The sequence below is a fragment of the Rhodoferax sp. GW821-FHT07F03 genome, from assembly GCF_059418745.1.
In genome coordinates, this window is record NZ_JBWKQM010000004.1 from 285898 (window position 1) to 342979 (window position 57082).

Annotated in this window: 53 protein-coding genes and 1 other RNA gene (2 of these 54 running past the window's edge); 34 read left to right on the top strand and 20 right to left on the bottom strand. The window is 63.8% G+C overall.

What is annotated here, in order from left to right; translation table 11 throughout:
- On the top strand, positions 1-92 hold the final stretch of the coding sequence (locus AC07R0_RS07755) for a Bug family tripartite tricarboxylate transporter substrate binding protein (RefSeq protein ID WP_495104385.1). Its footprint begins 916 nt before the window's first position; only the last 92 of its 1008 coding nucleotides appear in the window; its start codon lies beyond the left edge, outside the window; its stop codon occupies positions 90-92.
- Between the two features lie 18 nt (positions 93-110).
- Here the strand turns inward: AC07R0_RS07755 and gph are convergent, their stop codons facing one another.
- From gph to cysK, 10 genes are all read right to left on the bottom strand, one after another.
- Positions 111-815 (bottom strand): phosphoglycolate phosphatase, encoded by a 705-nt coding sequence (gene gph / locus AC07R0_RS07760; protein WP_495104386.1) that lies wholly within the window; start codon positions 813-815, stop codon positions 111-113.
- A gap of 64 nt (positions 816-879) precedes the next feature.
- A complete protein-coding gene (locus tag AC07R0_RS07765; protein WP_495074107.1) occupies positions 880-1599 on the bottom strand; it encodes a FadR/GntR family transcriptional regulator in 720 nt (239 codons plus the stop codon).
- Between the two features lie 43 nt (positions 1600-1642).
- A complete protein-coding gene (gene arfA, locus AC07R0_RS07770; RefSeq protein WP_495104387.1) occupies positions 1643-3163 on the bottom strand; it encodes an arabinosylfuranosidase ArfA in 1521 nt (506 codons plus the stop codon).
- A 61-nt stretch (positions 3164-3224) separates the two neighbouring features.
- Complete coding sequence (locus AC07R0_RS07775) at positions 3225-4556, bottom strand: extracellular solute-binding protein (RefSeq protein WP_495104388.1); 1332 nt, start codon at positions 4554-4556, stop codon at positions 3225-3227.
- Positions 4557-4643: 87 nt separating this feature from the next.
- On the bottom strand, positions 4644-5480 hold the full coding sequence (locus AC07R0_RS07780; RefSeq protein WP_495074104.1) for a carbohydrate ABC transporter permease: 837 nt from the start codon (positions 5478-5480) through the stop codon (positions 4644-4646).
- A 252-nt stretch (positions 5481-5732) separates the two neighbouring features.
- On the bottom strand, positions 5733-6608 hold the full coding sequence (locus AC07R0_RS07785) for a carbohydrate ABC transporter permease (RefSeq protein ID WP_495104389.1): 876 nt from the start codon (positions 6606-6608) through the stop codon (positions 5733-5735).
- A gap of 8 nt (positions 6609-6616) precedes the next feature.
- Entirely contained in the window at positions 6617-7702 is a 1086-nt protein-coding gene (locus AC07R0_RS07790; protein WP_495104390.1) for an ABC transporter ATP-binding protein, read from the bottom strand.
- Between the two features lie 200 nt (positions 7703-7902).
- Positions 7903-8544, bottom strand: a complete 642-nt coding sequence (gene alkB / locus AC07R0_RS07795) for a DNA oxidative demethylase AlkB (protein WP_495104391.1) — start codon at positions 8542-8544, stop codon at positions 7903-7905.
- A gap of 9 nt (positions 8545-8553) precedes the next feature.
- The gene (locus AC07R0_RS07800; protein ID WP_495104445.1) at positions 8554-11523 is read right to left on the bottom strand and encodes a transglycosylase domain-containing protein; all 2970 of its coding nucleotides are present in this window, start codon (positions 11521-11523) and stop codon (positions 8554-8556) included.
- A gap of 134 nt (positions 11524-11657) precedes the next feature.
- Positions 11658-12575 carry a cysteine synthase A gene (gene cysK / locus AC07R0_RS07805; RefSeq protein ID WP_495104392.1) on the bottom strand — a complete coding sequence of 306 codons (918 nt, stop codon included), beginning with the start codon at positions 12573-12575 and terminating at the stop codon, positions 11658-11660.
- Positions 12576-12652: 77 nt separating this feature from the next.
- On the opposite strand from cysK, the gene rnpB reads away from it, so the two are divergent.
- The 28 genes from rnpB to AC07R0_RS07945 all read left to right on the top strand — a co-directional run bounded on the left by rnpB (position 12653) and on the right by AC07R0_RS07945 (position 43448).
- Positions 12653-13090, top strand: an RNA gene (rnpB, locus tag AC07R0_RS07810) — RNase P RNA component class A.
- Between the two features lie 145 nt (positions 13091-13235).
- A complete protein-coding gene (dapF, locus tag AC07R0_RS07815; RefSeq protein ID WP_495104393.1) occupies positions 13236-14105 on the top strand; it encodes a diaminopimelate epimerase in 870 nt (289 codons plus the stop codon).
- A 15-nt stretch (positions 14106-14120) separates the two neighbouring features.
- Positions 14121-14804, top strand: coding sequence for a DUF484 family protein (locus tag AC07R0_RS07820; protein WP_495074098.1), 684 nt, complete (start codon positions 14121-14123; stop codon positions 14802-14804).
- 5 nt (positions 14805-14809) lie between these two features.
- Positions 14810-15754: a tyrosine-type recombinase/integrase gene (locus tag AC07R0_RS07825; RefSeq protein ID WP_495104394.1), complete on the top strand. Its 945-nt coding sequence runs from the start codon at positions 14810-14812 to the stop codon at positions 15752-15754.
- Positions 15755-15792: 38 nt separating this feature from the next.
- The gene (locus AC07R0_RS07830) at positions 15793-16989 is read left to right on the top strand and encodes a class I SAM-dependent rRNA methyltransferase (RefSeq protein ID WP_495104395.1); all 1197 of its coding nucleotides are present in this window, start codon (positions 15793-15795) and stop codon (positions 16987-16989) included.
- A 109-nt stretch (positions 16990-17098) separates the two neighbouring features.
- Positions 17099-18157, top strand: coding sequence for a CobW family GTP-binding protein (locus AC07R0_RS07835; protein WP_495104396.1), 1059 nt, complete (start codon positions 17099-17101; stop codon positions 18155-18157).
- Between the two features lie 277 nt (positions 18158-18434).
- Positions 18435-19046 carry an RNA polymerase-binding protein DksA gene (dksA, locus tag AC07R0_RS07840; RefSeq protein WP_495074094.1) on the top strand — a complete coding sequence of 204 codons (612 nt, stop codon included), beginning with the start codon at positions 18435-18437 and terminating at the stop codon, positions 19044-19046.
- 46 nt (positions 19047-19092) lie between these two features.
- Positions 19093-20823, top strand: coding sequence for an STAS domain-containing protein (locus tag AC07R0_RS07845; RefSeq protein ID WP_495104397.1), 1731 nt, complete (start codon positions 19093-19095; stop codon positions 20821-20823).
- A gap of 63 nt (positions 20824-20886) precedes the next feature.
- Positions 20887-21432, top strand: a complete 546-nt coding sequence (gene hslV / locus AC07R0_RS07850) for an ATP-dependent protease subunit HslV (RefSeq protein ID WP_490591112.1) — start codon at positions 20887-20889, stop codon at positions 21430-21432.
- A 45-nt stretch (positions 21433-21477) separates the two neighbouring features.
- On the top strand, positions 21478-22830 hold the full coding sequence (hslU, locus tag AC07R0_RS07855) for an ATP-dependent protease ATPase subunit HslU (RefSeq protein WP_495097562.1): 1353 nt from the start codon (positions 21478-21480) through the stop codon (positions 22828-22830).
- Between the two features lie 288 nt (positions 22831-23118).
- Positions 23119-23547: a division/cell wall cluster transcriptional repressor MraZ gene (mraZ, locus tag AC07R0_RS07860; RefSeq protein ID WP_495074091.1), complete on the top strand. Its 429-nt coding sequence runs from the start codon at positions 23119-23121 to the stop codon at positions 23545-23547.
- Positions 23548-23556: 9 nt separating this feature from the next.
- Positions 23557-24510: a 16S rRNA (cytosine(1402)-N(4))-methyltransferase RsmH gene (rsmH, locus tag AC07R0_RS07865; protein WP_495104398.1), complete on the top strand. Its 954-nt coding sequence runs from the start codon at positions 23557-23559 to the stop codon at positions 24508-24510.
- Positions 24507-24800, top strand: a complete 294-nt coding sequence (gene ftsL, locus AC07R0_RS07870; protein ID WP_495074089.1) for a cell division protein FtsL — start codon at positions 24507-24509, stop codon at positions 24798-24800. Before rsmH ends, ftsL begins: the two co-directional genes overlap by 4 nt.
- Complete coding sequence (locus AC07R0_RS07875; RefSeq protein WP_495074088.1) at positions 24797-26527, top strand: peptidoglycan D,D-transpeptidase FtsI family protein; 1731 nt, start codon at positions 24797-24799, stop codon at positions 26525-26527. Before ftsL ends, AC07R0_RS07875 begins: the two co-directional genes overlap by 4 nt.
- Complete coding sequence (locus AC07R0_RS07880) at positions 26527-28014, top strand: UDP-N-acetylmuramoyl-L-alanyl-D-glutamate--2,6-diaminopimelate ligase (protein WP_495104399.1); 1488 nt, start codon at positions 26527-26529, stop codon at positions 28012-28014. The genes AC07R0_RS07875 and AC07R0_RS07880 overlap by 1 nt, the downstream gene beginning before the upstream one ends.
- 5 nt (positions 28015-28019) lie before the next feature.
- The gene (locus tag AC07R0_RS07885) at positions 28020-29420 is read left to right on the top strand and encodes a UDP-N-acetylmuramoyl-tripeptide--D-alanyl-D-alanine ligase (RefSeq protein ID WP_495104446.1); all 1401 of its coding nucleotides are present in this window, start codon (positions 28020-28022) and stop codon (positions 29418-29420) included.
- Positions 29410-30588 (top strand): phospho-N-acetylmuramoyl-pentapeptide-transferase, encoded by a 1179-nt coding sequence (gene mraY, locus AC07R0_RS07890; protein ID WP_495074086.1) that lies wholly within the window; start codon positions 29410-29412, stop codon positions 30586-30588. Before AC07R0_RS07885 ends, mraY begins: the two co-directional genes overlap by 11 nt.
- Before the next feature lie 4 nt (positions 30589-30592).
- Positions 30593-32203, top strand: a complete 1611-nt coding sequence (gene murD / locus AC07R0_RS07895; RefSeq protein ID WP_495104400.1) for a UDP-N-acetylmuramoyl-L-alanine--D-glutamate ligase — start codon at positions 30593-30595, stop codon at positions 32201-32203.
- The gene (gene ftsW, locus AC07R0_RS07900; protein ID WP_495074084.1) at positions 32200-33456 is read left to right on the top strand and encodes a putative lipid II flippase FtsW; all 1257 of its coding nucleotides are present in this window, start codon (positions 32200-32202) and stop codon (positions 33454-33456) included. Before murD ends, ftsW begins: the two co-directional genes overlap by 4 nt.
- Positions 33457-33538: 82 nt before the next feature.
- Positions 33539-34606 (top strand): undecaprenyldiphospho-muramoylpentapeptide beta-N-acetylglucosaminyltransferase, encoded by a 1068-nt coding sequence (gene murG, locus AC07R0_RS07905; protein ID WP_495104401.1) that lies wholly within the window; start codon positions 33539-33541, stop codon positions 34604-34606.
- Positions 34603-36036, top strand: a complete 1434-nt coding sequence (gene murC, locus AC07R0_RS07910; protein ID WP_495104402.1) for a UDP-N-acetylmuramate--L-alanine ligase — start codon at positions 34603-34605, stop codon at positions 36034-36036. Before murG ends, murC begins: the two co-directional genes overlap by 4 nt.
- Positions 36033-36980, top strand: a complete 948-nt coding sequence (locus tag AC07R0_RS07915) for a D-alanine--D-alanine ligase (protein WP_495104403.1) — start codon at positions 36033-36035, stop codon at positions 36978-36980. The genes murC and AC07R0_RS07915 overlap by 4 nt, the downstream gene beginning before the upstream one ends.
- Positions 36981-37012: 32 nt before the next feature.
- Positions 37013-37792, top strand: a complete 780-nt coding sequence (locus tag AC07R0_RS07920; RefSeq protein ID WP_495104404.1) for a cell division protein FtsQ/DivIB — start codon at positions 37013-37015, stop codon at positions 37790-37792.
- A 77-nt stretch (positions 37793-37869) separates the two neighbouring features.
- On the top strand, positions 37870-39099 hold the full coding sequence (ftsA, locus tag AC07R0_RS07925) for a cell division protein FtsA (protein ID WP_490591098.1): 1230 nt from the start codon (positions 37870-37872) through the stop codon (positions 39097-39099).
- 155 nt (positions 39100-39254) lie between these two features.
- On the top strand, positions 39255-40472 hold the full coding sequence (gene ftsZ / locus AC07R0_RS07930; protein WP_490591097.1) for a cell division protein FtsZ: 1218 nt from the start codon (positions 39255-39257) through the stop codon (positions 40470-40472).
- 129 nt (positions 40473-40601) lie between these two features.
- Positions 40602-41525, top strand: coding sequence for a UDP-3-O-acyl-N-acetylglucosamine deacetylase (lpxC, locus tag AC07R0_RS07935; RefSeq protein WP_495074079.1), 924 nt, complete (start codon positions 40602-40604; stop codon positions 41523-41525).
- Between the two features lie 9 nt (positions 41526-41534).
- The gene (locus AC07R0_RS07940; protein ID WP_495104405.1) at positions 41535-41711 is read left to right on the top strand and encodes a hypothetical protein; all 177 of its coding nucleotides are present in this window, start codon (positions 41535-41537) and stop codon (positions 41709-41711) included.
- Between the two features lie 150 nt (positions 41712-41861).
- Positions 41862-43448: a methyl-accepting chemotaxis protein gene (locus tag AC07R0_RS07945; RefSeq protein ID WP_495104447.1), complete on the top strand. Its 1587-nt coding sequence runs from the start codon at positions 41862-41864 to the stop codon at positions 43446-43448.
- 1 nt (position 43449) lies between these two features.
- Here the strand turns inward: AC07R0_RS07945 and ruvC are convergent, their stop codons facing one another.
- The 10 genes from ruvC to AC07R0_RS07995 all read right to left on the bottom strand — a co-directional run bounded on the left by ruvC (position 43450) and on the right by AC07R0_RS07995 (position 52481).
- Complete coding sequence (ruvC, locus tag AC07R0_RS07950) at positions 43450-43998, bottom strand: crossover junction endodeoxyribonuclease RuvC (protein WP_495104406.1); 549 nt, start codon at positions 43996-43998, stop codon at positions 43450-43452.
- A 187-nt stretch (positions 43999-44185) separates the two neighbouring features.
- Entirely contained in the window at positions 44186-45610 is a 1425-nt protein-coding gene (locus tag AC07R0_RS07955; RefSeq protein ID WP_133249811.1) for an NAD(P)(+) transhydrogenase (Re/Si-specific) subunit beta, read from the bottom strand.
- Positions 45607-45933, bottom strand: a complete 327-nt coding sequence (locus AC07R0_RS07960; protein WP_495104407.1) for an NAD(P) transhydrogenase subunit alpha part 2 — start codon at positions 45931-45933, stop codon at positions 45607-45609. Before AC07R0_RS07960 ends, AC07R0_RS07955 begins: the two co-directional genes overlap by 4 nt.
- A gap of 38 nt (positions 45934-45971) precedes the next feature.
- The gene (locus tag AC07R0_RS07965) at positions 45972-47099 is read right to left on the bottom strand and encodes a Re/Si-specific NAD(P)(+) transhydrogenase subunit alpha (protein WP_495104408.1); all 1128 of its coding nucleotides are present in this window, start codon (positions 47097-47099) and stop codon (positions 45972-45974) included.
- 52 nt (positions 47100-47151) lie between these two features.
- Complete coding sequence (locus tag AC07R0_RS07970; protein WP_495104409.1) at positions 47152-48186, bottom strand: L-idonate 5-dehydrogenase; 1035 nt, start codon at positions 48184-48186, stop codon at positions 47152-47154.
- Positions 48187-48197: 11 nt separating this feature from the next.
- Complete coding sequence (locus AC07R0_RS07975) at positions 48198-48971, bottom strand: glucose 1-dehydrogenase (RefSeq protein WP_116608811.1); 774 nt, start codon at positions 48969-48971, stop codon at positions 48198-48200.
- The gene (locus tag AC07R0_RS07980; protein WP_495098968.1) at positions 48968-49537 is read right to left on the bottom strand and encodes a gluconokinase; all 570 of its coding nucleotides are present in this window, start codon (positions 49535-49537) and stop codon (positions 48968-48970) included. Before AC07R0_RS07980 ends, AC07R0_RS07975 begins: the two co-directional genes overlap by 4 nt.
- A 1-nt stretch (position 49538) precedes the next feature.
- Complete coding sequence (locus tag AC07R0_RS07985; RefSeq protein WP_495104410.1) at positions 49539-50540, bottom strand: 2-hydroxyacid dehydrogenase; 1002 nt, start codon at positions 50538-50540, stop codon at positions 49539-49541.
- A gap of 12 nt (positions 50541-50552) precedes the next feature.
- A complete protein-coding gene (locus tag AC07R0_RS07990) occupies positions 50553-51224 on the bottom strand; it encodes an RraA family protein (protein WP_495104411.1) in 672 nt (223 codons plus the stop codon).
- A 36-nt stretch (positions 51225-51260) separates the two neighbouring features.
- Positions 51261-52481 (bottom strand): aspartate transaminase, encoded by a 1221-nt coding sequence (locus AC07R0_RS07995; RefSeq protein ID WP_495104412.1) that lies wholly within the window; start codon positions 52479-52481, stop codon positions 51261-51263.
- Positions 52482-52712: 231 nt separating this feature from the next.
- Between AC07R0_RS07995 and nac the strand changes: the two genes are divergently transcribed.
- The 5 genes from nac to AC07R0_RS08020 all read left to right on the top strand — a co-directional run.
- Entirely contained in the window at positions 52713-53663 is a 951-nt protein-coding gene (gene nac / locus AC07R0_RS08000; protein ID WP_495104413.1) for a nitrogen assimilation transcriptional regulator NAC, read from the top strand.
- A 156-nt stretch (positions 53664-53819) separates the two neighbouring features.
- Positions 53820-54287 carry an acetyl-CoA carboxylase biotin carboxyl carrier protein gene (gene accB / locus AC07R0_RS08005; RefSeq protein ID WP_495104414.1) on the top strand — a complete coding sequence of 156 codons (468 nt, stop codon included), beginning with the start codon at positions 53820-53822 and terminating at the stop codon, positions 54285-54287.
- Positions 54288-54289: 2 nt separating this feature from the next.
- Positions 54290-55666, top strand: a complete 1377-nt coding sequence (accC, locus tag AC07R0_RS08010) for an acetyl-CoA carboxylase biotin carboxylase subunit (RefSeq protein ID WP_495104415.1) — start codon at positions 54290-54292, stop codon at positions 55664-55666.
- On the top strand, positions 55663-56352 hold the full coding sequence (pxpB, locus tag AC07R0_RS08015) for a 5-oxoprolinase subunit PxpB (protein WP_495104416.1): 690 nt from the start codon (positions 55663-55665) through the stop codon (positions 56350-56352). The genes accC and pxpB overlap by 4 nt, the downstream gene beginning before the upstream one ends.
- A 256-nt stretch (positions 56353-56608) precedes the next feature.
- Positions 56609-57082: the 5' portion of a 5-oxoprolinase subunit C family protein gene (locus AC07R0_RS08020; protein ID WP_495104417.1), read on the top strand. 507 nt of this gene lie beyond the right edge of the window; only the first 474 of its 981 coding nucleotides appear in the window; its start codon is at positions 56609-56611; its stop codon lies off the right edge, out of view.

Consider the following 57082-nt stretch of genomic DNA (forward strand, 5'->3'; position numbering starts at 1 on the left):
GCTGGCTGGATGGCGCCGATCTGCGCAGCTTCATAGAGATCGACCAGACTACCGCCTCGGCCATCATCTACATGCTGAAGCTCAAAGCCTGAGCATGGCGGGCGCTGACGCTACAGCGTGAGCTCGGCGAGCGAGTCCAGCAGGCCGTCACAGTCCACTGCCTCTACCGGCTCGCCGTGGTTGTAGCCGTAGCGCACCAGCAGCACCGGGCAGCCGGCGGCGCGCGCGGCCTGCGCATCGTTTTGCGAGTCACCCAGTATCAGCGTGTGCTGGGGCAGCGTGCCCAGGGCTTCGCAGGTTTTTTGCAGGGGCAGCGGGTCGGGCTTTTTGCGCTCAAACGCATCGCCGCCAAATACGTGGCTGAAGAAGCCGTCCAGGCCCTTGGCCTGCAGCAGGGGCAGGGCGAAAGCGGTGGGCTTGTTGGTCAGGCAGGCCAGCTTCCAGCCCCTGCCTTGCAGGGCCCGTAAGCCCTCCAGCACACCGGGGTAAACCTGCGAAAACTGCCCGTTGATGGCCAGGTAGTGGTGTTGGTAACGTGTCCAGGCCAGCGCGTAGAGTGCTTCTATATTGATAGCTTCGGGTGCAGGTGGTGTCTGCGCTAGAGCATGATTGAGTACGGAGTGCAACAGATGTTCCGTACCCTTGCCTACCATGGTTTCTATGGTCTGCGGCGTGATGGCGGGCAGGTCCAGATCGGCCAGCATGCCGTTCAGGGCCGCAGCGAAGTCAGCCAGGGTGTCCACCATGGTGCCGTCCAGGTCCACGATGGCTGCCTGTATCAAAGTTTGCTTTGACTGGATGGTGTTTAGAAGCATGTCATGGGGTCCGAAAAATACAGCGATTTTCGACCATTCAACGCCTCAAAGTTCCGCCTGCCGGCTAGGGCTGGACGGTATACGGCAGCAGCCGGGCCTGTGATGCCGACAGCAGCGCCGTCATGGCGGCGGCTGCGGCGTCTGGTTCGTGGGCCAGGATGTGGCGATGTACGTCGGCGTGCAGTGCCAGGTCTTCGCTGGGACGGGTGGCATGGCGCAGCAGCATTTCGGACGACACCCTTAGCGCGGTTTTAATGCCGTTGCCTATGGTGATGAACATGCCGTTGCGCGACACCTCGATGATGGTCATGTGGAAGGCCAGGTCGGCCTCGGCGGCGGCGCGCACCTCGTTGCTGGTGTAGGCCTCGGCCAACTCGCGGTAGCGGCGGTCCAGCAGTTGCATGTCGGCGGCATTGCCTGCGCGGGCGGCGAGAAAGCAGGCGCGCGGCTCAAAGCACAGCCGCATCTCGTAGATGTCTTCGATGATCTTGCTGTCGAACTGCGCGTGCAGGCGCCAGGCCAGCACGTCGCGGTCCAGCAGGTTCCAGTCGGCAAAGGGCAGCACGCGGGTGCCGATCTTGGGCGACACGTCGATCAGCCGCTTGCTGGACAGCTGCTTGATGGCTTCGCGCACGGTGGTGCGGCTGACGCCGTAGGCACTGCACAGCTCGCTTTCCACCGGCAGTGCGTCGCCCGGTAAGAACTCTCCGCCGACGACGCGCATGCCAATGATTTTTGCGACCTGTGCGGTCATCGTGCCCACCAGTGGTTCACGTTCGAACATGCGTTTTCCTTGTGCGGCAAGGGGCACGGGGGCCCCTGCCTCTTTAAATACGACCGATGGCGGTGGTGACGATCACGTTCCACGAGCCGGGTTGCAGCTCCGCCAGAATGGTTTCACCGTCTACCTGTACGTTCGGATTATTCTCCGGCACCACGGTGTTGGGGGCATCCTTGGTGTTGGTGGCCTTCATATTGCTGTGGTGCAGGGCCAGCGCATGGTCCAGCGTGCGCGACGTGCCCAGGCCGCGCAGCTCGACGCGCAGCTGCATGGTTTCGGTCAGATGGCGGTTCAGCGCGAACACGGTGGTGGTGCCGGTGCTTTCGTCGTCCACCACGCAGGCGCAGAGGTAGGGGATTTCCGGGTGGCTCTTGGCTTCGTAGCTGGGCGACTCGATCACCGGGCGCAGCACCTTGCCGTGGGCAAAGCGGGTGGCCTGGGCGAAGGGGTAGAAGATGGTTTGGCGCCAGGCCGGGCCACCGGGCTCGGTCATGATGGGGCCGATCACGTTCACTAGCTGCGCCAGGCAGGCGGCCTTGACTCGGTCGGCGTTGTTCATCATCACGATGAGCGCGCCGCCGACCACCAGGGCGTCTTCGGTGTTGTAGATTTCTTCCAGCAGGCGTGGGGCTTGCGGCCAGCCGGGCTTGCGCAGGTCGTTGATCGAGCGGGCCTTGTACCAGACGTTCCATTCGTCGAAGGACAGCATGATGCGCTTGGTTGAATGCTTGCGCGCGGCCACGCCATCGGCCACGGCGACGATCTCCTTGATAGATACATCCATCTGCTCGATGCAGCCAAAGAACTCGGGCGTGGAGTCGCCGCGGTTTTCGAAATAGGTGTGCAGCGAGATGAAGTCCACGTCGTCAAAGCAGTGCTCCAGCACCGTGTCTTCCCACTTGCCGTAGGTCGGCATATTGTGTTGCGACGAGCCGCAGGCGGCGAGTTGGATGGTCGGGTCGACCAGGCGCATTAGCTTGGCGGTTTCATGGGCGATGCGGCCATATTCGTCGGCGGTTTTGGAGCAGATCTGCCAGGGGCCATCCATCTCGTTGCCCAGGCACCAGAACTTGATGTCGTGCGGGGCCTCTACGCCGTGCGACTTGCGCAGGTCCGACAAGGCCGTGCCACCGGGGTGGTTGCAGTATTCGAGGAATTCGCGGGCTTCGTCCGGGCCGCGCGTGCCCAGGTTGACGGCCCACATCGGTTCGATGTCGGTGGCCTTGCACCACTCCATGAATTCATTGGTGCCGAACTGGTTGGTCTCGGTGGAAGCCCAGGCCAGGTCCAGGCGCACCGGGCGGTCGGCGGCGGGGCCTACGCCGTCTTCCCAGTTGTAGCCCGAGACAAAGTTGCCGCCGGGGTAGCGCACGATGGTGGGGCCGAGTTCGCGGGTCAGCTCCATCACGTCGCCGCGGAAGCCGCGTTCGTCGGCCGTGGGGTGGCCGGGTTCGTAAATGCCGGTGTAGACCGCGCGGCCGAGGTGTTCGACGAAGGAGCCGAAGATGCGTCGGTCGAGATCGGAGACGACGAAGTCGCGGTCTACGACCAGGCGGGTGGAGATCATGGTGTGCTTCCTGTAAAAAGTGGGTGGGCTGGGGCGGGAGGCCCCAGCAAAAAGGGGTGAACTAGCGAACGCCTGCCAGCAGCTTGTTGACGCGTTCTTCGGCCGACTTCTGCACCGCATCGATCGGCTTTTTGGCGACCATCATGTTGACCATCTCTTCACCAACGATGGACTCGATCGCGCGCTGGCGCGGCACGCTGTTAGGCAGCGATACGCCGATGGAGCTGATTTCCAGGATGTTGTTGCGGAACGGCAGCTTCTTAAAGTCATCGCGCTCGGCAGCGGTTTTGTTGGCTGGCAAGTGGCCAGTGCGGGCCCACTCGTAGTCGCGGTCCCACAGGAACTTCATGAAGGTCAGCGCGGCCTTGCGGGTCTTGTCGTCCTTGGCGCCGCCTTTGAGCATCACCCAGCTATGGCCATCGGCAAATGCGGCCTTCTTGGCGTAGAGCTTGGCGAATGGCACGACCGAGTAGCCGCCTTTCAGGGGCGAATCGGCTTTTTCTGCGGCAGCGACAAAGTCGCCAATCGTCCAGGTGCCCACAATGTGCACACCCACGTCGCCGTTCACAAAGGCTTGGTTGCCCGCGCTGTAGTCCAGATTCGGTTTGATCAGGCCTTCGCTGTACAGCGTATTGGCCAGTTCCAGTGCGTTACGCACGGCTTTGGAATGCATGTCGATCTGCTTGCCGCTGGTCGGGAACAGGCTGGCGTTCTGCTGGGCCACCAGGGTGACCAGGCTGCGGAAGTTGCCGGCCACGTCGGCGGCGGGCCAGCTCAGATAGGGCTTGCCGGTGGCTTCCTTGAACTTGCGCGCCTGGGTCAGCAGCTCTTCGGGGCTTTGCGGCAGGATCACCGTGCCGTCGGCCTTGGTCAAGCCGGCCTTCTTCATCAGATTGCCGTTGATGTGCCACAGCCAGGACCAGGTGTCGAAGGGCAGGGCGTAGGCTTTGCCGCCGATGATGGTGCCGGTCTTGGCCTGCTCGCTGAACTGGTCGGTGCTGATGCCGACCGACTTGAAGCCATCGTCCAGCGGCTCCACCAGTTTGCGCGCTACGTAGTCGCCCAGCACCGACTCGTGCATCACGCTGATGGTCGGCACGTCTTTGGAGACGATGCGCGCGCTCAGCTGGTCGTAGAACGGCTGCCATTCGGCGATCTGCGGCTTGACCACAATGCCCTGCTTGTTGGTGGCGTTGAATTCATTCACCAGCGTGGTGATGATGCCGCACTCGCCCTGGGCCTTGCTGGCATCCGTCGCCTTGCCGTAGTCGGCTTCGCAGGCGCCGAAGAAGCGGGCCAGGGTGATTTCCGTTTTCTCCTGGGCGGCACACAGCGCGGCACTGCTGGCCAGAGTGACCGCTAGCAGGCGGATGGTGAGCTTTCTGAAATGCATGCTTGTCTCCTTTTTTATCCAGGCCCCACCGCAGCGGATGGCCGTTTTCCATGTGCAGCGGATCGGCGCTGCCCCGTTTGGGGTGTGTCAGCGCACGGCGGTGCCGGCGACTGCGGTGACGATGTATTTCTGGAAGAACAGGTACAGGATGAACAGTGGCAGCCCGGCAAACACCGCCTGCGACATCAGGTAGCCAATGCCTTCGCTTTGGGCAAAGTTCGATTGCGTCGAGGCCAGGCCCAGGGTGATGGTGTACATCTCGGACTTGGATGCCGACACCAGCGGCCACAGGTAGTCGTTCCACGAATTCAGGAAGGTGAAGATGCCCAGCGTGGCCTGCGCCGGTACCGATAGCGGCAGGATGATGCGCCAGAAGATCTTCAGCCTCGATGCGTTGTCCAGCAGCGCCGCCTCTTCCAGCTCCATCGGTATGCCCTTGAAATACTGGGCCATCAGGTACACCCCGAACGGTGCTGCCAGCCGCGGCAAAATCAGCGCGCTATAGGTGTTGTGCAGCTCCAGGTCGGCAAACATGCGGTGCAGCGGCACGATGATGGCCTGCTCGGGCACGGCCAGCCCGGCCAGCACGAAGGCAAACAAGATGCGCCTGCCCGGAAACGTGGTGCGGGCAAAGCCATAGCCGGCCAGCGAGGCGATCACCAGTGTCAGGAAGGTTTGGCCCAGCGACACGATGGCGCTGTTCATCAGCCAGCGGAATACCGACGAGGTGCCCAAAATATCGCTGTAGTTCTTCAAGGTGAATGGCGGTGCAAACAGCACATCGGTGCGAGCCGCCAGCACGTCATTGGGTTTGAACGACAGCATCAGAACCCACAGCAAGGGTGCAACCCACAAGCAGGCCAGCGCAATCGCAGCACCCAGCACCAGGCGGTCGCCCCAGCCTTTTCCAACCATATTTGACATTGCGGAGATCCTTTAACCTAGATGCCGTGGTTGGACACGTCCGAGTGTGCCGCTGGGGACGTGGCTGGATAGGCGCGACAACGCAGCGGGCTCATGCCCGCTAGGCGGAGCAACGAAGCCAGACGCGGCGCCAGTGGTGCAATCGGATGTGTAGCGTGGTCCACCCAAGAGGTGCACAACTAGAGAGTCACAAAATTCAATAGCCATAGGGTGTTCCATGTGATAACAAGCGGTCAACTGCGGCATCTAGGTTTAAGCGTTGCGGCGGTTCAGCCAGGCTTGCAGGCTGACGCCGAGCAGCATGAGTACGAACAGCACCTGGGCGGCGGCGGCCGAGTAGCCCAGCGCCCACTGCCGGAAGCCGGTCTCATAAATGAACTGGACGATGGGGCGCGAGGTGTTGTTCGGCCCGCCGGCCGTCATCAGATAGGACTGGCCGAACAGCTGGAATTGCTGGATGACTTCGATCACCGCCACCAGCGCCACCGTGCGCTTGATCGACGGCAGGGTGATGGACACAAAGGTGCGCCAGCGGCCGGCGTTGTCCAGCGCCGCGGCTTCGTACATCTCTTGCGGGATCTGCTGCAGCGCGGCCAGGAAGAGCATCATGGGCAGGCCAATAATCCACCACACGGTGACCAGTGCCACCGACGGCAGGGCCAGGGTCTCGCTGACCAAGGGGGCAATCGGTGCCAGGCCCATGCCCTGCATCAGGTTCGACAGCAACCCCCGGTCGGGCATCAATACCAGGCGCCACACCAGGGTGACGATGGTGACCGACAGCACCGATGACCCAAAAAAGATAGCGCGTAGCGCAGCACCGGTGCGCCCAGGACGGTTTAAAGCCAAGGCAAGCGCCAAGCCTAGTGCGACGAACACTGGCGTCGTCATGCCCACAAAGTAAAAGGTATTGCGCACCGCGCCCATGAAGATGTCGTCGTGCAGCAGGTCGGCGTAGTTCTTCAGGCCGATGAAGTCGCTGGTGTCGGCCAGCATGTCCACATCGCGCAGGCTTAGCCACCAGCCGGTGGCCAGCGGCAGTACCAGCAGCAAAACGTAGACCACCAGAAAGGGCAGCACGAACAAGGCGTTGCCCCAGTGCTTAGGCTGTTTGCGGGGTTTTTGCATGGCAGGCCTTACAGCGGCGCGTGGTGGGCCAGGCCCGCTGCGTCGAACACATGCAGGCGCGCGCTATCGATGCGCAGCGCCACGGCTTCGCCGGGAGCGGCCGCACTGTCGCGGTGGGCCTCGGCCACCACGCTGCTGCCATCGGCCAGGCCTACGTGCACCAGCGTGCGGTCGCCCAGGCGCTCCACGATGTCGATGCGGCCGGGCAGCTCGCCTTGCGGGTCTACGGTGATGGATTCGGCGCGGATGCCCAGGGTCAGCGGACCGGTCTGCGGCACGTCGGCGTCCATCAGCGTGGTGCGCAGCACACTGCCGTGGGCCAGTTGCAGGCACAGCCGGCCGTCTTGCGGGGCCATGCGCTCGGTGTCTAAGAAGTTCATCGCCGGCTGGCCAATGAAGCCCGCCACAAAGCGCGTGGCTGGGCGGCGGTAGATGTCCATGGGCGCGCCGATCTGTTCGATCTGGCCTTTGTTCATCACCACGATGCGGGTCGCCAGCGTCATCGCCTCGACCTGGTCGTGGGTGACGAACACCATGGTCGATTGCAGCCGTTGATGCAGCCGTGCCAGCTCGACCCGGGTGCGGGTGCGCAGGGCGGCGTCCAGATTCGACAGCGGTTCGTCAAACAAAAACGCGCTGGGGTTCTTGACGATGGAGCGGCCGATCGCCACCCGCTGGCGCTGCCCGCCCGACAACTGACCGGGCTTGCGTTGCAGCAGCGGCTCCAGTTCCAGCATGCGGGCGGCGTCGGTGATGCGGGTGCCGATCTCGGCTTCGGCCAGGCCGATGTTGCGCATGCCGAAGGCCATGTTGTCGTACACGCTCATGTGCGGGTACAGCGCGTAGTGCTGGAACACCATGGCCACGCCGCGCTGGCCGGGCGGCAGGTCGGTTACGTCCTTGCCCGCAATGGTGATGCTGCCGCTGGTGACAGGCTCCAGGCCGGCCATCATGCGCAGCAGGGTCGATTTGCCGCAGCCCGAGGGGCCGAGGAAGACCAGGAACTCGCCTTGCGCGATGTCCAGGCTCAGATCGTTCATCACCGCCACGTTGCCGTAGTGCTTGCTGACCCGGTTCAGTTGAATGCCTGCCACGTCTTGCCTCCAATATGTCTTTGGTATTATGAAAGACAATCATAGAGGCGGCAAAGTTGGGCTGTCAACCGCATTCGATGTTGCATCGCAGCATGGCTGCCGGCTTCGTGTGATTTGGTTTGCTATAAATTAAATAGCTTCTTCCGCAGGTGCTGCCTGCGCTGTAGCCGTATTTCGTCTATGCCGCCAGTGGCGGTGGGTCAGCCCGCTTTGCGCAGGGTCAGGTTGATGCGCTGCGCGCCCAGCAGCGGGTGTTCTGCTTGCGCCACGCGCAGCACGCCGTGGTAGCGCAGGCGGTCGGCGCCGCCCCAGACCACCACGTCGCCGTGCACCAGCGGTACGCGCAGGGTCTTGCCGACGCGGTCAAAGCCGCCCAGCAGAAAGGTGGCCGGTATACCCAGCGACACCGAGACGATGGGCGCGCTGTAGTCGCGCTCGTCCTTGTCCTGGTGCAGCGACAGGCGGGCGCCCGGCAGGTAGCGGTTGACTAGGCAGGCGTCCGGTACAAAGCCGGCGAAGCCCGCGCGCGCCGCGGCTTCTAGTGCCAGTTGCAGCAGCACCTCGGGCAGGGGCGGCCAGGGTTGGCCGGTATCGGGATCGAGCGGGCTGTAGCGGTAGCCGTGGCGGTCGTTGGTCCAGCCCAGCGCACCGCAGTTGGTCAGCGCAACCGACATGGGCTGGCCGCCCGGCGTGACCATGTGGCGGAAGGGTGCGGTGTGCTGGATCTGCTCCAGCGCAGCCAGCAGGCGGGGCACATAGGGCAGGGCCAGCCCTTGCAGCAGCTTGGCCTGCGGGGCCAGCACCAGCTCGGCTGGCGTGCCGCCAAAAAGATCGGCTTGCATGGGGAGGGCTTAGTTGCGACAGGCCAGCGCGCTGGCTGCGGGGCTGTCACCCATGCTGGACAGCAAGGTGGGCGCCAGCGACTTCAGTAGCTGGGCCGAGAGTGCGCTGGTGAAGCGGTAGTTGGCCGCATAGGGCTCGTGCACATAGGCCGTCATGGTGCCAAAGAAGCGGTCACCCAGCAGAAACACAAAAGTGGCCGAGCGGTTCACCGCGCGCGAGGACACCAGCCGCCCGCCGGGCCCATAGGTTTCAAAGCGGTGGTCGCCGGTGCCGGTTTTGCCACCGATGTCGATGCTGCTGCCATTGGCCAGCTTGAAGCCGTCGCGCAGCCGGCTGGCGGTGCCGCCGTTCACCACGTCCAGCAGCGAGCGGCGCACCACCTCGGTCAGCTCCTCGGGCAGCAGCCGCTCGGCGACGGGCGGGGCGCTTTCAAAGCGGGTGGCATAGGGTGTGCCGCTGGCGAAATCCAGGCTGTGCAGCTTGCGCAACGGCAGGCGCATGCCCTTGTTGACGATGATGCCCATCAGTTCGGCCAGGGCTGCCGGGCGGTCGCCCGAAGCGCCCAGGGCGGTGGCCAGCGACGGGGTCAGCGACTCAAAGGGGTAGCCCAACCGGCGCCAGTCCTGGGCAATTTCCTGAAAGGCCTCCAGCTCCAGCATCTGGCGTATGCGCTTATCCTGCGCCACCTTGCGGTTGCTTTTGAACAGCCAGCTGTAGACATCCTGGCGCACGCTGCTACTGGCCTGCAGGGTCTGCGCCAGCGTGGCGCCCGGCTGCTGGTGCATATAGCTGACCACCCACAGCTCCAGCGGGTGGATGCCGGCGATGTAGCCCCGGTCGGCCAGCGAAAATTTGTCCACCGCGTACTTGGCGTACAGCTCCTGCAGCTGGGCATCGGACAAGGCCATGCCGGGCAGGCGTTGGCGCATGAAGGCGGAGAACTGCGCCAGATCCGCATCGGGCTGCAGGCTGCGGAACACCGTGGCCAGCCGTGCCGGCACCGGGCGCATGGTTTGCAGCAGCAGGTCCTGGGCGGCGTCGGGCGCCAGCCCCTGGTATTTGCGGTAGAAGCGGGCCATGAACTGGCGGCCCTCCTTGTCGGCAAAGCGGGCCAGAATTTCCTGCCGTGCGGGCGAGTCTACGGCTGGCAGCGCGGCGCTGCTGGCACCCGAGCGCTGGAACTGGTAGTACTGCACCACGTCACGCATCAACCGTACAAACACCAGGTTCACCGAGTGCTGGAAGCTCTCGCGCACCGTCATCACCTTGTAGTTTTCTTCGGGTTCGAAGTTCTCAAAGCTTTGCACGCCGCCGCCGGTGACGAAGCTCTCGCCCGGGTTGCCGGAGTAGCTGCGCTCCATGGCGGCCTCCAGCATGGGGCGCAGGCTTTTGTCCTGCGCCTGGACGATGTAGGCGCGGGCCCAGCGGCTCAGAGTGTCGGTGTCGTCGCCCTTGGCGGCGGCCAGCTCCTGTGGGCCCATATCTGCATAGCGCTGGTGCAGCTCGGTGATGATTTCCAGGTAGGTGATCAGCGTGCGCAGTTTGGCGGTGGAGCCCAGGTTGAGCCGTGCGCCTTCGTTGATGTCGAAGGGCTGGTCGAAGTTGTCGGTCTGCACGCGCAGCAGGTTGGCGCCGTCGCGCTGCTCAAACAGCGTGAAGCTGAACACCAGCTTGCTCGGGTCGTCGCCGGGGCTGAGCATATTGTGGCCATACAGGCCGGCAGCCTTGGCGCTGGCGGGCTCGCTCAACTGGCGCAGCACAGTGCTGACCTCGCGCTGCACCTCGCCGTTCAAGGTGGCGCTGGCCGCCATATCAAAGCGGTCCAGGTCGTACAGGTGTTTCACCTGCAACAGGCTGGACAGGTGGCTGCGCAATGCGGTCACCGCCTTGCGTGAGACAAAGGACACCGGTGGTTCAGCGCCAGTGTCTTGCTGCAGCTTGAGCTGGATGGGCAAGGCCGCGTCCCGCAGCGCGGGCGAGATGATGCCTGCGCTGGCCAGCACGCGCAAATGGCTATCGGCCAGCTGCTGCAGCGCGGCCCGGCCCTCGCGCAGATAGTAGGAGGGCCGGCGCTGCGCAATCATCAGCGACATTGCCTGTTTGAAGGCCTCGGCCCGGCTTTGCAGCGCGGGGCCGGTTTCAGTTGCGTTGTCTTGCAGCAGCTGGTTGACCTCATTGAAATCGCGCCCGTACCAGGCCCACAGGCCGTCGCCCATGCCGTTGACTTCGCCGTAGCCGGGCTTGGCGGCCAGCGGCACGGTGTTCAGGTAGTCCACCACGGTTTGCTGGCGGAAGGCCAGGGTGTTTTCGCCGTCCAGATAGGTCTTTATGGAGGCGCTGGCCATTTGCCGCAGCTTCTCGCGTGGCGAGGCGGTGCGGCCCTCGGGCGAGTGGCGGTATTTGTCGATCTGCGTGACCAGCGTGCTGGCGCCGGGGGCTTCGTGCGACTTGTCCACTGCGTGCACGACCTGGTCGGTCAGGGCCTTGCTGAAGCGCCCCCAGTTGATGGCGGGGTTGTGTTTGGGCTGGCTGTCGTCCAGCAGGTCGCGGTCTTCGATGAACAGCAAGGTGTTCACCAGCAGCGAGGGCACGGAGCGGAAGTCCGCATAGCCGCGCTCAGGGAAGCGTTCGGCATACAGCGTTTGGGCATTGCAGTCGCGCAGGTTCAGCCCGGCCTGGTTCTTTTCTGCGTAGGGCAGCGGAAGCCCGTTGTCGGCCAGTTCGGCCATGCGTGGCGAGATACGCGCCTGCTGGGTGACGGTATAGCCGTGTGCGGTCAGGGACTGGGTGAAGGACGGAATCTGGCTATAGCCCAGGCGTTCGTCGTAGGGCCCGCTGTGTGGAAAGCGGATGGCGTCTTCGGGGCTGGGCCCCGGTTCCGGCGCAAAGCGCAGCTCTTGCCCCAACCGTGACAGATAGCGCGCCTGCAGCCGGGAGGTGTTCAGCTCATCCGCGACCAGCCAGGCCAATAGCGCCATCAATCCCAGCAGGATGGCCAGTAAGAGCAGTTTCCACCATGAACGGAGCAACAATTTTTAGACGTGGGAAATGCAACTTGGAAGCCCTATGGTAGAGGCAAATTCGGCCGCATTCCGCGTCTTTTTCATGCTGTTTATGCAGGTAGAAACCCGTCTACCGACAGGTAGCGTTCACCGGTGTCGTAATTGAAGCCCAGCACGCGTGCGCCTGCGCCCAGCTCGGGCAGCTTTTGCGCGATCGCCGCCAGCGTGGCTCCGCTGGAAATGCCCACCAGCATGCCTTCTTCGCGCGCGCTACGGCGGGCCATTTCGCGGGCTGGCTCGGCGTCTACCTGGATGGTGCCGTCCAGCAGGGACACGTCCAGGTTCTTTGGGATGAAGCCCGCGCCTATGCCCTGGATCGGGTGCGGCGAGGGCGCGCCGCCGGAGATCACCGGCGAGGCCGTGGGCTCGACCGCAAACACCTGCAGCTTGGGCCAGGCGGCCTTGAGTACGCGGGCGCAGCCGCTGATGTGGCCGCCGGTTCCGACGCCGGTGATCAGCGCGTCCAGCCCGTCGGGGAAGTCGGCCAGGATCTCCTGCGCCGTAGTGCGCACATGCACGTCGATGTTGGCGGGGTTTTCAAACTGCTGCGGCATCCAGCTGCCGGGGGTGGCGGCGACCAGCTCCTGGGCGCGGGCAATCGCGCCCTTCATGCCTTTTTCGCGCGGGGTCAGGTCGAAGCTGGCGCCGTAGGCCAGCATCAGGCGGCGCCGCTCGACGGACATGCTGTCGGGCATCACCAGCACCAGCTTGTAGCCCTTGACCGCAGCCACCATGGCCAGACCCACGCCGGTATTGCCCGAGGTGGGTTCGATGATGGTGCCGCCGGGCTGCAGCGCGCCGGATTTCTCGGCGTCTTCGACCATGCTCAGCGCGATGCGGTCCTTGATCGATCCGCCGGGGTTGCTGCGCTCGGACTTGATCCACACATTGGCACCCGGGCCAAACAGGCGCTGGATGCGTACGTGCGGGGTGTTGCCAATGGTGTGCAGGATGGTGTCGGCGCGCATGGAATGTCTTTCGATAACGTGAAAGTTGAAGCTGCAGAAAAAGAAATGCATTGTGGCACTGCGATAATGCACCCCGTGAAGCCCGCCAGACCGCCGCTGGTGCAATCTGGGAAACCAGGCACTGGAGGAACGTCCGGACTGCATAGGGCAGCGTAGCAGCTAACGGCTGTCCACCGTGAGGTGAGGATTAGAGCAACAGAGACGAGTTCGGTCAGGTCAGCCCAGCAAGGGTGGTCTGTGCGGTACCTGCGCAAGCGGGTACGCGGATGGCGCAAGCCAGACGCTCCCGGCGCAAGCCGGGAATAGCACAGCACCTCGGTCGGGCAAAGCCCGACCGAGGTGAAACGGGCAATCTCTACGCGCAGCAATACCAAGTAGGCCAACGTTGACGGGGCCCCCGGAGTTGGCGGGTAGGTAGCATTGAGCCGGCGGGGCGACCCCCGGCCCAGATTAATGGCGGTCACACGGGGGGCAACTCTCGCGCACAGAATCCGGCTTATCGGTGGGCTTCACACTTTTATAGAAGAAATAGGCCGTTGGCGCTTATTTCATAAGCGTAAATAGCTATGGATTCAATAGCATTTGCGCGCAAGCACGGTACGCAGGGCTTGAATCGCCCTGTCGCTTAAAAATCCGTGCGTCAGAGCGGATAATTCCCCCATGCACATCCCATTCACCAAAATGCAGGGCGCGGGCAACGACTTTGTGGTGCTCGATGAAACCCAGGGCCGCCTGGGGCTGAGCGCCGCCCAGTACCGCTTCCTGGCCGACCGCCACTTTGGCGTCGGCGCCGACCAAATTCTGTCCGTACGCCGTGCCAGCACACCGGGCATCGATTTCGAATACGCCATCCACAATGCAGACGGCGGCGAGGTGGAGCACTGCGGCAATGGCGCGCGCTGCTTTATGCGCTTCGTCCACAGCCGCGGACTCACCACGCAAAGCAGCGTGCGCGTGCAAACCATGGAGCGCGTGCTGCAACTGAACATGCAGGATGACGGCCGCGTCACCGTGGACATGGGCCTGCCGGTGTTCGATCTGCCGCAGATTCCGTTCGACCCGCAAGGCCTGCAGCCCGTGGCCGTGAATGATTGGCAAATATGGCCGTTGGCGCAGGTGGAATCTACGCAGGGCGCTACATTTAGCGTAGCGGTGGTGTCCATGGGCAACCCGCATGCCGTGCACCTGGTGGACGACGCCGAGGCCACGCCGGTCGCCAGTCTGGGCCCGCTGGTGCAGGCCCAGTCCTGCTTCCCGAATGGCGTGAACGTCGGCTTCCTGCAGGTGGTCAGTCGCAGCCAGGTGCGTCTGCGTGTCTATGAGCGCGGCGCCGGCGAAACCCTGGCCTGCGGCACCGGCGCCTGCGCGGCGGTGGTAGCGGGCATACGCCTGGGCTTGCTGGACGCGCGGGTGGACGTGGACACCCATGGCGGCCGCCTGACCATCGAATGGGCCGGCATGGGCCAGCCAGTGCGGATGACTGGCCCGGCCACTACGGTTTTTGACGGCTCGATCACGATTCCAGACTAATTGATTGCACCCCCTATGAACACCACCAATCCGATCACCGAAGACGACATCGCCAACTTCCTGGCCAACACGCCCGAGTTTTTCGAGCGCCATTCCCAGGTGCTGGCCTCGGTGCAGCTGTCCAGCCCGCACGGCAACCGCGCCGTCAGCCTGCAGGAGCGCCAGGCCGAGATGCTGCGCGAGAAGATCAAGGGGCTGGAGCACCGCATCATGGACATGGTGCGCCACGGCAACGAGAACGTCATCATTGCCGACAAGCTGCAGCGCTGGGCGCGCAGCCTGTTGCTGACGCGTTCGCCCGCCGATCTGCCCGAACGTATCGCGCGCGAGATCGAGGTCCAGTTTTCCGTGCCGCAGGCAGCCATCAAGGTCTGGGGCGTGGCCGATGAATACGCGCACGCCGCCTGGGCGCGCGGTGTCAGCGATGACGCGAAGATTTTTGCCTCCTCGCTTACCGCGCCGTTCTGCGGCGTGAACTCGGGGTTCGAGGCGGTCAGCTGGCTGGCCGAGCCGTCGGCTGCCATGTCGCTGGCGCTGATGCCGCTGCGTACCGGCGTGTTGAACAGCCCTAGCCCGGCTTTTGGCATGCTGGTGCTGGCCTCGCCCGACGCCCACCGTTTCGAGTCGGCCATGGGCACCGACTTCCTGGAGCGCATCGCCGAACTGGCTGGCGCCGCTTTGTCGCGCTTGCGCGCTTAATCAATATGGCAGAGGCCAGCGTACCGCCACCATTGGTCGTGCAGTACCTGGACCATGTGCGCTTTGAAAAGCGTCTGGCCGAGCGTACCGTGGCGCTGTACACGCTGGACCTGCAGAGGCTGGCGCAGGAGGCTGACAAGGCCGGCGTGGCGTTGACTGCCGTGGCACACCACCACATTCGCCGCTGGGTGGCGCAAATGCACAGCCAGGGCCGCACCGGGCGTGGCATCGCACTCATTCTGTCGGGCTGGCGCGGTTTCTATACCTGGCTGGGCCGTCAGGGCCTGGTGGCCAGCAACCCGGTGCAGGACGTACGCGCACCTAAAGCCGCTAAGCCCCTGCCTAAAGCCCTCGGCTTGAATGAGGCCGTGGGTCTGGCCGACTTTGAAAACGAGGCCGACGATCCCTGGCTTGAGGCGCGCGACGCCGCCATGGTCGAGCTGCTATACGGCGGCGGCCTGCGCGTGGGCGAGTTAACCGGACTGGACGCCAAGCCCAGCCCACAGGCGCGTGGCTGGATTGACCTGGATGCCGGCGAAGCCCATGTGCTGGGCAAGGGTAGCAAGCGGCGCAGCGTGCCGATTGGCCGAAAGGCCGTCGACGCACTGGAGCGCTGGCTGGCCCTGCGTGCCGAAGGGCAGGGCGCACAGTTCTCGCCGGCTTTGTTTCTGGGCCGCTATGGCACGCGGCTTACCGCCCAGTCGGTCTGGCAGCGCTTGCGCCGGCGCAGCCAACTGGCCGGCACCGCCACCCCGGTGCATCCGCATATGCTGCGCCATTCGTTCGCCAGCCATGTGCTGCAAAGCAGCGGCGACCTGCGCGCGGTGCAGGAGCTGTTGGGCCACGCCAATATCAGCACCACCCAGGTCTACACCCGGTTGGACTTCCAGCACCTGGCCAAGGTGTATGACGCAGCCCATCCCCGGGCGAAGCTGCCGCCGGGCAAGTAGTCGGGAGGTCTGGGCAAATAGGCCCCACAATCCCGCCCATGAAAGTTATTCGTTTACGTGAAGGCAAGGAACGCTCGCTGCAGCGCCTCCACCCCTGGATTTTTGATTCGGCCATCGCCAAAGGCGGCGGCGATGCGGGCGAAACCGTGCGCGTGGAGTCGCATGAGGGCAAGTTTCTGGGTTGGGCGGCGTTCAGCCCTACCTCCAAGATCCGCGCCCGGGTCTGGAGCTTTGACGAAACCCAGCGTATTGATGCTGCGTTTTTTGTAGCTGCTGTCGCAGCTGCTATCAGCGCCAGAGCCCGATTTGACGTAAATAGTGATGGCGTACGTCTGATCCACGGCGAATCCGACGGCCTGCCGGGCCTGATCGTTGACCGCTATGGCGACACCCTGGTGGCGCAGTTCCTGTTTGCCGGTGTGGAGCGCTGGAAGGCCGTGCTGGTCGACGCCATCCTGGCTGCCACCGGCCTGGGCAAGCTGTACGAGCGTTCCGACACCAATACCCGTTCGCTGGAAGGCCTGGAGCCCACCACCGGCTGGCTGCGCGGCGACGGCACTACCGGCCTGACCATCCAGGAGCACCAGTGGCGCCTCGGCCTGGACATTGCCGAGGGCCACAAGACCGGCTTCTATCTGGACCAGCGCGACAGCCGCAAGAAAATGGCCGATTACGCCCAGCGCCTGCAGTTTCAGCGCGTGCTGAACTGCTATTGCTATACAGGGGGCTTTACCGTGGCGGCCCTGGCCGGCATGCGGGCCGGCGGCAGCCAGGGGCATGTCACGTCCATAGATTCGTCCGGCCCGGCGCTGGAGCAGGCAGCGGCGAATGTGGCGCTGAACGGCTTTGCGGCAGACCGCGTCACCTTTATGGATGCCGATGTGAACGCCTCGCTGCGCCAGTTTGCGGCCCAGGGCCAGACTTTCGACTGCATCGTGCTGGACCCGCCCAAGTTTGCCCCCACGGCAGCCCACGCCGACCGCGCCGCCCGCGCTTATAAAGACATCAACCGGCTGGCCTTCAAGATACTGGAGCCGGGCGGCGTGCTGTTCACCTATTCGTGTTCGGGCGGCATCAACGCCGACCTGTTCCACAAGATCGTTGCCTCGGCCGGCATCGACGCCGGGGTGGACGGCTATATCAGCGAGCGCCTGGGCGGCGCCCCTGACCACCCGATGACCATCAATTTCCCCGAAGGCGAGTACCTCAAAGGCCTTGTAATTCTGAGGAAATAGCCCCATCTAAAGCCCGCCTGAATTGGCCGCTACACTCCCCACCTGTTAATTTCCACGAAATCGCGGGAGCGGCGCTGTTCCCAGTGACAAATTAGCAATGAAAGAACCCATGGCACTCATTCCCGTCACCATCCTGACCGGCTTTCTGGGCTCGGGCAAGACCACGCTGCTCAAGCGCGTGCTGACCGAGGCCCATGGCCAGAAGATCGCCGTCGTTGAAAACGAGTTTGGCGAAGAAAACATCGACAACGAGATCCTGGTCTCCGAGCCGGGTGAGCAAATCATCCAGCTGAACAACGGCTGCATCTGCTGCTCGATCCGCGAAGACCTGCGCGCCACCCTGAGCCTGCTGGCCGCCAAAAAGCGCAAGGGCCTGCTGGATTTTGAACGCGTGGTCATCGAAACCACCGGCCTGGCCGATCCTGGCCCGGTAGCCCAGACCTTTTTCATGGACGACGAGATCGCCGAAAGCTATCTGCTGGACTCGATCCTGACCCTGGTGGACGCCAAACATGCGGCAACCCAGCTGAACGACCGCCAGGAAGCCCGCCGCCAAGTGGGTTTTGCCGACCAGATCTTCATCAGCAAGACCGACCTGGTCGAGCCGGCCGAGGTCGATGCGCTGATGCACCGCCTCAAGCACATGAACCCGCGGGCGCCGCAAAAGGTCGTGCACTTCGGCGAAGTGCCCCTGAGCGAGGTGTTCGACCTGCGCGGCTTCAACCTGAATGCCAAGCTCGACATCGACCCCGACTTCCTGAAGGAAGACGATCATGACCACCATGACCATGCCGAGGGTGAGCACTGCGACCACCCCTCGCACCAGCATGACCATGGTCACGGCCATGAGGGGCACCACCATCACCATGACGACGACGTAAAAAGCTTTGTGTTCAAAGCCGATCGCCCGTTTGATCCGGCCAAGCTGGAAGATTTTCTCGGCGCTGTTGTTAATATTTACGGCCCGCGCATGTTGCGCTACAAAGGCGTCTTGAATATGCAAGGCACCGAGCGTAAAGTCATTTTCCAGGGCGTGCACCAGTTGATGGGCAGCGACCTGGGCCCAGCTTGGGCCGAAGATGAGAAGCGCAGCAGCAAAATGGTGTTTATTGGCATTGATCTGCCGAAAGACATCTTTTTGCAAGGCATGGAGCAGTGTTTGGTGTAAGGTCAATGTTGGTGAAAGGGCCCCGCTGCAGCGGGTGAATACATGATGGCTTCGTTCTTGCATGGAAATACGGCTGGCGGCTTCAAGTCTGCGGGTCAGTGCATGCGTGCGAAGCTGCATGCTCGCTTCACCACGTACCCACCCACAAAATCTAAGAAGTCAGCGGCGGTAGCAATTGCCCCGCGCCAACCGTGAGTACCCCCCCAAAGTGACAACCGCACCCAAGCCGGCGACCCCGGAAGCTACGACCGAAACGACCCAGACCGGGCCGCGGTACATGGCCATCCCAGCAAAAAGTACCCGCCCGTCCTCGCGGTTGGCCCAGCTGACCGTGCCTTCTATGGCGCCCACCGTGGCCTCCACGGCCGCCAAGTCCAGCTATATGCAGAACGCGCCAGAGCCCATGATTGCGCCGCCACCGCACGTTGCCGCCAAGAAGGACCCCAAGCTGGCCAACAACTGGAAGACAACGCCGGCCGACAAACTGACCGATGCCGAAGTCATGGCCATGCCTGACAGCGAGTACATGAACGAAAAGCAGACGGCTTTCTTCCGTCTCAAGCTGGTGGCGCTGAAGCAGGACATGCTGAACAACGCCGGTGAAACCACCGAACATTTGCGTGAAGACACGGTGGTCGTACCCGATCCAGCCGACCGCGCCACGATCGAGGAAGAGCATGCCCTGGAGTTGCGTACCCGTGACCGTGAGCGCAAGCTGCTCAAGAAGATCGAGCAGTCCATCAACCGTATTGATGCCGGTGACTATGGCTATTGCGATGAAACCGGCGAGCCTATCGGCGTTGGTCGCTTGCTGGCTCGTCCTACCGCCACGCTGTCGCTGGAAGCCCAGCAGCGTCGCGAGCTCAAGCAGAAGATGTTCGGCGATTGAGCATATTGCTGTTTCACTCTGATTCCCCGGTCGTACCAGGTTAGCCATGCCCCCTAACGAACCTTCTGGTTTGCTGTCCAAGGTCGTCAAGTTCGTTCGTAACCCGACGACGAACTGGTCCGACCTTGACCAGCCGGAGACGGACAAGGAAAGCCAGTACAGCAAGCAGATGCTCAAGGAAATGATTGAGCGCAAGCGCCGCAATGACTTTGTGCGGCGCCGTGAGTTTGACCAGCTGCGTAAGTTGCGCCAGAACGAAGCCCAGCCGCAGGCGGCGGATGCGGCGGAGCGGCCTTCTTTCTTTCAGAGCAGCATGCAGTCCATCCAGTCCAAGCTGGATGACCGCGCGGGTACGATCAAGAAGATCGATGAGATTGAAGAGCAGATGTCGCGCCAATGGTGGAAAGCCAAGGATGCAACGGGCGGCAAGTCTGCCGTGCCCTTGTCGTCTCGGGCGGGGCTGCTGCCAGCCGAGTCTGTGCCGGCAGCGGGTACTGCCACTTCTTTTGCTCCGACGGTGCCATCTCCCTTGTCCCCCACGGTGGCCTCCACGGCGTTTGCACCGACCGAGGTTGCTCCGCTGCGGGAAAATACGCCGCCTACTGAGCCCATGGTGGATATGCTGGCGGCGCTGGATACCCAGATCAATTTTTCCGTTGACGCACAGGGTGCTGGCGGTTTGGACGACGTGGATTTTGTGCATATCCCCGAGCTGGACGAGGCGGCAATCCGGTTTGCCAACGGAGATGTGGATGCGGTAGAGGCCCTCATCCAGGCTTTGCTGCGGGCCGAGCATGGCGCGGACGGCAACTCCGAACTCTGGGCCACCTTGTTTGACTTTTACCGCGCGACCGATCGGGCTGATCGGTTTGACGTTGCGGGCATTGATTACGCGACCCGGTTTGGCCGCTCTGCGCCCAACTGGTTTTCCATTCCAGAGCAGGCGGGGCGCTGGGGAACTGCCAGTACGCCGGCGGCGCAGGCGGACAATGATTTCAACTGGACCAGTCCCAGTGTGCTGGGTGCTACCACGGTGGCGAATCTGCGACTTGCGTTGCAGCGCGGTGCGCCATCCAGGTTGCAGATCGATTGGTCCCATTTGGTTTCTATCGATGGAGCGGCGCTGGAGGGGCTGAATGCCCTGATGGACGGCTGGACGCACCAGGTCGTGCGCCTGAGTTTTTTGCGTATCGATCGCCTGGAAGCCGTGGTGCAGAGCCAAGCCCGAACGGGGGATGCGGGCGTCAACCAGGCCTGGTGGCGTTTGCGGCTGGATTTGCTGCGTATTTTGCGCAACCACGATGCATTTGACATGGTTGCGCTGGAGTACTGCATCACCTACGAGGTGTCTCCGCCCTCATGGCAGGATGTGCGATGTTCCTGCGTGGTTTTGTCCGCGCCCGATGAGGAGGCCGTACCCGGCGCCCCGTTATCCCGTCAACCAGCTGACTCCATGTTCAAACATACCGATATGGGAGTATCCGACTCCATTCAGGGCATGCAGCACACGGGCTTAAGCGGCGTGGTGGAGGGCGATGCAGCAGAGATATTGGCCAGGGTAGACGTTTGGGCGGATGGCGCCGCCACTGTGGTCGTGCCTTGTGACTATTTGGTTCGCATTGATTTTTCGGCGGCCGGTTCTGTACTGAACTGGGCTGCGCTTCACCATGCTGCAGGGCGCAGCGTGCGTTTTACCGGCCTGCACAGACTGGCTGCGATTTTCTTCAACATTGTCGGCATCAATGAACATGCCAAGGTGATTCCGCGCAGGAATTGAGCCTTGGCTGCCGGCACAATCGGGCCAGCAGCATGGATGGCGCTCACCTCTTATTTGGATCCTATGGAGCAGTTTCACGGTACCACCATCCTCAGTGTGCGGCGTAAAACCCCGACCGGTATGCAGGTTGCGATTGGCGGGGATGGCCAGGTCACGCTGGGCAATATCGTGGTCAAGGGTACGGCGCGCAAGGTGCGCAAATTGCACCATGACCGGGTGCTGGCTGGTTTTGCCGGTGCTACGGCGGACGCATTCACGCTGTTTGAACGGTTTGAGGGCAAGTTGGAAAAGCACCAGGGCCACTTGGTGCGTGCGGCCATCGAGCTGACCAAGGATTGGCGTACCGACCGCGTGCTGCGCCGCCTGGAGGCCATGCTGGCGGTGGCAGATAGTACGGCTTCGCTGATCATCACGGGCAATGGCGATGTGCTGGAGCCGGAAAATGGCATTGTGGCTATCGGGTCGGGCGGTGCCTTTGCACAGTCTGCCGCCAAGGCCTTGCTGGACAACACCGATTTGTCTGCCCAGGAGATCGTCAAAAAGTCGCTGGAAATCGCCGGCGAACTGTGCATCTACACCAATATGCACCACACCATTGAAGTCCTTTGAGTTTGCGCGTCAGCCGCAGCCATTGTCCAGAATAGAGTAAGCACCATGTCCTCGATGACGCCCCAAGAAATCGTTTCTGAACTCGACCGCCATATCGTTGGCCAGCACCAGGCCAAGCGTGCGGTGGCTATTGCACTGCGCAACCGTTGGCGCCGCCAGCAGGTGCCAGAGGCCCTGCGCTTTGAGATCACGCCCAAGAACATTCTCATGATTGGCCCCACGGGTGTGGGTAAAACCGAAATCGCCCGCCGTTTGGCGCGCCTGGCGGATGCTCCTTTCATCAAGGTCGAAGCTACCAAGTTCACTGAGGTGGGTTATGTGGGCAAGGATGTGGATGCCATCATCCGTGACCTGGCCGATATTGCCGTCAAACAAACCCGCGAAACTGAAATGCGTAAGGTGCGCACCCGTGCTGAGGATGCTGCCGAAGAGCGTATTTTGGATATTCTGATTCCCCCTGCCCGCAGCGCCGCCAGCGGAGCGGATTTCGGTTTTACGCCGGCCACGCCTGCCGTGGCGGACAGTGCTGCGCGCCAGGCGTTCCGCAAGAAGCTGCGCGAGCACCAGCTGGACGACAAGGAAATCGAGCTGGAGCTTGCGGATGCAAAGGCTCAGCTGGAGATCATGGGGCCGCCAGGCATGGAGGAAATGACCGAGCAGCTGCGCGGCATGTTCAGTCAGATTGGGCAACCCAAGCGCAAGACCCGCAAGCTGCGTATTGACGAGGCCATGAAGCTCCTGGTCGAGGAAGAGGCCGCCAAGCTGGTGAATGAAGAAGATATCAGAACCCAGGCCATCCATAATGCAGAGCAAAACGGCATAGTCTTTATCGATGAAATCGACAAGGTGACATCTCGTTCCGAAGGTTCTGGAGCCGAGGTTTCGCGCCAGGGGGTGCAGCGTGATTTGCTGCCCTTGGTTGAAGGTACCACGGTATCGACCAAATATGGCACGGTGAAAACCGACCACATCCTGTTCATCGCCTCGGGGGCTTTTCATTTGAGCAAACCCAGCGACCTGATCCCCGAGCTGCAAGGCCGCTTCCCGATACGGGTGGAGCTGCAGTCTTTGTCTGTGCAGGACTTCGAGGCCATCCTCACCCAAACCCATGCATCTTTGGTCAAGCAGTACCAGGCTTTGCTGGCGACGGAGAGTGTGACTCTGGAGTTCACGTCTGAGGGGATCACCCGGCTGGCCCACATTGCGTTTGACGTGAACGAGCGTACAGAGAACATTGGTGCGCGGCGGCTGTCTACGGTGTTGGAGCGCCTGCTCGATGAGGTTAGCTTTGCGGCTGCCGAGTTGACTGGACAGACGGTTGTTGTGGACGCTGCATATGTGGACGTGCGCCTGCAAGAGCTGAGCAAAAACGAAGATTTATCCCGCTATATCCTCTGAGCACCGAAGTCTGGCCCCCTGCCGGACTTTTTTGTTACCGCCTGTCGTGTTGCCCATCTGAGTTGGCACATTCAGAATGTGCGCTAAGTGCTTAATTTAGAACGTATTTTGCACTTCTCTACTTGCAAGGCAGCGTCTAAGTCCTTGATTTGATTACAAAAAATACCAGTTGCGGAATGGGCGCAGCCTTTTTTTCCTGCTACAGTGCAAAAAAGTGCAATTAAGTGGTGAAAAGTGCCTTCGCACGCTCCATCGGATTGCAACTCTCAAGCAAGGTGGGCAGTAGTTGTGTTTCAAGGGGCTTCGTCTCTCAGTCTGGATGCCAAGGGGCGTTTATCGGTGCCGACCCGGCACCGGGACGTGCTGAGCGCGACTGCGGGCGGCCAGCTGACCATCACCAAGCACCCGCACGGCTGCTTGATGCTGTTCCCCCGCCCAGAGTGGGAGAAGTTCCGCGAACGTATTGCCGAGCTACCTATGTCGGCCCAGTGGTGGAAGCGCATCTTCCTGGGTAACGCGATGGATGTGGATATGGACGCCACCGGCCGGGTGCTGGTGTCGCCTGAGTTGCGTGAAGCGGCAGGTATTGCCAAAGACACCATGCTGCTGGGCATGGGGCGGCATTTTGAACTCTGGGACAAGGCCACCTACGATGCCCAGGAGGCCAAGGCCATGCAGGGTGAGATGCCCGAGGTTTTTCAGGATTTTTCTTTCTAAGGCCCTACGGTGGATACGTTGTGGAAACATACCACCGTCTTGTTGGATGAAGCGATTGACGCGCTTCTCGACAAGCCGGACTCCCCTTCCCACAGCGCCGATGGCGCTGTGGCTACTTACGTCGATGCTACTTTCGGTCGGGGTGGCCATTCGCGTCTGTTGTTATCCAAAATGGCGGAAGGCGATCGCTTGATCGCCTTTGACCACGATCCCGAGGCGATTGCCGAGGCCGCCACCATTGCCGACCCTCGCTTTTCCATCCGCCACCAGGGCTTTCGCCATCTGTCTGAGCTGCCCGACGCCAGTGTGGCCGGCGTGTTGATGGACCTGGGCATCAGCTCTCCCCAAATTGACAACCCGGCCCGGGGGTTTAGTTTCCGCTCCGATGGTCCGCTGGATATGCGCATGGACCCCACGCGCGGTGAAAGTGTGGCCGAATGGCTGGCAACAGCCGAAGTTCAACAGATCGCAGAGGTGGTACGTGACTACGGTGAAGAACGGTTTGCTGGCCCCATTGCAAAGGCGATTGTCGCGCGCCGACAAGAGCGCGGCCCGATCACCACTACCTCCGAACTGGCCGACCTCGTGGCTGGCGCGGTCAAGACCCGCGAAGCGGGGCAAAACCCGGCAACGCGCACATTTCAGGCTTTTCGGATTTTCATCAATGCCGAGCTGGAAGAACTGCAGCTTGCGCTGAACGCCAGCCTGCGCGTGCTGCAGCCCGGTGGGCGGCTGGTGGTGATCAGCTTCCATTCGCTGGAAGATCGCATCGTCAAACAATTCATCGCCAAGCATGCCCGCGAGGTGGTGGACCGCCGCGCCCCTGACTGGATGCTGGGTGGCTCGAATCCCATGCCTTTGGAGTCGTTGGGTCGCGTCAAGCCCAGTGCGCAAGAGGTGGCGGGTAATAAGCGTTCACGCAGCGCGGTGATGCGGGTTGCACGCAGGACGGCGGCGCCATGACCCGGCTGAACTTGGTGTTGCTGCTCGCCGTACTGGCCAGCGCCTTGTATCTGGTGCGCATCCAGTACGAGTCACGCAGCCTGTTTGTCGAGGTAGACCGCGCGGTCGCCTTGTCGCAAAAGCTGGAAATTGAAAACGAACGCTTGCAGGTGGAAAAGCGCGCTCAGGCCACGCCTTTGCGGGTGGAGAAGCTGGCCAAAGAACAGTTGCAGATGCGCACCAGCTCACCCGCCATCACCCAGTACGTGACGGTGGCTCCCCTGGCATCCGCTGCGGGAGGGACGCCATGAGCCGCAGCGTTCGCTATACCTCCAGCCCTTTGCTGGCCAGTAAAACACCGGTATGGCGTAGCAAGCTGGTGGTGGCTGCGATTGCCGTCGGCTTTCTGGGGCTGACGGCGCGTGCGGCCTATATCCAGGTGATTGGCAATGCCTTCTACCAGCACCAGGGCGAGGTGCGCTTTGCCCGTACCCTGGAACTGCCGGCCAATCGGGGCCGCATTCTGGACCGCAACGGCCTGATCCTGGCCTCCAGCGTGATTGCGCCCAGCGTCTGGGCGATCCCGGAGGACGTGGACCACGATCCGGCCAAACTCAAGCAATTGGCCAAGCTGCTGGAAATGCCGCTGGCTGACCTGAACAAGAAGTTGGACGAAGACAAGAGCTTTGTCTGGATCAAGCGCCAGGTGGATGAGCCGATTACCCAGCAGATCACGGCCCTGGGTATCAAGGGTATTTATCTGCGCAAGGAATACAAGCGCCAGTACCCCGAAGGCGAGGCGATTGCCCACGTGGTTGGCTTTACCAACGTGGAAGACAACGGCCAGGATGGCATCGAACTGGCTTTCAACAAGGAATTGGGCGGTAAGCCCGGTTCGCGCCGCGTCATCAAGGACCGTATGGGCCGCGTGGTGGAAGATATCGGCGACCAGGTGCCGCCGGTCGATGGCCGCGAGATCCAGCTCAGCATCGACAGCAAGGTGCAGTTCTTCGCCTACCAGAAGCTGCGCGATGCCGTGATCGCCAACAAGGCCAAGGCCGGTAGCGTGGTGGTGCTGGATACCATCACGGGCGAAGTGCTGGCGCTGGCCAACTATCCCAGCTATTCGCCGGACAACCGCAAGAACCTGACTGGTGAACAGCTGCGCAACCGCGCCCTGACCGATACCTTCGAGCCCGGCTCCACCATGAAGCCCATCACCGTGGCGACAGCCCTGGAGTTGGGCCGCATCACGCCGCAAACGCCTATCGACACCTCGCCGGGGCGTTACACCGTAACCGGCTCCACCATCACCGACACGCACAACTATGGTTTGCTGACGGTGGAGGGCGTGATCCAGAAGTCCAGCAACGTGGGCGCCACCAAGATTTCGCAGCGCATGAGTCCGCACGAGATGTGGGACTCGTTCACCGCGGTGGGCTTCGGCCAGAAGCCGCAGCTGACCTTCCCGGGTGCCGTGACCGGGCGTTTGCGTCCCTGGAAGTCCTGGCGCCCGATCGAGCAGGCCACCATGTCTTACGGCTACGGCCTCTCGGCCTCGCTGTTCCAGATGGCGCATTCCTATACGGCTTTTGCCCACGACGGAAAAATCATTCCAGCCACCATGCTCAAGTCGGATGAACCCGCGGTGGGCGTGCAGGTGTTTTCGGCGCAGAACGCGGCCGCTGTGCGCAAGATGCTGCAACTGGCCGCCGGCCCGGGGGGCACCGGCCCCTTGGCACAAACCGTGGGTTATTCGGTGGGCGGCAAATCTGGTACGGCGCACAAGCAGGTTGGCAAGGGCTATGCCAGCAACAAATACCGCGCCTGGTTTACCGGCATGGCACCCATTGAAAAGCCGCGCATCATCGTTGCCGTGATGGTGGATGAACCCAGCGCGGGCTCGTACTACGGCGGTATCGTGGCCGCGCCGGTGTTCAGCGAAGTGGTGCAGCAAACCTTGCGCATGATGGGCGTGCAACCCGATCTGGACGTCAAGGCCCAGGTGGTGTCCAAGGCCGTGGAGGAGTCGTTCTGATGCTGGAACTACACACGCCCGCCGAAGCGGTAGCCTGGCTGCAAAGCAGGGTGACGGGTGCGCTGCGCGTCGACAGCCGCGCCATCCAGCCAGGCGATGGATTCATCGCCTGGCCGGGGGCTGCCACCGATGGCCGCAAGTTTGTTCAGGCCGCACTGGCCCAGGGCGCAAGCGCCTGCCTGGTCGAGCAAGAGGGCAGTGCTGCCTTCGGCTTCACTAGCGACGCGGTGGCCAGCTATACCGGTTTGAAGGCCAGCACCGGACCGATTGCGGCCGCTTATTTCAAACACCCCAGCCAGCAGTTGGACGTGCTGGCCGTTACCGGCACCAACGGTAAAACCTCAACCACTTGGTGGTTGGCTCAGGCGCTATCAAAAGTGCAGCGCTATGCGCAAGCACCTTGTGCGGTGGTGGGTACTTTGGGTGTGGGAATTCCGCCCGATGTGCTAGCTACCGGCCTGACCACGCCCGATCCGGTTCTGTTGCAAAACTCCTTCCGCGGCTTTGTGGACCTGGGCCTGGGCGCCTGCGCCATCGAAGCTTCCAGCATCGGCGTCGTAGAGCGCCGGCTGGACGGCACGAAGATCCGCGTGGCGGTCTTCACCAATTTCACCCAGGACCATCTGGACTACCACGGCAGTACCGAAGCGTATTGGCAGGCCAAGGAAGCCTTGTTCCGTTGGCCCGGCCTGCAAGCGGCCGTGGTGAATGTGGACGATCCGCAGGGCTCTGTGCTGGCTGCTTCCCTGAGCGGGCTGGATGTGTGGACCCTATCGTGTGCCCGCGGCGCCCGTCTGCAGGCGCGCAATATCCGCTACGAGGCCGCAGGTCTGAGTTTTGAGGTGGTGGAAGGCGCGCAGTCCTGCCGACTGCAATCTTCCGTGATTGGCCAGTACAACGTGGCCAATCTGCTGGGCGTGATCGGCACCATACGGGCGCTGGGCGTGCCGCTGGACGAAGCGGTGCGTGCCTGCGATGGCCTGCTGCCGGTGCCTGGCCGCATGGACTGCCTGAACCCGCCCGGCCAGCCCCTGGTGGCGATTGACTATGCCCACACGCCCGATGCCCTAGACAAGGCGTTGCTGGCGCTACGGCCCTTGGCCGAGGCGCGTGGCGGCAAGCTGTGGTGCGTGTTTGGCTGTGGTGGCGACCGCGACAACTCCAAGCGCCCGCTAATGGCCGCAGTGGCCGAGAAGAATGCGGACTTTGTGTTGGTGACCAGCGACAACCCGCGCAGCGAGCGCCCCGAGGCCATCATTAGCCAGATTTTGCTGGGCCTGAGCCACAACGCCTGCGTGCGGGTCCAGTCAGACCGTGCCGAGGCCATCGCCGAAGCCATTGCCCAGGCCGCGCCGCAGGACGTTGTCCTGTTGGCAGGCAAGGGCCACGAGGCTACCCAGGAAGTGGCCGGGGTCAAGCATCCTTTTTCCGACAAAACACATGCAGAAGCAGCACTGTCCCAGCGTGCCCAGGGAGGTCAGGTATGAGTGCCATGATGACGCTGCAGCAGGCGGCTGCCTGGATTCCCGGCGCACGCATCAGCGGCGATGCGACGGTGGCCATCCACCGTGTGCACTCCGATACCCGCAGCCTGCAGTCCGGTGATCTCTTCGTTGCGCTGAAGGGCGACAACTTCGACGCCAATCTGCTGCTGGAGCGTGCCCGTGTGCAGGGTGCCGCAGCCGCAATCTGCCACCACGGCCATGCGCTGCCTGGCCTGCCGTGCATCGAGGTGGATGACAGTCTGGCGGCGCTGGGGGCCTTGGCGACCGGCTGGCGCGCCCAGTACAGTTTGCCGCTGATCGCGGTGACCGGTAGCAATGGCAAGACCACGGTGACGCAAATGTTGGCGTCCATACTGCGGGCCGCGCAGCCGGACGCCATGTTGGCCACCCAGGGCAATTACAACAACGCCATCGGCGTGCCGTTGACCCTGTTGCGTCTGCGCGCCCACCACCGCCTGGCGGTGGTCGAGCTGGGTATGAACCATCCCGGTGAAATCGCCGCACTGGCCGCCATGGCACAGCCCACGGTAGCCCTGGTGAACAACGCCCAGCGCGAGCACCTGGAGTTCATGGCCACGGTAGAGGCTGTCGCCCAGGAAAACGGCAGCGTGCTGGCAGCACTGCCTGCGGATGGCGTCGCCGTCTTCCCGGCAGACGATGACTACACGCCGGTATGGCGGGGCCTGGCGGGCGTACACCGCTGCCTGCAGTTTTCACTGGCCGATGCCGACGTGTATGCCGAAACCCCAGTCTGGGCCGATGGCGCCTGGCAGGTCCGAGCCCACACCCCGGCGGGAACGCTGTCCTACCGCTTGCGTATTGCCGGCTTGCACAACGTCAAGAATTCATTGGCCGCCGCCGCGTGCGCCTTGGCGGCCGGCGTGCCGTTGACAGCCGTGGTCCAGGGTTTGTCTGTGTTCGAGCCCGTCAAGGGCCGTTCGCGCGCGCTAGCCGTGCCCATGGGCGGGCGCAGCCTGACCGTGGTGGACGACACCTATAACGCCAACCCTGATTCCGTCAAAGCGGCCGTACAGGTGCTGGCCGCGCTGCCCGGGCCGCGCATGCTGGTGCTGGGCGATATGGGCGAGGTGGGTGACCAGGGGCCGCAGTTCCACGCCGAAGCCGGCGTCCAGGCCCAGGACAGCGGCATCGACAGCCTGCTGACCCTGGGCAGCCTGTCGGCCCACGCCAGCGCTCAGTTTGCTGGCGCCGTGCATTTCGAAGACATCGACACGCTGCTGGCCGCCGTGCAGCAGCAATTACCCCACATGGCCAGCGTGCTGGTCAAAGGCTCGCGCTTCATGCAGATGGAGCGCGTGGTCGCTTTCATCGCAGCCCAGGCTGAACCACAAGAACAACATCCAAAGGAACCGTCCCGTGCTGCTTAGTCTTGCCCAGTGGCTGCAAACCCTGGCGCCCGAGTTCGGGTTTTTTCGCGTTTTCCAGTACCTCACCTTCCGTGCGGTGATGGCGGCCATGACGGCCTTGCTGATCGGCATTGCTGCCGGTCCGGCAGTGATCCGCCGCCTGACCGCGCTGAAGATCGGCCAGCCCATCCGCGGCTATGGCATGGAAAGCCACTTGGTCAAACAGGGCACGCCCACTATGGGTGGCGTGCTGATCCTGCTGTCCATTGCCATCTCCACCCTGCTGTGGGTGGATCTGTCGAACCGCTTTGTCTGGATCGTGCTGCTGGTGACCCTGGGCTTTGGTGGCATAGGCTGGGTGGACGACTGGCGCAAGGTGGTCAACAAAGATCCGGAAGGCATGCGTTCACGTGAGAAATACATGTGGCAGTCGCTGATCGGCCTGGTGGCCGCTTTGTATTTGGTGTTCAGCATTTCTGAAAATTCCAATTTGCGGGTGCTGGAGCTGTTCCTGAGCTGGGTGCAGTCTGGCTTTGATTTGAACCTGCCGCCCAAGGCCGGCTTGATGCTGCCTTTCTTCAAAGAGGTGAGCTACCCCCTGGGCGTGCTGGGCTTTGTGGTGCTGACCTATCTGGTGATCGTGGGCTCCAGCAATGCGGTGAACCTGACCGACGGCTTGGACGGCCTGGCCATCATGCCAGTGGTGCTGGTGGGCTCGGCGCTGGGCGTGTTTGCCTATGTGACGGGCAGCTCGGTGTTTTCACGTTATCTGTTTCTGCCGCACATCACGGGTGCGGGCGAGCTGCTGGTGTTCTGTACCGCCATGGCCGGCGCAGGCCTGGCCTTTCTGTGGTTCAACGCCTATCCGGCCCAGGTGTTCATGGGTGATGTGGGGGCGCTGGCCCTGGGCGGCGCGTTAGGCACCATTGCCGTCATCGTGCGCCAGGAAGTGGTGCTGTCCATCATGGGCGGCATCTTCGTGGTCGAGGCCTTGTCCGTGATGCTTCAGGTCAGCTGGTTCAAGTTCACCAAGAAAAAATACGGCACCGGTCGGCGCATCCTGAAGATGGCGCCACTGCACCACCATTTCGAGAAAAGCGGCTGGAAGGAAACGCAGGTCGTCGTGCGCTTCTGGATCATCACCATGTTGCTATGCCTGGTGGGCTTGTCCACCCTGAAGCTGCGTTAAGCCCATGCGCCACCTGCAAGACCTTCCTGTCGTGATCCTGGGCCTGGGTGCGTCCGGTCTGGCCATGGCGCGCTGGTGCGCCCGCCACGGTGCGCAGGTCACGGTGGCGGACACGCGCGAGGCGCCGCCGCAGCTGGCCACCTTGCAGCAGGAAGTACCTGGCGCCGTGTTTATCGGTGGCCCGTTTACGGCGGCACTGGCGAACGGCATGCAGGCGATCTACCGCTCGCCGGGCCTGGCTCCCGAGGTGTTGGCCCCGGTGCTGGACGAGGCGCAGCGCGCCGGCCTGCGTGTGGGCGGCGAGCTGGACCTGTTTGCCCAGGCGTTGGCCGATTTGCGCCAGACCGCCGCCGCGCCAGAGAGCGAAGTCCAGCCCGAGCCCGAGGAAGAAGCGGCGCCAGTAGAGCTGTCGGATGAAGGCGAAGCCCCGGTGATTGCGGCCCCGGCTGAAGTCCTGGGTTACCAACCTGCCGTGCTGGCCATTACCGGCACCAATGGCAAGACCACGGTGACCTCGCTGACCGGCCAACTGGTGGCGCGCGCGGGCAAGACCGTGGCTGTGGCCGGCAATATCGGCCCCACGCTGCTGGACACCCTGGCTGGCCATATGGATGCCGCTACCTTGCCCGAGGTATGGGTGCTGGAACTGTCCAGCTTCCAGCTGGATGCGGCAAGGGGCTTCGAGCCCACGGCGGCGGCGGTATTGAACCTGACGCAGGACCACCTGGACTGGCACGGCAGCATGCAGGCCTATGCCGCTGCCAAGGCCCGCATCTTCGGCCAGCATGGCCTGATGCTGCTGAACCGCGAGGACCCGGGCGTGATGGCCATGTTGCCCGCGCCCATTAAGCTGCGCCTGCAGAAGCCGCAGCTGCGCCGCCACACCACCTTTGGTGCGGACATGCCGCAGCGGCCCGGCGACTTCGGTATCGAAATCGTCAACGGCATGGCCTGGCTGGTGCGCGCGCTGGAGGCCGATGAGACCAAGCGCAAACGTAGCGAAGCTGCCGATGACTTGTACATCCAGCGCCTGATGCCGGCCGATGCCCTGCGCATCCGCGGTCGGCACAACGCGGTGAATGCATTGGCCGCCCTGGCACTGGCCAGTGCCGCTGGTTGCGCGCTGGCGCCCATGCTGTACGGCCTGCGTGAATACCAGGGCGAGCCGCACCGCGTGGAGTCGGTGAACACGGTGCGCGAAGTCGAGTATTTCGACGACAGCAAGGGCACCAATGTGGGTGCCACCGTGGCGGCCCTGGTCGGCCTGGGCGCCGATCGCCGCATCGTGTTGATTCTGGGGGGCGAGGGCAAGGGCCAGGACTTCACGCCGCTGGCCGCCCCCGTCGCCCGCTATGCGCGCGCCGTGGTGCTGATAGGCCGTGACGCGCCGCTGATCCGCAATGCGCTGGAAGGTGCTGGCGTGGCATTGGTGGATGCAGCCAGCATGGCAGATGCCGTGCAACTGGCCGCGCAGCGCGCCCACCCGGGCGACGCGGTGCTGATGTCACCCGCCTGCGCCAGTTTTGACATGTTCAAGAACTACGAACACCGGGCCCAGGTGTTCGTTGAGGCGGTGCAGGCGCTGGAAAATGGCGACATGGGGGACGCAGCATGAGCGGCCTGTCCCTGCGCTTCAGCGACTGGTTCAAGGGCCTGCCCAAGGCAGCGGCCGATGCCTTGCCTGTGCGCCTGGGTGCCAGCGGCTTTTCGCGCACGCCCAGCCAGCCGGCACGCGTGCACGGCTTCGACCAGGCCCTGGTCTGGGTCACCGTGGCGCTGCTGGCCTGGGGGCTGGTGATGGTGTATTCCGCCTCCATCGCCATGCCGGACAACCCGCGCTTCGCCAAGTACGACCACAACTTCTTTTTGGTGCGCCACGCGGCCTTTCTGTGTGTGGCCTTTGTGGCGGCCTTGATCTCCTTCCAGGTGCCAATGCGTACCTGGGAGCGCTGGGCACCCTGGCTATTCATCGTTTCGCTGCTGCTGTTGGTGGCGGTGCTGATTCCCGGGGTGGGTCGGGTGGTGTACGGCGCGCGGCGCTGGCTGCCCCTGGGCATCATGAATTTTCAGCCGTCGGAGATGGCCAAGTTCGCCATCGTGGTGTACGCGGCTGACTACATGGTGCGCAAGATGGACGTGAAGGAAAACTTCTTGCGCGCCGTGCTGCCGATGGGCGCGGCCGTGGCCGTGATTGGCGTGCTGCTGCTGGCCGAGCCGGACATGGGCGCCTTCATGGTGATCGCCGTGATCGCCATGGGCATTCTGTTTCTGGGCGGCGTGAATGCACGCATGTTCTTTCTGATCGCCACCATCCTGGTCACCGCGTTCGGCTTGATGATCGCCTTCAGCGAGTGGCGGCGCGAGCGCATCTTTGCCTACCTCGACCCGTGGAGCGAGAAGCATGCCTTGGGCAAGGGCTACCAGCTGTCGCACTCGCTGATCGCCTTTGGGCGCGGCGAGATTTTTGGCGTGGGCCTGGGTGGCAGCGTAGAGAAGCTGAGCTGGTTGCCCGAGGCGCACACCGACTTTTTGCTGGCCGTGATCGGCGAAGAATTTGGCTTGGTCGGCGTGATCTGCGTGATCGGCCTGTTCTTCTGGTTGATACGCCGCATCATGCACATAGGCCGCCAGTCCATCGCCCTGGACCGCCTGTTTGCCGGCCTGGTGGCGCAGGGTGTGGGCCTGTGGATGGGCTTCCAGACCTTCATCAATATGGGCGTGAACCTGGGTGCCTTGCCCACCAAGGGCCTGACCCTGCCGCTGATGAGCTTCGGCGGTTCTGCCATTTTGTGGAATTTGATTGCGCTGGCCGTGGTGCTGCGGGTTGATTTTGAAAACAGGCAACTGATGCACGGAGTGCGTGTATGACCCGCCTGTTTATTCAAAATCGGCAACACCGCGCCAGCGGTGGGCGGCACGAATGTGCCGCGTTAATGCATGGAGTCAGGGTATGACCCAGCAACGTTGCGCACTTGTGATGGCTGGCGGAACCGGGGGGCATATCTTCCCGGGCCTGGCCGTGGCCGAGGCCCTGCGCGAGCGCGGCTGGCGCGTGCACTGGCTGGGTGTGCCCGGCAGCATGGAGCAGCAGCTGGTGCCGCCGCGTGGCTTTGCCTTTGAATCGGTGGAGTTTGGCGGTGTGCGTGGCAAGGGCCTGGGCACGCTGCTGCGGCTGCCGCTGCGCCTGAGCAAGGCCTGCTGGCAAAGCATGCAGGTGCTGCGCCGGGTGCGCCCGGACGTGGTGCTGGGCCTGGGTGGCTACATCACCTTCCCCGGCGGCGTGATGGCTGCGCTGATGGGCAAGCCCTTGGTGCTGCATGAGCAAAACTCCGTGGCCGGTACGGCCAACAAGCTGCTGGCGCGGCTGGCCAAGCGGGTGTTCACTGCCTTCCCGGATGTGCTGCCGCGTGGCCGCTGGGTGGGCAATCCGCTGCGTACAGCCTTCCTGCACCAGGCCGATCCGGCTAGCCGGTTCGCGCAGCGCAGCGGGCCCTTGCGCCTGCTGGTGGTGGGCGGCAGCCTGGGGGCCAAGGCCTTGAACGACGCCGTGCCCCAGGCACTGGCCATGATTCCCGCGGTGCAGCGCCCTAGCGTGCTGCACCAGAGCGGCGCCAAGCAGATAGACGCCTTGCGCGCCAGCTACGCGGCGGCCGGCGTGGAGGCCGAGCTGACGCCTTTTATCGACGACACGGCCCAGGCCTATGCGGATGCGGATCTGGTGATTTGCCGAGCCGGCGCCAGCACGGTGACCGAGCTGGCCGCCGTGGGCGCGGCGGCGCTGTTCGTGCCGTTCCCGGCGGCCGTGGACGACCACCAGACAGTGAACGCCCGGTTCCTGGTGCAGGCCGGCGCAGGCTGGCTGCTGCCGCAGCGCGAACTGACGCCCCAGGGATTGGCAGAAATGCTACAGAAATTAGAGCGATCCACGCTGGTGGAATCTGCGCAAAAGGCAAAAATGATGCAAAAAATAGGGGCTACCGAAGCCGTAGTCGCCGCCTGTGAGGAGCTCGCCGCATGAAACACGCTGTAAGACATTTGCACTTTGTCGGCATCGGCGGCTCGGGCATGTCGGCGATTGCCGAGGTGCTGCACAAGCTGGGCTATGTGGTGTCGGGCTCGGACCAGTCCGACAGCGCAACTTTGCGCCGTCTGGGCGGCCTGGGCATCCACACCTTTATCGGCCACGACCCGGCGAACGTGTCCGGGGCGGATGCCATCGTCACCTCCACGGCGGTCAAGGCCGACAACCCCGAGGTGTTGGCGGCGCGCGAGAACCATGTGCCCATCGTGCCGCGCGCCCTGATGCTTGCCGAGCTGATGCGTCTCAAGCAAGGCATTGCCATCGCCGGCACGCACGGCAAGACCACCACTACCAGCCTGGTGTCCAGTGTGCTGATGGAAGCCGGTCTGGACCCGACCTTTGTGATCGGCGGCCGGCTGAACAGCGCGGGTGCCAACGCCAAGCTGGGCAATGGCGACTACATCGTGGTCGAGGCCGACGAGTCCGACGCGTCCTTTCTGCACCTGCTGCCGGTGATGGCCGTGGTGACGAATATCGACGCCGACCACATGGAAACCTATGGCCATGACCTGGGCCGCCTGAAGCAGGCCTTTGTGGACTTTCTGCACCGCATGCCGTTCTACGGCACGGCCATTCTGTGCACCGATGACCCCGGCGTGCGCTCCATCCTGGAGGATGTGACCTGCCCCATTACCAGCTACGGCTTCGACGAGGGCGCCCAGGTGCGCGCCATCGATGTGCGCGCCGTGGGCGGGCAAATGCACTTCACGGTGGAGCGGCGCAACGGCGTCACCTTGCCCGATCTGCCAGTGGTTTTGAATCTGGCCGGCCGGCACAACGTGCTGAATGCGCTGTCGGCAATCGCCGTGGCGGTGGAGCTGAATATTCCGGACGAAGCCGTGCAGCGTGCCCTGGCCAGCTTCCAGGGCGTGGGCCGGCGCTTCCAGCCTTATGGCGATCTGCCAGCGCAGGGTGGCGGGCAGTTCAGCGTGGTGGACGACTACGGCCACCACCCGGTGGAAATGGCGGCCACCCTGGCTGCAGCGCGCGGCGCCTTCCCCGGGCGGCGTCTGGTGCTGGCCTTCCAGCCGCACCGTTACAGCCGCACCCGCGACTGCTTCGAGGACTTCGTCAAGGTGATTGGCGAGGCCGACGTGGTCCTGTTGTCTGAAATCTATGCCGCAGGCGAGGCGCCCATCGTGGCGGCAGACGGCCGTGCGCTGGCACGCGCGTTGCGCGTGGCGGGCAAGGTGGAGCCGGTGTTTGTGGACGACATCGCCACCATGCCGCAGGCCATTTACGACAACGCCCGCGATGGCGACGTGGTGCTGTGCATGGGGGCCGGCTCCATCGGTGCCGTGCCGGCCAAGGTGGTTGAAATGCTATCAAAAAAAGAGCACGCAGTGGAGGCAGCGTCTGCGCTATGACCGCAAATAACTTAAACCTCGGAAAAGTCGCCGTGCTGATGGGCGGCGCATCGGCGGAGCGCGAGGTCTCGCTAATGTCGGGCACCGGCGTGCTGGCCGCACTGCGCAGCCAGGGCGTGGACGCCCATGCCTTCGACACCGGCGAGCGTGATCTGTCGGAACTTAAACGGGATGGCTTTGCACGTTGCTTCATCGCCTTGCATGGCCGCTTCGGTGAAGACGGCACGGTCCAGGGCGCGCTGGAGCTGCTGGGCATTCCTTACACCGGCTCTGGCGTGATGGCCTCCAGCATCGGTATCGACAAGGTCATGACCAAGCGCATCTGGCGCGCCGAAGGCCTGCCTACCCCTGGTTGGTTTGTGGTGGACAGCGCCGAGGCTGCGCGCGACGCCTTCGCCCAGCTGGGCGCACCCATGATCGTCAAGCCTGCGCGCGAAGGCTCCACCATCGGCCTGACCAAGGTCATGAGCCTGGAGCAGTGCGATGCCGCTTATGCCTTGGCTGCACAGCTGGACCCCAGCGTGCTGTGCGAACAATTCGTCAGCGGTGACGAAGTGACCGTACCCGTGCTGGGCAGCGGCGCACAGGCCGAGGTGCTACCGGTGATTCGCATCGTGGCGCCTGAAGGCAACTACGACTACCAGAACAAATACTTTACCGACGTGACCCAGTACCTGGTGCCCTGCGGCCTGCCCGACGGCGAAGAGGCCGCCATCCAGGCCATGGTGCGCCAGGCCTATCTGACTCTGGGCTGCCGCGGCTGGGCCCGTGCTGACGTGATGATTGACGCCAAGACGCGCAAGCCCTATCTGCTGGAAATCAACACCTCGCCCGGCATGACCGGCCATTCCCTCGTACCCATGTCGGCGCGCGCGGCAGGCCTGTCGTATGAGGCGCTGTGCCTGCGCCTGCTGCAGTCGGCGGCCCTGGATTACGGAAGCTAGGCCGCCTGAGTATGCAAAAGCTGCCCACCCCAATGGACGTGAAACTCATGAACGCCACCGCCTCGGTGCTGTTCCTGGGCGCGCTCGTCCTGGGCGTGGCCGGCCTGGTGAAATGGGCCGCGCGCCAGCCCATGTTTGCCATCCAGTCGATCTCGGTGGTGGGCGACGTGGCGCACAACAACGAAGTCACGTTGCGCGCCAACCTGGGCGGCAAGATCAAGGGCACCTTCTTCACCGTGGACCTGGCTGCGACCCGTGCCGCCTTCGAGGCCGTGCCCTGGGTGCGCCGGGCCGTTGTGCGCCGTGAGTTTCCCAACCGCCTGAAGGTTGTGCTGCAGGAGCACCAGGTGGCGGCTTATTGGGGGGATGAGGATTCGTCCCGCCTGCTGAACAACTTTGGCGAAGTCTTCGAGGCCAACGTGGACGAGGTGGAGCGCGATGACCTGCCTCACCTCAACGGTCCCGACGGGCAGTCCAGCCAGGTGCTGGGCATGTACCACACGCTGGAGCCCATGTTTACCCCGTTGGATGTGTCGCTGGACGAGTTGGAGCTGACCAACCGGGGCGGCTGGCGCGCCCAACTGGATTCCGGCGGTGTGATCGAGCTGGGTCGCGGCACCAGCGACGAGATCACGCAGCGCCTGCAGCGTTTTCTGGGCACGGTGACCCAGGTGGCGCGCCAGTACGGGCGTGGAGCGAATGCGGTGGAGCAAGCAGATTTGCGTTACGGCGAGGGTTATGCGCTGCGCTTGCGTGGCGTGACAACGGTGGCTGCGCCCGCAGTGCGCAAAGCGCTGCCGGTGGACCACTGAATCCATTTCCCACAGCGCCCTGGCGGCCCGTAAGCCGGCCAGGGTGCTTTGGAAAATAGACTGATACAGGACGAACTATGGCAAAAGAGTACAAAGACTTGGTCGTCGGCGTAGACATTGGCACGGCCAAGGTGATGGTCGTGGTGGCGGAAGTCATGCCCGGTGGCGAGCTGAAGCTGGCCGGCTTTGGCGTGGCCCCGAGCAACGGGCTGAAGCGCGGCGTGGTGGTGAATATCGACGCCACGGTGCAAAGCATCCAGCTGGCACTGAAAGAGGCCGAACTGATGGCTGACTGCAAGATTTCGCACGTCTACACCGGCATCACCGGCAGCCATATCCGCGGTATCAATTCCAGCGGCATGGTGGCGGTGAAAGACCGCGAAGTCACGGCCGCCGACGTGGCCCGCGTGGTGGAAACCGCCAAGGCGATCAACATCAGTACCGACCAGCGCCTGCTGCTGGTCGAGCCGCAGGAGTTCGTCATCGACGGCCAGGACGTGAAAGAGCCCATCGGCATGAGCGGCATCCGCCTGGAGGCCAAGGTGCATATCGTGACCGGTGCCCAGAGCGCGGCGGAGAACATCATCAAATGCGTGCGCCGCTGCGGTCTGGATGTGGACCAGCTGATGCTGAACCCCTTGGCCAGCAGCCTGTCGGTGCTGACCGAAGACGAACGCGAGCTCGGTGTGGCATTGGTGGACATTGGCGCGGGCACGACTGATGTGGCTATCTTCACCAACGGCGCGATCCGTCACACGGCGGTGATTCCGATCGCTGGCGACCTGATCACCAGCGACATCGCCATGGCCTTGCGCACGCCGACCAAGGACGCGGAAGACATCAAGGTCGAAAGCGGCTACGCCAAGCAACTGCTGGCCGACCCGGAAGCCCAGGTGGAAGTGCCTGGCTTGGGCGACCGTGGCCCGCGCATGCTGAGCCGCCAGGCGCTGGCTGGTGTGATCGAGCCGCGTGTCGAAGAAATCTATTCGCTGGTGGCCCAGGTTATCCGCGAGTCGGGCTTTGAAGAAGTCTTGTCCAGCGGCATCGTTTTAACCGGCGGTAGCGTAGTCATGCCCGGCATGGTCGAACTGGGCGAAGACATCTTTTTGAAACCGGTGCGCCGCGGCGTGCCCAAGTACCGCGGTGCCTTGTCTGACATGGTGGCCCAGCCGCGTGCGGCCACCGTCATGGGCTTGCTGGAAGAGGCGCGTATCGGCCGTCTGCGCGGCTTCAAGGTAGCGCAGAAAAACGGCTCGATGAAGACAGCGGTGGGCCGCGTCAAAGACTGGTTCGTGGGGAATTTCTGACCATGCAAACCAAGATCTGGCTGGCGCGGGGAAGTCCCCCTTTAAACGGGCGATGGCGAAGTTGCCATCCGCCCTGGAGGTGAAATGCCTCTTAGAAAAACAACAAACACATTCATACACGCAACTGCATTTAATTGGAATATCAGGAGAAACACATGCCTATTGAAATGATTGAAGTCGAAGAATTTAACCTGGGCACCCAGATCAAAGTGATCGGTGTCGGCGGCGGCGGCGGCAATGCTGTCGAGCACATGATTGGTTGCTCGGTGCAAGGCGTGGAGTTCATCAGCGCCAATACCGACGCGCAGGCCCTGGGCCGCAGCGTGGCGCACAAGACCATCCAGCTGGGCCAGAGCGGCCTGGGCGCTGGGAGCAAGCCCGACAAGGGGCGTGAAGCAGCCGAAATGGCGGTGGACGATATCCGCGCTGCGATCGATGGTGCGCACATGCTGTTCATCACTGCCGGCATGGGCGGCGGTACCGGCACCGGCGCAGCACCCGTAATCGCGCGCGTGGCCAAGGAAATGGGGATTCTGACCGTGGGCGTGATCACCAAGCCTTTCGACTTTGAAGGCCCCAAGCGCATGGCCAATGCTGATAACGGTCTAGCTGAGCTGGAAGCCAATGTGGACTCGCTGATCGTGGTGCTGAACGAGAAGCTGTTGGAAGTGCTGGGCGACGACGTCACCCAGGACGAAGCCTTTGCACATGCCAACGACGTGCTGAAGAACGCCGTGGGCGGTATTGCCGAAATCATCAATGTGCCCGGCCATGTGAACGTCGACTTTGAAGACGTGCGCACCGTTATGGGCGAGCCTGGCAAGGCCATGATGGGTACCGCCGTATCCGACGGCCCGGACCGTGCCCGTATCGCTGCCGAGCAGGCTGTGGCCTGCCCGCTGCTGGAAGGCATCGACCTGTCGGGCGCCAAGGGCGTGCTGGTGTTGATCACCGCCGCCAAGGGCTCGCTGAAACTGAGCGAATCCAAGCTGGCCATGAATACCATCCGCGCCTACGCTTCGCCTGACGCGCATGTGATCTACGGCACGGCTTATGACGACAGCCTGGGCGAGAAGATCCGCGTGACTGTGGTGGCCACCGGCTTGAGCAAGCGCCGCGCAGCGGCCCCGCTGCAGGTGGTGGTGCAACGCACGGGTACCGACAACGTCGGCTTCACCTTGCCTGCGACCAGTATGGGTGCTGGCGCCGCTGCCGTGGGTGGCATTGCCCAACCTGATTACGAAGCCCTGCGTGGTCCAGCTGTGTGGCGTACGCCCAACCGTACCCAGGCCAGCGCCCGCGTGGATGCCTTGTCTTCGGGCGGCATGGACGACTACGAAATCCCGGCGTTTCTACGCAAGCAAGCCGACTGATGAAGCCCTCTTGGGTGGGCCAGGCCTGCCCGGGAGGCGCTGCAAAAGCGGTTTGGGGATGAATTTCGCCAATCTCCGCCATCAACCATGCTGATCGTGGTTGGCGGGGCGGGCAACTAAAATCGCAGCATGCTCAAGCAAAGAACTCTCAAGTCCCTGACCAGTGCCGTCGGTGTGGGCGTGCATACCGGTCAGCGGGTCGAGCTGACCTTGCGGCCGGCACCGCCGGATACCGGCATTGTGTTTCGGCGCATCGACCTGGCTGTGCCTGTCGAGATCCCCATGACGGTGACGGCCGTGACCGATACCCGCATGGCCACTACCGTGTCCGTCGGTTCGGCCAAGGTGTCTACTGTCGAGCATCTGATGTCGGCTTGCTCCGGCCTGGGTATCGACAATATGTATGTGGATATCACTGCCGAAGAAGTGCCTATCCTGGACGGTTCGGCGGCGGCCTTTGTGTACCTGCTGCAAACGGCGGGTATCGAGTTGCAGAACGCGCCGCGCCGCTTCCTGCGCGTGACCCAGCCAGTGGAAGTGCGCGAAGGCACAGGCAGCGCCGAGAAATGGGCGCGGCTGGAGCCCTACTACGGCTACAAGCTCAGCTTCGACATCATCTTTGACCACCCGGCGGTGGATTCCACTGGCCAGCATGTGGAGTTCGACCTGGGTTCTGGCTCCTATACCCGCGACATCGCCCGCGCCCGTACCTTTGGCTTCACCCGCGATGCCGAGATGCTGCGTGCCAACGGCCTGGGTCTGGGCGGCGGCATGGACAACGCCATTCTGATGGATGACTACAAGGTGCTAAATGCCGGCGGCCTGCGCTATGACGACGAGTTCGTGAAGCACAAGGTGCTGGATGCCATGGGCGACCTGTACATGCTGGGCAAGCCGCTGCTGGCCAGCTATACCGCCATGAAGTCCGGCCATGCCTTGAATAACAAATTGGTTCGTGAACTAATGTTGCGCCCGGATGCCTGGGAGATCGTGACCTTCGAAGACGCCGCCAAGGCGCCTAGCGGCTTCGCCCAGCTCGCGCGGGCCTGGTAGCCCTCAGCCATGCTGCTGTTTCGTTGGGCCGTGCTGTTCCTGTTGCTGGGGGTCGGTGTGTGCTTTGCGTTCTATGTCGGCACGGGGCAGCAGCGCTTTCGACTCTGGGGGCTGCGCATCTTGAAGTGGACCGTGCTGGCGGCACTGGGGTTTTTCGGTGTTCTGATACTCGAACGTATTGCATAGCGCCGTCGCTGGAGGTGGTCCGGTATTCGCTGCGCTAATGCCCAGCAAAGTTTTTGACATTCCGGTAGTTGCCTGGATTACCCTCTTAGGCTGGAACGAAAGTTGCGTTATCGTAACCTTTTGATACACAAGGGGTGCCCTGTGCTTGCTATGAAAATGTTGTCCATCCGCGCCAGGCTGTACTTCAGCATGGCATTTTCATTGGCTGTGCTTCTCTTGGTCGGCGTGGTCGGCACCTGGGCACTGAACGACACCCGTTCCACCATGGATGCCATGGTGGACGACCAGGTACAGGTGCTGGTGGACGTGGGCGAGCTGCGCTTCTCGCTGGCACAGGTGCGGCGTATTGAAAAAGACGCCATCGTCAACGCCAATAACGCGGTTGAGGTGGCCACTCTGCGAACCTCCTGGGGGCAGTCCCTGGCCTCGCTGCGCAAGCAGATGGGCCAGCTGTTGCAAGGCAAATACGCGGCCACCGGCCCAGTGCAGACACTCAGCAAGGCGCCGGCCCTGCTCAAGGAATACGAAGATGCGATCACCCCGGTGCTGGGGCAGATCGAGGCTGCTCAGATCGATGGATCGGTGGCAGCCGCTTATGCCGGGCGTGTGGCTCCGCAAATGGATACGGTAGACAAGTTATTGGGTGAATTGTCGGTCAACTCGCACGCCCAGATGCGTGCGGCGGTGCACGACATCGATACACGCACCAATATGCTGCTGCGTTTGCAGATTGGCATCGTAGTGCTGGCGTTGCTGGTTTTGGTGCCTGTGACAGTCATAACGGTACGCTCCATTATCGGTTCGCTGTCCCGTGCTCAGGAGTTGGCCAACCGTATCGCCCAGGGTGATTTGTCGGACGAGGTCAGTGCGACACGCCAGGACGAGGTAGGCCAATTGGTGCAGGCCATGGGCTTGATGCAGGACGCGTTGCGCGGCCTGGTCCGTCAGGTGATGGAGGCCGGCGAGCGTATTGCCTTGGCCAGCGGCGAAATGGCGTCCGGCAACCAGGACTTGAGCAACCGCACCGAACAAACCGCAGCCAGCCTGGAAGAGGCCTCCGCCTCCATGGAGCAGCTGCATGAAACCACCCAGAAGAACAGCGACTCGTCTGCCCACGCCAATCGCCTGGCTGCGAGTGCTGCCGAGGTGGCCGAGCGCGGCGGCGCGGCGGTGTCCAAGGTGGTGCGCACCATGGACGACATCAATGCCAGCTCCAAGAAAATCGCTGACATCATTGGAGTGATCGATGGCATCGCTTTCCAGACCAACATCCTGGCATTGAATGCCGCCGTGGAAGCCGCGCGCGCCGGCGAGCAGGGTCGTGGTTTTGCCGTGGTGGCCAGCGAAGTGCGCAGTTTGGCCCAGCGCTCGGCCCAGGCCGCTGGTGAAATCAAATCCCTGATCGGCGCCTCGGTGGTCAGCGTCAACAGCGGTGCCCAGCAGGTGCGCGATGCAGGGCAGACCATGGGTGAAATCGTGGGTAGCGTGCGCGGCGTGGCAGACATCATTCGGGAGATCGCCACATCGGCCGCCGAGCAGGGCCGTGGTATCGGCGAGATGGGGGCCACCGTGCAGCATCTGGACACCATGACGCAGCAGAATGCCGCGCTGGTGGAGGAGTCGGCTGCCGCTTCGGAATCGCTGCGTGAGCAGTGCGCGCATCTGAACAGCGCGGTGCGCCGCTTCAAGCTCAACGACGAACCGGCCAGTTCACACCTCGCCATTGGCCACAGCTGATCTAGTGCGTGCGCCCGTCGCGGTACATGCTGCTGGTCTTGCGCGCCAGCGGTGTGGCCTGGGCCAGCCGGGCCATGGCGTGGCCTACGTGGGCGTGGGTGATGGCCATGCCCAGCGCATCGGCGGCGTCCTTGCCGGGCAGCACGGGCAGCTTCAGCAGGCGCTTGACCATTTCCTGCACCTGCGATTTGTCGGCCCGGCCATGGCCGACCACGGCTTTCTTCATCTGCAGCGCGGTGTACTCGGATACCGGCAGGTTGCTGTGCCCCAGTGCCGCCAGGCTGGCGCCGCGCGCCTGGCCCAGCAGCAGGGTGGACTGCGGGTTCACGTTGACGAAGATGATTTCCACCGAGGCCGCATCAGGCTGGTAGCGGGCGCAGACCTCGCAGATACCGTCGAACAAGATCTTGATGCGCGCCGGCAGCTGGCCCAGGTCCAGGTGCGTGGTCTTGATGGTGCCGCTGGCCACATAGCCCAGGTTGGAGCCGTCGACGTCGATGATGCCGAAGCCGGTGGTCTGCAGGCCGGGGTCTATGCCAAGAAGTCGCATGCTATTTAATTCGTAGCGGGTAGTGCAGGTGGGGTCTGCGTAGAAGGCTTTTGGACTCAATCAGGTGTGCATGTTCGGGGAGTCTGGATGGACGCGTATCCGGGTGTGGACAACTAGCCTCGGATCGTATTTCGTCTGCGCATGCAGTGTATATAAACAAAGCCAAGGTGGGGTGCGAGGAGGGTACTCATTCAATGGCCTTACCCATGTCTTCGACCACCTTCTTGGCATCGCCAAACACCATCATGGTCTTGTCCATGTAGAACAGCTCGTTGTCCAGCCCCGCATAGCCGGCGGCCATGGAGCGCTTGTTGACGATGATGGTCTTGGCCTTGTAGGCCTCCAGGATGGGCATGCCGTAGATCGGGCTGCCCTTCACATGCGCGGCCGGGTTCACCACGTCGTTGGCGCCCAGGATGATGGCCACGTCGACCTGGCCGAATTCGCCGTTGATGTCTTCCATCTCGTGCACCTGGTCGTACGGCACCTCGGCCTCGGCCAGCAGCACGTTCATGTGGCCTGGCATGCGCCCGGCCACCGGGTGGATCGCGTACTTGACGATGATGCCCTTGTCGGTGAGCTTTTGCGCCAGCTCCTTGACCGCATGCTGGGCCCGCGCCACGGCCAGGCCGTAGCCGGGCACGATGACCACGGTTTCGGCATTGCCCAGCACGAAGGCCGCATCGTCGGCGCTGCCGCTCTTCACCGCGCGCTGCACGGCCGCGCCGGACGCAGCAGTCGCCGCATCACCGCCAAAGCCGCCGCCGATCACGTTGAAGAACGAGCGGTTCATGGCCTTGCACATGATGTAGCTCAGGATCGCCCCCGAGGAGCCGACCAGCGAGCCGGCGATGATCAGCATGCTGTTGTTCAGGCTGAAGCCGATGCCGGCCGCGGCCCAGCCGGAATAGCTGTTCAGCATCGACACCACCACCGGCATATCGGCGCCGCCGATAGGGATGATCAGCAGCACGCCCATCACGAAGGCCAGCGCCAGCATGGCGAAGAAGGCCGGCCAGCTCTCGGTGGCCGCAAACACCAGGCCCAGAGCTATGGTGGCCAGGCCCAGCACCAGGTTCAGCTTGTGCTGGCCGGGGAACACCACCGGCGCGCCCTTGAACAGGCGGAACTTGTAGGTGCCCGAGAGCTTGCCGAAGGCGATCACCGAGCCACTGAAGGTCACCGCGCCGATGGCCGCGCCCAGGAACAGCTCGAGCCGGTTGCCCACCGGAATCGGCAGGCCCTTGGCGACGATGCCAAAGGCATAGGGCTCGGCCACGGCGGCCACGGCGATGAACACCGCCGCCAGGCCGATCATGCTGTGGAAGAAAGCCACCAGCTCGGGCATCTTGGTCATCTCCACCGTCTTGGCGCGCCAGGCACCATAGGCGGCACCGGCCAGCAGGCCGACCAGCACGTACAGCATGCCGCCCAGGTTGCCCTGCGCCAGCTTGACGATCAGCGCCGCCGTGGTCAGCACGGCAATCGCCATGCCGACCATGCCGAACAGATTGCCGCGGATGGAGGTGGTGGGATGGCTCAGGCCCTTGAGCGCCTGGATGAAGCAGACACTGGCGATCAAATACAGCAGCGTGACGAGGTTCATGCTCATTTGCCGGCTCCTGGCGCAGCCGCAGGTGCCTTCTTGTCCTTCTTCTTGAACATCTCCAGCATGCGCCGGGTGACCATGAAGCCGCCGAACACATTGACCGCCGCCAGCGCCACGGCCAGCACGCCCATGGTCTTGCCCAAGGTGGTTTCGGTCAGCGCAGCCGCCAGCATGGCGCCGACGATGACGATGGCCGAGATGGCGTTGGTCACTGCCATCAGCGGCGTGTGCAGTGCCGGGGTGACGGTCCAGACCACGTGGTAGCCCACGTAGATGGCCAGCACGAAGATGATCAGGTTGGTGATCGTCGGGGAAAGAATGTCCATGTCTTGCTCCTTGTTCTTGTCTTTGTGGCTTGTCGTTGTTATTTGCGGGTTACCGCGCCAGCCTGGGTCACCAGGCAAGCCGCGACGATGTCGTCGGCCATATCCACGTTCAGCGTGCCCTCCTTGGTCAAGATGAGCTTGAGGAAGTCCAGCACATTGCGGGCATACAGGGCCGAGGCGTCGGCCGCCACCAGGGCCGGCAAGTTGGTTTCGCCGATCAGGGTCACGCCGTGTTTGACCACGGTCTTGTCGGCTTCGGACAGGGGGCAGTTGCCGCCACCGTTGGCTCCCTTGCCGGCGGCGATGTCGACGATCACCGAGCCGGGCTTCATGCTCTTCACCATGTCTTCGGTGATCAGCGTGGGCGCGGTGCGGCCGGGGATCAGGGCGGTGGAGATCACCACGTCGGCCAGGGCCACACGCTTGGCGACTTCGATCTGCTGGCGCGCCAGCCAGCTGGGCGGCATGGGCTTGGCGTAGCCGCCGACGCCGACGGCGGCTTCTTTCTCTTCCGGCGTGTCGTAGGAGACTTCGATGAACTTGCCGCCCAGGGATTCGACCTGTTCCTTGACGCTGGGGCGCACGTCGCTGGCTTCGATGACGGCGCCGAGGCGCTTGGCGGTGGCGATGGCCTGCAGGCCGGCCACGCCGACGCCGAGGATCACCACGCGGGCGGCCTTGACGGTGCCGGCGGCGGTCATCAGCATGGGGAAGAAGCGCTGGTATGTGTCGGCGGCCATCATGACGGCCTTGTAGCCGGCGATGTTGGCCTGGCTGGAGAGTACGTCCATGCTTTGCGCGCGGCTGGTGCGGGGGGCGGCTTCCAGGGCAAAACTGGTCAGGCCGGCGGCGGCCAGGCGCTCCAGGCCAGGGGCGTCAAAGGGGTTGAGCATGCCGACCAGGGTGGTGCCGGGGCGCATCAGCGCGGTTTCGGCGTCCGAGGGGCTGCGTACCTTGAGCACCAGGTCGCAGCCAAAGGCGCCGGCGGCGTCCACGATCTCGGCCCCGGCGGCTGCATAGGCGGCGTCGGTCACGCTGGCGGCGATGCCGGCACCGCTTTGCACGCGTACCGCGTGGCCAAGCGCTGCGAGCTTCTTGGCGGTTTCGGGGGTCAGGGCAACTCGGGTTTCTCCGGTCGCCGTCTCTTGCGGCACGCCTATCAGCATTCATGTCTCCTTGAAGAATTTGAAAACCATGGCGTATGGATTTGCCACGAAATTAATCGAAGTTCAGCAACACTTTCATCGCCTGCGAGCGGTCGGCCGCGAGGGCGAACGCACGGGCGGAGTCGCGGTACGACAGCGTGGCCGAGATCAGCGGCTTCACATCCACCAGGCCCTTGTTCAAAAACTCCACTGCCATGGCGAATTCCTCGTGGAAGCGGAAGGCGCCGCGCAGGTCGAATTCCTTGGCCACAATGACGTTCATCGGCAGGTTCATGTCTCCGCCCAGGCCCACCTGCAGGATGATGCCGCGCGGGCGCAGCGTATCCAGGGCGCCGCGCAGCGCGCGTTCGTTGCCGCTGGCTTCGAACAGCACGTCAAACGTGCCCTTGTCGGCGGTGAAACGCTTCAGGCCGTCCGGTTCTTCGGCTACGTTGATGATTTCGTCGGCGCCCACTTTCTGCGCCTTGCCCAGGGGATGGTGGCTCATGTCGGTGGCCACGATGTGGGCTGCACCGGCGCGGCGTGCGGCGATGATGATCAGCGCGCCGATCGGACCGCAGCCAGTGACCAGCACCTTTTTGCCCAGCAGCGGGCCGGCGCGGCGCACAGCGTGCAGCGCCACGGACAGCGGTTCGGCCATGGCGCCTTCGCCGTCGCTCACGCGGTCGGCCAGCTTGTGCGCCTGGTGGGTGTCGAGCACGATCTCTTGGCGGAACGCGCCCTGCACGTGCGGATTGCGCATGGCGCTGCCGTAGTAGCGCATGTCCAGGCAATGGTTTTGAAGGCCTTCCTGGCAGTAGCGGCACACGCCGCAGGGGCGGCTCGGACTTACAGCGATGCGTTCGCCGACGGCAAAGCCGACCACGCCTTCACCCACGGCGTCGATGACGCCGGCGACCTCATGGCCGAGCACCATAGGCTCCTGGATACGGATAGTGCCAAAACCGCCGTGGTTGTAGTAGTGCAGGTCCGAGCCGCAGATGCCGCCGCAGCGCACGCGCACGCGCAGCTGGCCGGAGCCGAGTTCGGCGGTGGGAAAAGTTTCGACGCGCAGGTCGCCTGGTGCGTGGATGACGAGTGCTTCCATCGGAGTTTCCTTCAGAGCGTTGCGGTCACGCCGCCATCCACGTACAGGATGTGGCCATTGACAAAGTCGGAGGCCGCGCTGCTGAGGAACACTGCCGCGCCGCAGAGGTCTTCCACATCGCCCCAGCGGCGCGAAGGTGTGCGGTTGACCAGCCACTGGGTGAACTCGGCGTTCTTCACCAACGCATCGGTGAGTTCGGTCTTGAAGTAGCCCGGGCCGAGGCCGTTGACCTGGATGCCGTGCTGCCCCCAGTCGATGGCCATGCCCTTGGTCAGCATCTTCACCGCGCCTTTGCTGGCGGTGTAGGGCGCGATGCCGGGGCGGCCCATTTCGCTCTGTACCGAGCAGATGTTGACGATCTTGCCGCGCCCGCGTGGAATCATGCACCGGGCCACCGCCTGTCCGACCAGGAAGACGCTGTCCACATTGGTCTTCATCAGTTCGTGCCACTGCGCTTCCTCGAACTGATCAAGCGGGCCGCGGCGCTGCATGCCGGCGTTGTTGACCAAGATGTCGATGGGTGCGATATCACGCTCGATCTGGGCCACCGCCTTGGCTACGGCCGCACCGTCGGTCACATCGAAGGCTGCTGTATGGACAGTCGCGCCCTCAGCGCGCAGCGTAGCGGCCGCGGCCTCCAGCTTCTCGGTGCTGCGCGCATTGAGCACAACGGCGGCGCCCGCCTGTGCCAGGCCGCGCGCCAGCGCGAATCCGATGCCCGCGCTGGAACCGGTGATGAGGGCGGTGCGCCCGGTCAGGTCGAATTTTTGAATGAATGTATTCACGGATAAGCCCGGTCGGAGTGTGAAGAAGCCATGGATAGGCCCGCTTGCGCGGTCGACAGCAGCCAGTTCGAGACCGCCTCCATCTGCTTCGGCAAAGGTAGCATGGATGAAATCCGGAAGACGCCGGGTTCGCCGACCGGCGGCTCCAGCGCCATAAACTGGCTGGCAACCAGTTGAGGATGGAAAAAATGGCCCTGGCGTGCGCCGAGTCGCCGCGTCGCTTCTTCCATGTCGAGCTCCATGAAGACGATGCGTAAGCCCGGCACCGCGGCGCGCAGCCGTTCTCGGTAGCTGCGTTTGAGCGCGGAGCAGGTGAGCACGGCGGGGCCGCTCGAGGCCGCCAGACGCGTCCCGAGCAGGTCGAGCCAAGGTAGGCGGTCGGCGTCGTCGAGCGCGATGCCGCGCCGCATCTTGTCCACGTTCGTAGCCGGGTGGTAGTCGTCGCCTTCGATCAGCTGGCCACCGAGCCCTTGCGCCAATTGGGCGGCCAGTGTGGACTTGCCGCAGCCGGCAACCCCCATCACCAGCAACCGGCAGGTCGGTCCGTTCGCCAAATGTGCGGCCACGTCAGCTCCGCACATGCGGCCTTACCGCATTCACCGGCGTCAGCGGCGCACCGGCCTGAGGGCCGTAGCCGAGCGATGCGATCAGGTTGTCGATGGCCAATGCGGCCATGGCGCGCCGGGTGCGTACCGAGGCGCTCCCGATATGGGCTGTGAGCACCGTGTTGGGTGCGGCCAGCAAGTCGGCGTGCACCTGGGGTTCGCCTTCGAAAACGTCCAGGCCGGCGGCCGCGATGGTACCCGTGCGCAGTGCCGCCGCCAGTGCCGCGTCGTCGACGATACCGCCGCGCGCGATATTGGTGAGTGTGGCCGTGGGCTTCATCAGTGCAATTTCGGCTGCGCCGATGGTGTGGTGGGCGGCTGGCGAATAAGGCAGCACCAGCACCAGGTGGTCGGCCTCCTTGAGTAGCGTCTGCTTGTCGACATACTGTGCGCCGGCTTCGGCCTCCTGTGCGGCGTCGAGTTTCGAGCGGTTGTGGTAGATCACCCGCATGCCGAAGCCGAGTGCGCCGCGGCGTGCGATGCCGCGGCCGATGCGGCCCATGCCCAGGATGCCGAGCGTCGCGCCCTGGATGTCGCCGCCGACGAAGTGGTCGTGGATGCCGGTCTTGGTCCATGCGCCGGTACGCACGAAACGGTCGGATTCGGCGATGCGGCGGGCCGTGGCCATCATCAGCCCGAAGCCATAGTCGGCGGTGGTCTCGGTCAGCACGTCGGGCGTGTTGGTGACGACCACGCCGCGTGCGGTGCAGGCCTCCACGTCGATGTTGTTGTAGCCGACGCCGACGTTGCACACCGCCTTGAGCTCGGGACAAGCCTCGAGCAGGGCTGCGTCGATGCGTTCGCTGCCGGTGCTCATCACGCCGGATTTTCCCTGCAGGCGTTCGATGAGTTCAGTCGGGCTCCAGATAGTGTCGGAAGGGTTGTCGGTGACATCGAAATACTGGCGCAGGCGGTCGGCGATGTCTGGGAAGGTGGCACGGGTGGCCAGGACGGAAGGTCGCATGGTGTTTGGGGGTCAGTTGTTGCAGCGTGCTTCGAGTGCATCGATGAAGCTGCGATCCCAGCGGCCTTCACGCATGGCGGCCATGGTTTTCTCTTCGGCCACCAGCACCGCACGGGCCTTCTCGATGATCTGTTCGGCGCCTTGGGGAGGGATTGCCAGCAAGCCATCCTGGTCGCCGACCAGGATGTCGCCGGGGTTGACCACCATGCCGCCTACACTGATCGGCACGTTGATCTCGCCAGGGCCGTCTTTGTACGGGCCACGGTGGGTCACGCCACGCGCGTACACCGGGAAGTCGCGTTCGCGGATCTCGGCCACATCGCGGATCGCGCCGTCGATGACCACGCCCGACAGCCCGATCCTGGCTGCATAGAAGGACAAGATGCCGCCGACGACGGCGTTGTTCAGGTCTCCGCCGGCGTCAACCACCAGCACGTCGCCGGGGCGGCAGAACTCCAGGGCGCGCAGGTAGGTCAGGTTGTCGCCGCCGCGCGAACGCGCCGTGACCGCCGTGCCGGCCATGGTTTCCTTGCCGGGACGGTGGTAGGGGCTCAGACCCGAGGTGCCGATATTGCGGTGCATGCTGTCGCTGAGCGCAGCCAGCGGGAGTGCGCGCAGGGTTTCGAGGATTTTGGTATCGGCCTGGTCGGCAGACGCATTCTTGCGCAGGGCTTTGTATTCCATGGGTGGGCTTTCGGAGCGGGTTTCAACAGGAAAGATTCAATGCAAGGCGGCCACGGCACGCCCGATGCGGGCGCAACCTTCTTCGATGACTTCGATGCTGGTGGCGATCGACATGCGGAAATACGGTGCTACGCCATAGGACGAGCCCGGGATCATTGCCACGCCTTCTGCGTCGAGCAGGTACAGGGCCACGTCCACATCGCTGTCGATCTGTTTGCCGCTCGGCGTGGTGCGGCCGATGAGACCGCTGCAATTGACGAACAGGTAGAAGGCGCCGCCCGGCGTGCGGCAGCCCAGGCCCGGGATGGCGTTGATCAGCGCCAGCGCGCGGTCCCGGCGCTGGCGGTAGGTCTTGACGAAATCTTTGAGGAAACCGTGGTCACCCTGCAGCGCCGCCAGCGCCGCGGCCTGGCTGATGGTGCAGGCATTGCTGGTGGACTGGGACTGCAGCGTTTCCATCGCACCGATCAGGTCGACCGGGCCGGCCGCGTAGCCGATGCGCCAGCCGGTCATGGCATAGGTCTTCGACACGCCGTTGATGACCACGCTGCGCTCGTGCAGTAGCGGCTCTATGGCCACGATGTGCGGGAGGGCCTCGCCGTCGAAACGGATGTGTTCATAGATGTCGTCGGTCATGAGCAGCACTTGGGGATGGCGCAACAGCACATCGGCCAGGGCACGCAAGTCCGCCGCGCTATAGGCTGCGCCCGTCGGGTTGGTGGGTGAATTGAGCAGTAGCCAGCGCGTACTGGGCGTGATGGCGGCCTCGAGCGCGGCGGCGGTCAGGCGGAAGCCATCGGCCTCATCGCAGGCCACCACCACCGGCGTGCCGTCGCAGGCCAGGACCATGTCCGGATAGGACACCCAGTACGGCGCGGGAATGACGACCTCGTCGCCGGGCTCCAGCGTGGCCGATAAGGCGTTGAAGATCGCGTGCTTGGCACCGCAGGTCACGACCACGTTGCCAGGCTTGTAGCCCAGGCCGTTTTCGCGCAGCAGCTTGTCGCAGATGGCTTGGCGCAGGGCCGGCGTACCCGCCGACATGGTGTAGCGCGTCTCGCCGCGCTCGATGGCCGCGCAGGCCGCCTGGCGGATGTGCGCCGGCGTGTCGAAGTCGGGCTCACCGACCACCAGGTTGACGATGTCGCGGCCCTGGCGGCGCAGCTCGTTGGCGCGGTCTGCTGCTGCACTGCTGGGCGATGGTTTGATACGGCGCACTCGCGCGGCAATGCGGGAGTCGGAGGGGGAACGGGACACGGCTTTTCCTTTGGGCTGTGAGATCGGCGTAGCCATGGCGATGGCTGGATGGACAGGCCTGAACGTTACGCGCAGTCGTTTTGGAAAGCCAAGACAAGTTCGCTCTGGCGATATAGGTAGAGCTTATGACCGGCGTTGCCCAGAGTTTTCCTGCCAGAGCCCACCGGGTTAGCACTCTGGCCGCCACGGGTGGGGCGATGCTAGGCTCGCCTTTTGCTTGCTCTCCTCTGAATGAACCTGCGTCGACTCAAATATTTCGTCAAGATCGTGGACATCGGCAGCCTCACACAGGCCGCCCAGGTCTTGTTCATCGCCCAGCCGGCGCTGAGCCAGCAACTCGCCACCCTTGAGGCTGAAGTTGGCCAGCAACTGCTGGTGCGGACCCAACGCGGCGTCACCCCCACCGAGGCCGGCAAGGCGCTATACCGCCACGCCCAGATCATCCTGCGCCAATGCGACCAGGCGATGAGCGATATGGCCGCCGCCGGCCAGGGGCTTTCGGGCCAGGTGTCGGTGGGCATGGCGCCCGGCACCGCCGCCGCCACGCTGGCCTTGCCGCTGCTGCGCCGGGTGCGCGCGCGCCACCCGGGCATCCTGCTCTACCTGAACGAGAGCTACGGTACGACGCTGAGCGAACTCATCATGAACGGCCGCATGGACCTGGCCGTGCTCTACGGCGACAAGGCCATCCACGGCCTGAAGTTCCTGCCCCTGGTGAAGGAAGCGCTGTACCTGGTTGGCCCGGCCACCGAGCCCCAGCCCGGCGAGAACATCCGCCTCGAAGACCTGCGCGAGGTGCAACTGCTGATGCCGCGGCCCTACAACATCGTGCGCAAGCTGGTGAACGAGGCCTTCATGCGCGCCGGCATGACGCCGCGCGTAGTGGCCGAGGTGGAGTCGGCCATCACCCTGACTGCGGCCATCGCCGACGGACTCGGCTCGACCATCCTGCCGGCCTCGATGGCGCGTGGCTTCGTGGCCTCGGGCATGGCCTGGCAGAGCCGCATCGTCGAGCCGGTCATCGAGGCGCCGCTGGCCTTGTGCCAGTCGGACCACCTACCCCTGTCAGAGCCGGCGCAGGCGGTGCGCGAGATCCTGCTCGAGCTGGTGAGTGATCTCCATGTCGATACGGACCCAGGCTTCTCGTCCGAGAAAGCCATGGCCCTGGCATCCGCGTCCTGAGCGCGCCAAGCAGGCGCGCCAAGCGTCATAAGACGTCCTTATCCCGGCAAAGCCAAACGGTCTTGGCGTCGCGGCCCATCTCTGGGTAACTTAACGGCATTCGAACACGCTGATGCACAGCGCGTGAACGCCGCCCGCGAGGGCAGGAAATCCGAGATGAACCTACAGGAAATCAAGGCACTGATCGATGCGATGGCCGCGTCGGACCTCAGCGAGATGGCACTGACCCGCGACGGTATGCAGCTGCGTCTGGTGCGCAGGAAAACGGCGTCCGGCGCCCCCGCGCCGCAGCAGACGCCAGACCCGCAGGCGGCAACGCCCGTGTCAACACCTGCACCAGTACGTGCCCGGCGCCAGAGTCCACAGCCAGCCGCTGCAGCCACGACAGCGCCGAGTGCTATCACCACGCCTTTGTATGGCGTCGTGCACTGGCGTCCATCGCCCGATGCGCCGCCCTTCGTCGCGCCGGGGCAGGCCATCCAAGCCGGCCAGGTGGTGTGCGTTGTCGAAGCCATGAAGGTTTTCAACGAAATCCGCACTGACGTCGATGCCACGGTGCTGGCCCTGCTGGTCGAGTCGGGTGCCGAGGTCGAAGCTGGCCAGCTGTTGTTGAGTCTGGGTTGAGCATGTTCGACACCGTTTTGATCGCCAACCGGGGGGAGATCGCCTTGCGCATCCAGCGCGCTTGCCGCAGCCTGGGGCTGCGCACTGTGGCAGTCTATTCCGAGGCTGACCGCGATGCGGTCTACGTCACCCAGGCCGACCAGGCCCTGTGCATCGGCCCAGCCTCACCCGCGCAGAGCTACCTGAACCAGGCCGCGCTACTGTATGCCGCCAAGCTCAGCGGCGCGCAGGCCGTCCATCCGGGCTACGGCTTCTTGTCGGAGAACGCCGGTTTCGCCGCGCGTGTGGAAGCGGCCGGCCTGAGCTTCATCGGGCCACCGTCGGAATGCATCCGCACCATGGGCGACAAGGTGGCCGCCAAGCGCGCGATGCGGGCGGCCGGCGTGCCCTGTGTGCCCGGGCCCGACGGTTCGCTGCCCGACGACAACGCGGCCATCCTGGCCATCGCGCGCGAGATCGGCTACCCGGTGATGGTCAAGGCCGCTGGCGGCGGCGGCGGGCGCGGCATGCGCATCGTGCAGGCCGAGGCCGATCTGCTGGACGCCATGGCGCTGACCCGCGAGGAAGCGCGCCGGGCCTTCGGCAACCCCGAGGTCTACATCGAGAAATTCCTGGGCCATCCGCGCCATGTGGAGATCCAGGTGCTGTGTGACCGCCATGGCCATGCGCTGTGGCTCGGCAGCCGCGATTGCTCGCTGCAGCGGCGCCACCAGAAGGTGCTGGAAGAAGCCCCGGCACCAGGCATTGACCGCATCCTGCTGGCCAAGGTGGGGGCGCGCTGCGCTGAAGCCTGCCGGCAGATCGGCTACGTGGGCGTGGGCACTTTCGAATTCCTGTTCGAAGACGGCGAGTTCTTCTTCATCGAGATGAACACCCGGCTGCAGGTCGAGCACACGGTCACCGAGATGACCACCGGCATCGACATCGTGCAGCAGCAGATCCGCATGGCGCGCGGCGAACAACTGGCACTGACGCAAGACCAGGTCGGCTGTTTCGGCCACGCGCTGGAATGCCGCATTAATGCCGAGAACCCCGAAACCTTCGCCCCGGCACCGGGCCGCATCACCGCCTGGCAGCCCCCGGGCGGCTTTGGCGTGCGGGTGGATTCCCACGTGGGCGCGGGCTACCGCGTGCCGCCCTATTACGACTCGATGATCGCCAAGCTGATCGTGCACGGCAGCTCGCGCGCCGACGCCCTGGCCCGTATGCGCCTGGCGCTGGCCGAGATGCATGTCGAGGGCATAGCCACCAATTTGCCGCTGCACCGCGAAATCATCGAAGACCCCGGCTTCCAGCAGGGCGGCGTCGACATCCACCACCTCGAACGCTGGCTGCAGCGGCGTGCCACCGAGCGTGCAACCGAAAAAGAGCGTACATGAACCACGCCAAGACCAAGCCCCACTCTCCGAACCTGACCCTGCTCGGCACCACGGCACTGCTGTTCGAGGCACCGGGTCCGCTGGCCCTGGCGCCGCAGCAGCGCATCTGGGCCATGGCGGCCAGGCTGCAGGCCTTACCCGAAGTGCGCGAAGCCGTGCCCGGCATGAACAACCTGATGCTGACCTTCGCCCGGCCGCCGCGCACGCTGGCCGCGCTGCGGGCGCTCGAAGCCAGCGTGCTGCAAGCCTGGGAAGAAACCGAGCCCTTGCCGCTGCAGGGGCGCATCATCGAGCTGCCCGTGGTGTATGGCGGCGCCGGCGGCCCGCACCTGGCCGACGTGGTGGCGCACACCGGGTTCAGCATCGACGAAGTGGTGGCGCTGCACTGCGCGCCGCTCTATCCGGTGTATGCGCTGGGCAGCCATCCCGGCTACTGCTACCTGGGTGGTATGGACGAGCGCATCGCCACGCCGCGCCGCGCCGTGCCCATCGTGAACCTGCCCGGCGGCTCGGTGTCGATCGGCGGGGTGCAGACCGGCGTGTCGGCCTCGGCCGGCCCGAGCGGCTGGAACACCATCGGCAGCACCACCATGGACTTCTTCCACCCGGAGCAGGACCCGCCGGCCGTGCTGCAGCCGGGCGACAGCGTTCGCTTCCGTGTTCAGGACATCGTTAGGGCCTGTTAACACGATGGATACAAGATGCGTTGCTGTTCAAAGGGCCAGAGGCGAGGCGCAAAACGCAGCCGGGGTGAACCCCGGCCAGGCTTTGCAACGCTGCGGCTGGTCCTTTGGGCTGCAACCCGCCGGGAACGTGGTTAAAAAACCGCCACTCCGCGTTGCGCTCCTAGGCCAGGCGGCCAGCCTGGCCGTCGTCCCGCGCCTTGATTGGCGCTTTTTTAACTACGTCCGCACTTGCATCCATCGTGTTAACAGGCCCTAGATGATTGAAATACTTTCCTCCACCGCACTCGCCACCGTGCAGGACGCGGGCCGCCTGGGCAGTCTGCGCTTCGGCGTTGGCGCCGCAGGCGCGATGGACCAGCTGGCACTGGCCGTTGGCAATCTGCTGCTGGGCAATCCTGCAGGTGCTGCCGCGCTGGAAATCCCCGTCTATCCGTTCCAGGTTCGCTTCACCGAGGATTGCGCCTTTGCGCTCACCGGCGCCGATTGCCAGGCCCGGCTGGACCAACGCTCGCTCGCACCCTGGTGGGGCCACCAGGCGCGCCAAGGCCAGGTGCTGACGCTGGGCCTGCCGCTGGTGGGCTCGGGCAGCCGGGCCTATCTCGCGCTGGCTGGTGGCATCGACGTGCCCGAAGTCCTGGCCTCGCGCAGCACCCAGCTGCGCGGCGCCTTCGGTGGCTTGAATGGCCGCTCCGTGCGGCAAGGCGACGTGCTGCGTGCGGCCAGACCGGGG

What these genes read in the sequence shown, in the direction of transcription:
- arfA (WP_495104387.1), bottom strand. Translation starts at nt 3,163, where the DNA reads ATGATCTCCACCCGCCTGGTCGTAGACCGCGACTTCGTCGTCTCCGAT.
- alkB (WP_495104391.1), bottom strand. Translation starts at nt 8,544, where the DNA reads ATGCAAGCCGATCTTTTTGGCGGCACGCCAGCCGAGCTGGTGCTGGCC.
- nac (WP_495104413.1), top strand. Translation starts at nt 52,713, where the DNA reads ATGAACCTGCGTCGACTCAAATATTTCGTCAAGATCGTGGACATCGGC.
- AC07R0_RS07985 (WP_495104410.1), bottom strand. Translation starts at nt 50,540, where the DNA reads ATGCGACCTTCCGTCCTGGCCACCCGTGCCACCTTCCCAGACATCGCC.
- murD (WP_495104400.1), top strand. Translation starts at nt 30,593, where the DNA reads ATGCGCCACCTGCAAGACCTTCCTGTCGTGATCCTGGGCCTGGGTGCG.
- AC07R0_RS07875 (WP_495074088.1), top strand. Translation starts at nt 24,797, where the DNA reads ATGAGCCGCAGCGTTCGCTATACCTCCAGCCCTTTGCTGGCCAGTAAA.
- ftsA (WP_490591098.1), top strand. Translation starts at nt 37,870, where the DNA reads ATGGCAAAAGAGTACAAAGACTTGGTCGTCGGCGTAGACATTGGCACG.
- AC07R0_RS07920 (WP_495104404.1), top strand. Translation starts at nt 37,013, where the DNA reads ATGGACGTGAAACTCATGAACGCCACCGCCTCGGTGCTGTTCCTGGGC.
- AC07R0_RS07845 (WP_495104397.1), top strand. Translation starts at nt 19,093, where the DNA reads ATGCCCCCTAACGAACCTTCTGGTTTGCTGTCCAAGGTCGTCAAGTTC.
- AC07R0_RS07960 (WP_495104407.1), bottom strand. Translation starts at nt 45,933, where the DNA reads ATGGACATTCTTTCCCCGACGATCACCAACCTGATCATCTTCGTGCTG.
- lpxC (WP_495074079.1), top strand. Translation starts at nt 40,602, where the DNA reads ATGCTCAAGCAAAGAACTCTCAAGTCCCTGACCAGTGCCGTCGGTGTG.
- AC07R0_RS07765 (WP_495074107.1), bottom strand. Translation starts at nt 1,599, where the DNA reads ATGTTCGAACGTGAACCACTGGTGGGCACGATGACCGCACAGGTCGCA.
- AC07R0_RS07825 (WP_495104394.1), top strand. Translation starts at nt 14,810, where the DNA reads ATGGCAGAGGCCAGCGTACCGCCACCATTGGTCGTGCAGTACCTGGAC.
- AC07R0_RS07830 (WP_495104395.1), top strand. Translation starts at nt 15,793, where the DNA reads ATGAAAGTTATTCGTTTACGTGAAGGCAAGGAACGCTCGCTGCAGCGC.
- ftsZ (WP_490591097.1), top strand. Translation starts at nt 39,255, where the DNA reads ATGCCTATTGAAATGATTGAAGTCGAAGAATTTAACCTGGGCACCCAG.
- AC07R0_RS07780 (WP_495074104.1), bottom strand. Translation starts at nt 5,480, where the DNA reads ATGTCAAATATGGTTGGAAAAGGCTGGGGCGACCGCCTGGTGCTGGGT.
- cysK (WP_495104392.1), bottom strand. Translation starts at nt 12,575, where the DNA reads ATGCGCGCCGACACCATCCTGCACACCATTGGCAACACCCCGCACGTA.
- hslV (WP_490591112.1), top strand. Translation starts at nt 20,887, where the DNA reads ATGGAGCAGTTTCACGGTACCACCATCCTCAGTGTGCGGCGTAAAACC.
- AC07R0_RS07940 (WP_495104405.1), top strand. Translation starts at nt 41,535, where the DNA reads ATGCTGCTGTTTCGTTGGGCCGTGCTGTTCCTGTTGCTGGGGGTCGGT.
- murC (WP_495104402.1), top strand. Translation starts at nt 34,603, where the DNA reads ATGAAACACGCTGTAAGACATTTGCACTTTGTCGGCATCGGCGGCTCG.
- gph (WP_495104386.1), bottom strand. Translation starts at nt 815, where the DNA reads ATGCTTCTAAACACCATCCAGTCAAAGCAAACTTTGATACAGGCAGCC.
- AC07R0_RS07880 (WP_495104399.1), top strand. Translation starts at nt 26,527, where the DNA reads ATGCTGGAACTACACACGCCCGCCGAAGCGGTAGCCTGGCTGCAAAGC.
- AC07R0_RS07990 (WP_495104411.1), bottom strand. Translation starts at nt 51,224, where the DNA reads ATGGAATACAAAGCCCTGCGCAAGAATGCGTCTGCCGACCAGGCCGAT.
- hslU (WP_495097562.1), top strand. Translation starts at nt 21,478, where the DNA reads ATGTCCTCGATGACGCCCCAAGAAATCGTTTCTGAACTCGACCGCCAT.
- AC07R0_RS07785 (WP_495104389.1), bottom strand. Translation starts at nt 6,608, where the DNA reads ATGCAAAAACCCCGCAAACAGCCTAAGCACTGGGGCAACGCCTTGTTC.
- AC07R0_RS07970 (WP_495104409.1), bottom strand. Translation starts at nt 48,186, where the DNA reads ATGGAAGCACTCGTCATCCACGCACCAGGCGACCTGCGCGTCGAAACT.
- murG (WP_495104401.1), top strand. Translation starts at nt 33,539, where the DNA reads ATGACCCAGCAACGTTGCGCACTTGTGATGGCTGGCGGAACCGGGGGG.
- AC07R0_RS07915 (WP_495104403.1), top strand. Translation starts at nt 36,033, where the DNA reads ATGACCGCAAATAACTTAAACCTCGGAAAAGTCGCCGTGCTGATGGGC.
- AC07R0_RS07835 (WP_495104396.1), top strand. Translation starts at nt 17,099, where the DNA reads ATGGCACTCATTCCCGTCACCATCCTGACCGGCTTTCTGGGCTCGGGC.
- AC07R0_RS07885 (WP_495104446.1), top strand. Translation starts at nt 28,020, where the DNA reads ATGATGACGCTGCAGCAGGCGGCTGCCTGGATTCCCGGCGCACGCATC.
- dksA (WP_495074094.1), top strand. Translation starts at nt 18,435, where the DNA reads ATGGCCATCCCAGCAAAAAGTACCCGCCCGTCCTCGCGGTTGGCCCAG.
- AC07R0_RS07945 (WP_495104447.1), top strand. Translation starts at nt 41,862, where the DNA reads ATGAAAATGTTGTCCATCCGCGCCAGGCTGTACTTCAGCATGGCATTT.
- AC07R0_RS07965 (WP_495104408.1), bottom strand. Translation starts at nt 47,099, where the DNA reads ATGCTGATAGGCGTGCCGCAAGAGACGGCGACCGGAGAAACCCGAGTT.
- ftsW (WP_495074084.1), top strand. Translation starts at nt 32,200, where the DNA reads ATGAGCGGCCTGTCCCTGCGCTTCAGCGACTGGTTCAAGGGCCTGCCC.
- dapF (WP_495104393.1), top strand. Translation starts at nt 13,236, where the DNA reads ATGCACATCCCATTCACCAAAATGCAGGGCGCGGGCAACGACTTTGTG.
- accB (WP_495104414.1), top strand. Translation starts at nt 53,820, where the DNA reads ATGAACCTACAGGAAATCAAGGCACTGATCGATGCGATGGCCGCGTCG.
- ruvC (WP_495104406.1), bottom strand. Translation starts at nt 43,998, where the DNA reads ATGCGACTTCTTGGCATAGACCCCGGCCTGCAGACCACCGGCTTCGGC.
- pxpB (WP_495104416.1), top strand. Translation starts at nt 55,663, where the DNA reads ATGAACCACGCCAAGACCAAGCCCCACTCTCCGAACCTGACCCTGCTC.
- AC07R0_RS07820 (WP_495074098.1), top strand. Translation starts at nt 14,121, where the DNA reads ATGAACACCACCAATCCGATCACCGAAGACGACATCGCCAACTTCCTG.
- ftsL (WP_495074089.1), top strand. Translation starts at nt 24,507, where the DNA reads ATGACCCGGCTGAACTTGGTGTTGCTGCTCGCCGTACTGGCCAGCGCC.
- AC07R0_RS07800 (WP_495104445.1), bottom strand. Translation starts at nt 11,523, where the DNA reads ATGGCGCTATTGGCCTGGCTGGTCGCGGATGAGCTGAACACCTCCCGG.
- AC07R0_RS07775 (WP_495104388.1), bottom strand. Translation starts at nt 4,556, where the DNA reads ATGCATTTCAGAAAGCTCACCATCCGCCTGCTAGCGGTCACTCTGGCC.
- accC (WP_495104415.1), top strand. Translation starts at nt 54,290, where the DNA reads ATGTTCGACACCGTTTTGATCGCCAACCGGGGGGAGATCGCCTTGCGC.
- AC07R0_RS07955 (WP_133249811.1), bottom strand. Translation starts at nt 45,610, where the DNA reads ATGAGCATGAACCTCGTCACGCTGCTGTATTTGATCGCCAGTGTCTGC.